This window comes from Streptomyces durhamensis (genome assembly GCF_000725475.1).
Lineage (GTDB): Bacteria > Actinomycetota > Actinomycetes > Streptomycetales > Streptomycetaceae > Streptomyces > Streptomyces filipinensis.
In genome coordinates, this window is the sequence record NZ_KL647047.1 from 9,919 (window position 1) to 54,275 (window position 44,357).

At 68.5% G+C, this 44,357-nt stretch carries 41 protein-coding genes and 5 pseudogenes; 26 read left to right on the forward strand and 20 right to left on the reverse strand.

Annotation, left to right across the window (positions count from 1 at the left end; genetic code table 11):
* Window positions 1-235 (forward strand): zinc-binding dehydrogenase (locus tag IO33_RS51990; RefSeq protein WP_037687763.1); only part of this gene is annotated, 235 nt, incomplete at its 5' end.
* Between the two features lie 139 nt (window positions 236-374).
* On the opposite strand, the gene IO33_RS0143105 is transcribed toward IO33_RS51990, so the two are convergent.
* Window positions 375-1,493, reverse strand: coding sequence for a DUF6215 domain-containing protein (locus tag IO33_RS0143105; protein WP_031174497.1), 1,119 nt, complete (start codon window positions 1,491-1,493; stop codon window positions 375-377).
* Between the two features lie 280 nt (window positions 1,494-1,773).
* On the opposite strand from IO33_RS0143105, the gene IO33_RS53955 reads away from it, so the two are divergent.
* Complete coding sequence (locus tag IO33_RS53955; RefSeq protein WP_209439031.1) at window positions 1,774-2,160, forward strand: hypothetical protein; 387 nt, start codon at window positions 1,774-1,776, stop codon at window positions 2,158-2,160.
* Window positions 2,161-2,304: 144 nt separating this feature from the next.
* On the opposite strand, the gene IO33_RS0143110 is transcribed toward IO33_RS53955, so the two are convergent.
* Window positions 2,305-3,573: an MFS transporter gene (locus tag IO33_RS0143110; protein WP_031174498.1), complete on the reverse strand. Its 1,269-nt coding sequence runs from the start codon at window positions 3,571-3,573 to the stop codon at window positions 2,305-2,307.
* Between the two features lie 880 nt (window positions 3,574-4,453).
* Here IO33_RS0143110 and IO33_RS0143120 point away from each other — a divergent pair.
* Together IO33_RS0143120 and IO33_RS0143130 are read left to right on the forward strand one after the other, a co-directional pair.
* Window positions 4,454-4,948 (forward strand): hypothetical protein, encoded by a 495-nt coding sequence (locus IO33_RS0143120; protein ID WP_031174499.1) that lies wholly within the window; start codon window positions 4,454-4,456, stop codon window positions 4,946-4,948.
* Between the two features lie 595 nt (window positions 4,949-5,543).
* A complete protein-coding gene (locus IO33_RS0143130) occupies window positions 5,544-6,884 on the forward strand; it encodes a hypothetical protein (RefSeq protein WP_031174501.1) in 1,341 nt (446 codons plus the stop codon).
* Between the two features lie 277 nt (window positions 6,885-7,161).
* Here the strand turns inward: IO33_RS0143130 and IO33_RS0143135 are convergent, their stop codons facing one another.
* Window positions 7,162-7,890: a quinone oxidoreductase family protein gene (locus IO33_RS0143135; protein ID WP_425348013.1), complete on the reverse strand. Its 729-nt coding sequence runs from the start codon at window positions 7,888-7,890 to the stop codon at window positions 7,162-7,164.
* A 78-nt stretch (window positions 7,891-7,968) separates the two neighbouring features.
* Here IO33_RS0143135 and IO33_RS51005 point away from each other — a divergent pair, with 78 nt between their 5' ends.
* The 3 genes and pseudogenes from IO33_RS51005 to IO33_RS51995 form a co-directional block, all read left to right on the forward strand.
* The gene (locus tag IO33_RS51005; protein ID WP_209439036.1) at window positions 7,969-8,223 is read left to right on the forward strand and encodes a hypothetical protein; all 255 of its coding nucleotides are present in this window, start codon (window positions 7,969-7,971) and stop codon (window positions 8,221-8,223) included.
* A 75-nt stretch (window positions 8,224-8,298) separates the two neighbouring features.
* Window positions 8,299-8,502 (forward strand): hypothetical protein, encoded by a 204-nt coding sequence (locus tag IO33_RS50160; RefSeq protein ID WP_245236089.1) that lies wholly within the window; start codon window positions 8,299-8,301, stop codon window positions 8,500-8,502.
* A gap of 320 nt (window positions 8,503-8,822) precedes the next feature.
* Window positions 8,823-8,951 (forward strand): annotated as a pseudogene (locus IO33_RS51995) (IS3 family transposase); the annotation flags it as partial.
* Window positions 8,952-9,556: 605 nt separating this feature from the next.
* On the opposite strand, the gene IO33_RS0143155 reads toward IO33_RS51995, so the two are convergent.
* Complete coding sequence (locus IO33_RS0143155) at window positions 9,557-10,738, reverse strand: serine hydrolase domain-containing protein (protein WP_031174504.1); 1,182 nt, start codon at window positions 10,736-10,738, stop codon at window positions 9,557-9,559.
* 221 nt (window positions 10,739-10,959) lie between these two features.
* On the opposite strand from IO33_RS0143155, the gene IO33_RS0143160 reads away from it, so the two are divergent.
* The 4 genes from IO33_RS0143160 to IO33_RS51010 all read left to right on the forward strand — a co-directional run bounded on the left by IO33_RS0143160 (window position 10,960) and on the right by IO33_RS51010 (window position 13,870).
* On the forward strand, window positions 10,960-11,604 hold the full coding sequence (locus IO33_RS0143160; protein WP_031174505.1) for a dihydrofolate reductase family protein: 645 nt from the start codon (window positions 10,960-10,962) through the stop codon (window positions 11,602-11,604).
* Window positions 11,605-12,183: 579 nt separating this feature from the next.
* The gene (locus IO33_RS0143165; RefSeq protein ID WP_037687753.1) at window positions 12,184-12,849 is read left to right on the forward strand and encodes a recombinase family protein; all 666 of its coding nucleotides are present in this window, start codon (window positions 12,184-12,186) and stop codon (window positions 12,847-12,849) included.
* 112 nt (window positions 12,850-12,961) lie between these two features.
* On the forward strand, window positions 12,962-13,339 hold the full coding sequence (locus IO33_RS0143170; RefSeq protein ID WP_031174507.1) for a hypothetical protein: 378 nt from the start codon (window positions 12,962-12,964) through the stop codon (window positions 13,337-13,339).
* Window positions 13,340-13,366: 27 nt separating this feature from the next.
* A complete protein-coding gene (locus IO33_RS51010) occupies window positions 13,367-13,870 on the forward strand; it encodes a hypothetical protein (RefSeq protein ID WP_157858104.1) in 504 nt (167 codons plus the stop codon).
* 117 nt (window positions 13,871-13,987) lie between these two features.
* Here the strand turns inward: IO33_RS51010 and IO33_RS53960 are convergent.
* Window positions 13,988-14,227 (reverse strand): annotated as a pseudogene (locus IO33_RS53960) (hypothetical protein); the annotation flags it as partial.
* Window positions 14,228-14,424: 197 nt separating this feature from the next.
* Here IO33_RS53960 and IO33_RS0143180 point away from each other — a divergent pair.
* A complete protein-coding gene (locus IO33_RS0143180; RefSeq protein WP_031174509.1) occupies window positions 14,425-15,507 on the forward strand; it encodes a protein kinase family protein in 1,083 nt (360 codons plus the stop codon).
* 7 nt (window positions 15,508-15,514) lie between these two features.
* Here the strand turns inward: IO33_RS0143180 and IO33_RS0143185 are convergent, their stop codons facing one another.
* Window positions 15,515-15,955, reverse strand: coding sequence for a DUF6262 family protein (locus tag IO33_RS0143185; protein WP_031174510.1), 441 nt, complete (start codon window positions 15,953-15,955; stop codon window positions 15,515-15,517).
* A 352-nt stretch (window positions 15,956-16,307) separates the two neighbouring features.
* On the opposite strand from IO33_RS0143185, the gene IO33_RS54415 reads away from it, so the two are divergent.
* Window positions 16,308-16,646 (forward strand): hypothetical protein, encoded by a 339-nt coding sequence (locus tag IO33_RS54415; protein ID WP_425348014.1) that lies wholly within the window; start codon window positions 16,308-16,310, stop codon window positions 16,644-16,646.
* Between the two features lie 290 nt (window positions 16,647-16,936).
* Here IO33_RS54415 and IO33_RS45600 read toward each other — a convergent pair.
* From IO33_RS45600 to IO33_RS0143215, 4 genes and pseudogenes are all read right to left on the reverse strand, one after another.
* Window positions 16,937-18,220 (reverse strand): annotated as a pseudogene (locus IO33_RS45600) (IS256 family transposase).
* Between the two features lie 861 nt (window positions 18,221-19,081).
* A complete protein-coding gene (locus IO33_RS0143205; RefSeq protein WP_031174512.1) occupies window positions 19,082-19,771 on the reverse strand; it encodes a hypothetical protein in 690 nt (229 codons plus the stop codon).
* 351 nt (window positions 19,772-20,122) lie between these two features.
* Window positions 20,123-20,278, reverse strand: a pseudogene (locus IO33_RS49010) (NADP-dependent oxidoreductase); the annotation flags it as partial.
* Between the two features lie 88 nt (window positions 20,279-20,366).
* A complete protein-coding gene (locus tag IO33_RS0143215; RefSeq protein ID WP_245236096.1) occupies window positions 20,367-21,302 on the reverse strand; it encodes an alkene reductase in 936 nt (311 codons plus the stop codon).
* On the opposite strand from IO33_RS0143215, the gene IO33_RS0143220 reads away from it, so the two are divergent.
* Entirely contained in the window at window positions 21,252-21,785 is a 534-nt protein-coding gene (locus tag IO33_RS0143220; protein ID WP_031174539.1) for a MarR family winged helix-turn-helix transcriptional regulator, read from the forward strand. The genes IO33_RS0143215 and IO33_RS0143220 overlap by 51 nt on opposite strands.
* A 51-nt stretch (window positions 21,786-21,836) precedes the next feature.
* Here IO33_RS0143220 and IO33_RS0143225 read toward each other — a convergent pair whose 3' ends face one another.
* From IO33_RS0143225 to IO33_RS0143235, 3 genes are all read right to left on the reverse strand, one after another.
* The gene (locus IO33_RS0143225; protein ID WP_037687757.1) at window positions 21,837-23,060 is read right to left on the reverse strand and encodes a CynX/NimT family MFS transporter; all 1,224 of its coding nucleotides are present in this window, start codon (window positions 23,058-23,060) and stop codon (window positions 21,837-21,839) included.
* Window positions 23,061-23,164: 104 nt separating this feature from the next.
* A complete protein-coding gene (locus IO33_RS0143230; protein WP_245236090.1) occupies window positions 23,165-24,274 on the reverse strand; it encodes a hypothetical protein in 1,110 nt (369 codons plus the stop codon).
* Between the two features lie 227 nt (window positions 24,275-24,501).
* On the reverse strand, window positions 24,502-25,086 hold the full coding sequence (locus tag IO33_RS0143235) for a cysteine hydrolase family protein (RefSeq protein ID WP_031174517.1): 585 nt from the start codon (window positions 25,084-25,086) through the stop codon (window positions 24,502-24,504).
* A 214-nt stretch (window positions 25,087-25,300) separates the two neighbouring features.
* On the opposite strand from IO33_RS0143235, the gene IO33_RS0143240 reads away from it, so the two are divergent.
* Window positions 25,301-25,969 (forward strand): TetR/AcrR family transcriptional regulator, encoded by a 669-nt coding sequence (locus IO33_RS0143240; RefSeq protein ID WP_037687758.1) that lies wholly within the window; start codon window positions 25,301-25,303, stop codon window positions 25,967-25,969.
* 224 nt (window positions 25,970-26,193) lie between these two features.
* Here IO33_RS0143240 and IO33_RS0143245 read toward each other — a convergent pair whose 3' ends face one another.
* Entirely contained in the window at window positions 26,194-26,826 is a 633-nt protein-coding gene (locus tag IO33_RS0143245) for a VOC family protein (protein ID WP_031174519.1), read from the reverse strand.
* A gap of 223 nt (window positions 26,827-27,049) precedes the next feature.
* On the reverse strand, window positions 27,050-28,096 hold the full coding sequence (locus IO33_RS0143250) for a GlxA family transcriptional regulator (RefSeq protein WP_051927326.1): 1,047 nt from the start codon (window positions 28,094-28,096) through the stop codon (window positions 27,050-27,052).
* Window positions 28,097-28,232: 136 nt separating this feature from the next.
* On the opposite strand from IO33_RS0143250, the gene IO33_RS0143255 reads away from it, so the two are divergent.
* The 5 genes from IO33_RS0143255 (at window position 28,233) to IO33_RS0143275 (ending at window position 32,360) form a co-directional block, all read left to right on the forward strand.
* Window positions 28,233-29,063 (forward strand): dienelactone hydrolase family protein, encoded by an 831-nt coding sequence (locus tag IO33_RS0143255; protein ID WP_031174521.1) that lies wholly within the window; start codon window positions 28,233-28,235, stop codon window positions 29,061-29,063.
* Between the two features lie 212 nt (window positions 29,064-29,275).
* A complete protein-coding gene (locus IO33_RS0143260) occupies window positions 29,276-29,977 on the forward strand; it encodes a hypothetical protein (RefSeq protein WP_157858105.1) in 702 nt (233 codons plus the stop codon).
* A gap of 117 nt (window positions 29,978-30,094) precedes the next feature.
* Entirely contained in the window at window positions 30,095-30,877 is a 783-nt protein-coding gene (locus IO33_RS0143265) for an MEDS domain-containing protein (protein WP_031174523.1), read from the forward strand.
* Complete coding sequence (locus IO33_RS0143270; protein ID WP_031174524.1) at window positions 30,874-31,824, forward strand: sensor histidine kinase; 951 nt, start codon at window positions 30,874-30,876, stop codon at window positions 31,822-31,824. The genes IO33_RS0143265 and IO33_RS0143270 overlap by 4 nt, the downstream gene beginning before the upstream one ends.
* Window positions 31,825-31,904: 80 nt before the next feature.
* A complete protein-coding gene (locus IO33_RS0143275; RefSeq protein WP_245236091.1) occupies window positions 31,905-32,360 on the forward strand; it encodes an STAS domain-containing protein in 456 nt (151 codons plus the stop codon).
* 402 nt (window positions 32,361-32,762) lie between these two features.
* Here IO33_RS0143275 and IO33_RS49015 read toward each other — a convergent pair.
* Both IO33_RS49015 and IO33_RS0143285 read right to left on the reverse strand, forming a co-directional pair.
* A pseudogene (locus IO33_RS49015) lies at window positions 32,763-33,043 on the reverse strand (RNase J family beta-CASP ribonuclease); the annotation flags it as partial.
* 267 nt (window positions 33,044-33,310) lie between these two features.
* A complete protein-coding gene (locus IO33_RS0143285; RefSeq protein ID WP_031174526.1) occupies window positions 33,311-33,871 on the reverse strand; it encodes a hypothetical protein in 561 nt (186 codons plus the stop codon).
* A 1,085-nt stretch (window positions 33,872-34,956) separates the two neighbouring features.
* On the opposite strand from IO33_RS0143285, the gene IO33_RS0143290 reads away from it, so the two are divergent.
* Window positions 34,957-35,904 (forward strand): U32 family peptidase, encoded by a 948-nt coding sequence (locus tag IO33_RS0143290; RefSeq protein WP_051927327.1) that lies wholly within the window; start codon window positions 34,957-34,959, stop codon window positions 35,902-35,904.
* Window positions 35,905-36,005: 101 nt separating this feature from the next.
* Here the strand turns inward: IO33_RS0143290 and argF are convergent, their stop codons facing one another.
* Together argF and IO33_RS0143300 are read right to left on the reverse strand one after the other, a co-directional pair.
* A complete protein-coding gene (gene argF / locus IO33_RS0143295; protein WP_245236092.1) occupies window positions 36,006-36,956 on the reverse strand; it encodes an ornithine carbamoyltransferase in 951 nt (316 codons plus the stop codon).
* 320 nt (window positions 36,957-37,276) lie between these two features.
* A complete protein-coding gene (locus IO33_RS0143300; RefSeq protein ID WP_063765869.1) occupies window positions 37,277-38,440 on the reverse strand; it encodes an aminotransferase class I/II-fold pyridoxal phosphate-dependent enzyme in 1,164 nt (387 codons plus the stop codon).
* Window positions 38,441-38,713: 273 nt separating this feature from the next.
* Here IO33_RS0143300 and IO33_RS0143305 point away from each other — a divergent pair, with 273 nt between their 5' ends.
* The 4 genes from IO33_RS0143305 to IO33_RS51020 all read left to right on the forward strand — a co-directional run bounded on the left by IO33_RS0143305 (window position 38,714) and on the right by IO33_RS51020 (window position 41,496).
* Entirely contained in the window at window positions 38,714-39,616 is a 903-nt protein-coding gene (locus tag IO33_RS0143305) for a 2OG-Fe(II) oxygenase family protein (RefSeq protein ID WP_425348015.1), read from the forward strand.
* Window positions 39,617-39,865: 249 nt separating this feature from the next.
* The gene (locus IO33_RS0143310) at window positions 39,866-40,243 is read left to right on the forward strand and encodes a peptidase inhibitor family I36 protein (protein ID WP_031174531.1); all 378 of its coding nucleotides are present in this window, start codon (window positions 39,866-39,868) and stop codon (window positions 40,241-40,243) included.
* Between the two features lie 477 nt (window positions 40,244-40,720).
* Window positions 40,721-41,143, forward strand: coding sequence for a hypothetical protein (locus IO33_RS51015; RefSeq protein WP_031174532.1), 423 nt, complete (start codon window positions 40,721-40,723; stop codon window positions 41,141-41,143).
* Between the two features lie 206 nt (window positions 41,144-41,349).
* Complete coding sequence (locus tag IO33_RS51020; RefSeq protein ID WP_157858107.1) at window positions 41,350-41,496, forward strand: hypothetical protein; 147 nt, start codon at window positions 41,350-41,352, stop codon at window positions 41,494-41,496.
* A gap of 302 nt (window positions 41,497-41,798) precedes the next feature.
* On the opposite strand, the gene IO33_RS0143325 is transcribed toward IO33_RS51020, so the two are convergent.
* Window positions 41,799-42,443: a LysE family translocator gene (locus tag IO33_RS0143325; protein WP_031174533.1), complete on the reverse strand. Its 645-nt coding sequence runs from the start codon at window positions 42,441-42,443 to the stop codon at window positions 41,799-41,801.
* Window positions 42,444-43,340: 897 nt separating this feature from the next.
* Here IO33_RS0143325 and IO33_RS0143335 point away from each other — a divergent pair.
* Window positions 43,341-43,910, forward strand: a complete 570-nt coding sequence (locus IO33_RS0143335; protein WP_031174535.1) for a histidine phosphatase family protein — start codon at window positions 43,341-43,343, stop codon at window positions 43,908-43,910.
* Window positions 43,911-44,357: the final 447 nt, after the last annotated feature.

A 44,357-nucleotide genomic window follows, 5' to 3' on the forward strand; every position in this document is an offset into this window, starting at 1 on the left:
GGCGGTGGAGCGGACCAGCACCACCCTGCCCAAGCTGGCGGAGCGCTTGGGCGTGCGCTTCGCGGCGGTCGGCGTGGAACCGGACCCGGCCGGCCTGGAGGCACTGACCGAGCTGGTCGAGGCGGGGAGGCTACGAGTGCACTTGCAGGAGGTTTTCCCGCTGGAGAAGCTGTCCGAGGCACACGAGGTGCTGGCCGCGGGCGGAGTGCAGGGCAAGCTTGCGATCACGGTCTGAAGGGATTGCGTGAGGTGTGATCAGGCCGAGGCGGCTTCGGGGCGGTTGGCCAGGATGCCGTTCTCAGGGCTGATTCCTCGCCCCGGTACGCGTTGAACAGCTCCCCGTCATGAGGATGTGCTGTGCGTGGTCCCTCCTCTCATCGAACAGCTCGTTCGGGGATCGTCGGCAGGACCTTCTCAGCGATGTCGAGGAGGGCGCTGTCGTCGGGGAGGGCTCCGGACGTGCTCCAGACGGTGAAGTCGTAGTAGCCGCCCAGGTCCTTCCGGTCGAGGGCCACGGACAGCGTCCTGGCCAGGGGACCTTCTTCGACCGGTCCGCCGGAGGCGCCACTGCCGAGATCGATCTTGAGCTTCATGGTGTGGTCCGAGGAGAAGACCGCGGGCCGACCGAGAACCGTGAGCGTCTTGACGTCCCTCTCACCGCCCATCTTCATCAGCTTCACGTACTGAGCAGTCGACAGCTTGTTGTAAGTGGCCGAGACATTCACCGTGTACGTGTCGAAGGTGACCTCGGCCTCCGGCTGGGCGATCTTTCCGTCGGTCAGGGGAGCGGTTTCGGAGCTGCCGGAAGCCGTGGTCGCGGTCTCTCCAGGCGTTCCGAGAAGCCGGGCGAGGTCCGGCCGGTTGAGCGCCTTGCACAGCTCGTCACCGGTCACGGCCTGGGGCGTCCTCGCGTAGGCCTTCGACAGCTTCTCGTGCTCCGCACCGGAACAGGAGGCGGGCTGCGGTGTGCTGTCGTCGGAAGGCAGCACGTGTGGGGCCAGCCACAGTGCGGCCCCGAGTGCCCCGAACAGGGCCACGGCCGCGATGGCCTGGCCCCACGCGCTGGGCTCCTTCTCCGCGGTGGCCGCGCCGGGGCGCGGCCCGGCTCCGGCCGGCGCCGGGACCTGTACCTCCGCCGGGGCCTGCGCTTGGACCTGGGCCTGCGCAGGGGCCTGCGCTTGGACCTGGGCCTGGGCCCGCGCTTGAGACTGGGCCTGAGCCTGCGTGTGGGTCTGCGCCTGGACGGCAGCATTGACCGGCGCCGGGTCTACGGAGGCCGCCGGAACGGCGTTTCGGCGTGCGCGCAGCGCACGGACCACCGCGTAGACGCGTACCGCGGTGAACACGAGGAACACCGCGCCGAAACCGGCCGCGCCCCGGTCGTGGTCGCGGACGGCGAGATACGTGAGGCGTACGCCGAGAACGGACCCGATCGCGATGAACAGGGGCTCGCGCACCCAGAACGGCAGGAGACGGAGGAGGAAACCGAGCATCTGGCGATCTCACCAGGACACGAGCACAATCGCCGTGGTGGAAGCCACAGTTCCGGTAGCGAGCGGTGCCCTGCCGAAGCCGATGCCCCGGCATGCTGGGCCTGGGGCGATTCGCCCGTTCGGCTGCGCTGCCTCGCGCGTACCGGCGAACCGCTGTGTCGTGGACACGGACGCATGTCGAGGTCCGGCGTCTTCGGCGGCCTCGGGTGCCCAGCCAAGCAGAAGGACGGACGGAACACGCCCATGCCCCTCATACGCGGATCCGCGGTGGGCATCCGACGTGGCGCCGTGGGTACTGGCCGCGCTGGTGACCTGTGCGAACGTGGTGACCGGACAGGATTTCGCCGCGAGCAGTGGTATGCCCGCACCTTCGGTGCCCGCCCCGCAACTGCACTGGCGGCCCTGTGTGAAGGGCGGCGCGTTCGGCTGCGCGACCGCAAAAGTGCCGCTGGACTACACAAAGCCAGGTGGTCGAACCATCGAGCTGACGGTCATCAAACGGCGGGCGACCGACCCCGGTAGGCGCATCGGCACCCTGATCTTCAACCCGGGTGGCCCCGGCGGGCCCGGAACGGTGCAGATGCCACAGGGTGGCGGCGAGGCGGCCGGCACGAAGGCAGGGGGGTCGGTCCTCCTCCGCCCCGATGTGGCCGCTCCGGCACTGTGAACACCCGCTCCCATGTGCCGCCGACCGCCATGTCCGCGGCGGGCTGCGCCGGGGCCCATGACCTCGGCCGGGTTCGGGGCCGGCGCGGAACGGGTGCCGTTGTCTTCGATGTGGGCGGTGCCGTGGCGACCACCGCTGGGTCGCTCATCTGCGGTAGGCGGTGGCGGCGATGACGGGCAGCAGGGCGACGGACAGGGCACCACCGCCGAGCGCGAGAGCGGGATAGCTGGTGGCGGCGACCATGATGCCGGAGGCCATGCCACCGGTGGCACCGGCGATCGCGATGGAGACGTCGACCATGCCCTGGGTCCTCGCGCGGGTGGCCAGCGGCACGGTGTCCGTGATGATCGCTGTGCCGGACACGAGGCCGAGGTTCCAGCCCAGCCCCAGGAGGGCCAGCGCGAGCGCGAGGAGGGCGACGGAGTCACCAGGTGCTGCGGCGGCGAGGACGCCGGCGGCCAGCAGGGCGCTCCCGGAAGCGGCGGCGATCTTCATGCGGCCGTAACGGTCGACGAGCCAGCCGGTCAGCGGGGAGGGCAGGTACATGGCACCGATGTGCAAGGCGATGACGAGGCCGGACGCGGCGGTGCTGTGGCCGTGGTCGTGCATGTGCACCGGCGTCATGGTCATGATCGCGACCATGACGAGCTGGGTGAGGACCATGACCAGTGCGCCGAGGACGACACCTCCGCGGCCCTCGCCCGCGTCGACGACTGTGGCGGCTGCGGCCGGGTGCGCAGGGGCGTCGGCTTCCTCGGCCTGGGCGACGGCGCGGGCCACGAGCAGCGGGTCGGGACGCAGCCAGAGGGCGAGGACCAGCGCGGCCAGCGCATAGGCCGCGCCGGAGAGCATGAAGGGTCCGGCGAGGTTCGGTATGCCGAAGCGTTCCGCGAAGCGGCCGGCCGGTGCGGCGAGGTTGGGGCCCGTGACACCGCCGAGGGTGGTGGCGACGAGGACGGTGGAGATGGCCCGGGCCCGGTGACCGGGCTGAGCGAGATCAGCTCCGGCGTAGCGGGCCTGGAGGTTGGTGGCGGTGCCCGCGCCGTAGACGAACAAGGCGATGAACAGCAGCACCGGGTTGTCCAGGACGGCGGCGGTGATGACGCCGGCCGAGCCGATGGCGCCGGTGAGGTATCCCGTGGCGAGACCGGGACGACGGCCTCGGGCCTGGGAGATACGGCCGACGGTGACCGCGGTCAGCGCGGAGCCGGCAGTGAACAGGGCACTGGGCAGCCCGGCGAGGCTGGTCGAACCGAGCATGTCCTGGGCGAGGAGGGCGCCGACGGTGACGCCGGCGGCGAGCCCAGCGCCGCTGAGGACCTGGGAGGCGACGAGGACGCGCAGGATGCGGCGCTGTGCCTGTGCCGGGTCGGATATGTGGGTCGTCGTGCCGGAGGGGGCAGTGCTGGTCATGTCACTTCCGAGGCGGTGGTGTCGCCGTGCACGGGGATCCGGGCACGGCGGAGGAGGCTTGCGGGGGTGACACCGATGCGGTCGCGGGCCTTCAGGCAGACATGTCGCGGCCGGCGGCGTGCGGAGCCCTGGTGGCGGCCAGCCCGGCGACGCCGGCGCCGACCACCACGTCATGGCTGTCCCGGTGGGGCATGAGCGGTTTTCCTTCCCTTCGGGCCGACTTGAAGTACGCGGGTTCGCGCCTTGATGGGGATTCAGGTGACCGCGTCTCGGACCGCTCTTGCCCGAGCGCTCGCCGGCAGGGAGATCAGCATCACCGTGACTCCGCCGAGCAGCAACGGATGACCCACCTGCGGGTACACATCATCGCCAGCGGAGGAAGTGGTCCTGGCGGAGCTTGGAACTCGGCGACGAGCGCCCCGTCGACCTGCTCCTCGAGAACGCCGTCTCGCATAGCTACGGCCCCCCGGCACTTCACCATCAGCGCCGATCCCCCTTGCCGACCTGGCACTAGGACGAATCTAGGACGGCTGACGGACCCATGTCCATAACGTCACCACGGCCGGACTCACCGAAGGTCAGGGGGTGGGCGATGCGTGCGGAATTCACCATGAAACAAGAGATCGGCTCTCTCGCAGCCACGAAAGCGATGTCCCGCAACTGGCGTCCTCAGGGCAGCGCGATCGAGGCCGGAAACGGGCTCCCTGGCGCGCGCTCGTCGCGATGATCTCGCGGGTTCGCGCGTGGCCGACCAGAACCGGCTGCTCGTGCCCCCCTTCGGGACCCTCCGCCGAAAGCTAGACACGATCATTCCGTCCACGGTCGAACCGAGGCCCGGCCCCGACCGGGGCCAGGCCGCTCAAGGCAGGAGACAGCACCCATGCTCAAGCTCCCCAAGACCCGACGCGCCATCGCCCTCACCGCCGCCACCCTCGCTCTCGGTGGCGGTGCCGCCATCGGTGTCGGCGGCGCCGCGCAGGCCGCCCCCACCAGTTGCACCACCATCAACATCGGCAACCCCGGCAACATCAACGTCGGCGGTGTGTACGCGGGCCAGGTGGAGCAACAGTACGACGGCTGCGGCTATGTCCGAGCCCACTTCCAGTACTCCCACAGCTACTGGCTCGGCCACAGCGGAACTGCCTGGTCGGCGTACCCGTGCGTGCAGACGCTGAACTACGTGGGGCAGGCGTGCGCCAGCGGCGACACGGTCGACGGTCCGCAGGACGTGTATTCCGGGTGGGTGCCCATCCACTCAGCGAACCCTGACACGTGGCAGGCGATCGTCACCATTCCCAACGGCTGTTCTGCGGCCGGCGGTTCCTGGCACGCCTACGCCAATGGCGCAAACTGGGGCGAATACTCGTCGTGCTGACCCGTACGGCCAGCGGGGGGCCGAAGGGCTGACCGCGAGGGTTTGTCCAACCTCATCCAACCTCACCGCCGTGCGTCACCATCTGACCGACCGATCACCGTGACGGCCTGCCCCGGAGCGCTCCAGGGCAGGCCGTTACGCATGGGCGGGTCGCCGGTGGCGAAGGCTTCGTCGAGGAGCCGGTCCAGGCGGAGCCTGTCGAGGGTCTGTGTCGTCAACGAGCAGGCCGCGAGCGCGCAGGAACTGGCAGACAGGCTTGACCGTGAGGTGTTCGTCCAGCCGGGTCAGGTCGTGAACGTCGCGCTCGTGGAAGCGGTTCTCTTGCGGAGGCCCGCGCGCCGCCTTTGCCGGGTCGGTCGTCGCGGCGCCCGGCACGTTCGCGGGACCTCGTTGGCCACTCGCCGGGATGGCTGTGCACCGCTTGCCGCGCCCGAGTGAATGTGAAGCACTGGGACATGGATTCCTTTCCATCGGCATATGCATAAGGCATGTCGATGCGCAACGCGCTGCCCGGTCGCGGCCTCGACTGCCGCGGCAATGCACACCTCGCCGCGGGCAGGGCTCGCGGAACCTTCCCGGCACGAAGGAGCCAAGCATGACCCCTCCCGCGACACGCCGGGACAACCGCGACGCGGCTGACCCGGAACTGACGGGCATCCGAACCCTCGGCTACGCGAACCGCTTCGCGACGTGGGACTCCGAGTTCCGCTACGACGGGCGGATCCGCGTCCCGGTGGGCGTGAAGATCAAGCAGATCAAGTACTCCTACTACGGCAACGGCAATGCCGACACGGCCGCGGGTGAGGTCAAGCGCGGTCGTGGCGGCATCGGCCGGGAGTACGAGGTCATCGACCTCACGTTCCTCGACGACGCCGATGTCATCACCTTCACCCTCCGCGGTGACCTCGACGTCGACGCCGACCCGCGCCCCGCGTACAGCCGCACGTACCAGATCCGGGTCGACATCACCCTCGACGACGGAACCGTCCGCACGGCCAGCCCGCAGGTGGAGGTCCTTGGCGGGGCATGGGACAAGAGCAACCCCGAAAAGGTGGGCCGTCCGTTCGTGCGCCTGCCCTACGACACCGGCTGGGGCGGGACCCCCAACAGCCAGGCCGGCTTCGGCTACGTCTGCGACGACGGCCGTATCCCCGGGGACAAGTTCATCATCGACCTGGTCAACCTCCGCGAGGGCGCGGCGGACGTCGACAGCAACCACAGCGACTCCGTCTACTACCAGCTGGTGCATGAGGGCGGCACACCGTCCGCGTACACGCCCACTCCCCAGGTGCAGAAGGCCACAGGCCACCCGGGCGGCGGTGTCGAACACAAGGTGACCCTGCCCCCCATCGATCTGCGCAGGCTGGGCGACAAGCCCGGGTACTACCGCTTCCTGGTCTGGCCCCAGTCCTCCAACGCCGACGGCGGGGTCAGCGACATCTGCTGGAACCCCAAGGTGATCGAGGACGCCTTCCAGATCGGCAGCGTCTACTACCGCTACACCGCGCCCCGGAGCGCCGCGCTCTCGGTGTTTCCGGGAGGGCCTCCGGACGTGAGGCTGACCCGCGCCGGTGACATCGGATACCCGGGCGTGCGGCTGGTCGCCGACGAAGACGGAACGGTCCCCGCGCAGACGGTCCGGGTCAGCTTGCCGCAGGGCAAGGGTCTGCGGTTCGTCGCGGAGGACAACCCCGGCTACCTGCTGACGGTCCAGGGGGCCCGCGGAAGCCGGAGATTCTTTCCAGGGGCCGTGTCCGCGGACGGGCAGCGCATCACCTTCAAGAACGTCGATCTGGGCCTGCTCGGGAAGGGATCGGAGTCCCGAGCCTGGGTGGCGGCGAAGGCGTCCCCCAACGCCCCGCTGGGGGCCACGCATCTGAACTTCCGCGTAGGCGACCGGACGACGTCCTCCACCACCATCAACGTCGTGAGCTGAAAGCCAGGGCGCGGCCGGTCCGCACCGGTTCCCGCCCGATCGGGTGTCTTCGGCGACGGGAACGACCGAGTCTCCTGTGATCACCACATAGTTGACACCGAAGCAGGGGGCTTCGAGGTGGACGATGTCCGCCCCTTCGTCAATCGTCTACACCCCTCGTCCCCGGGGACCTGTCGGAAGAAGACTCCGCCGACGTGGGCGGGTTCGGCCCAGGCCGAGGGGAGTGCCGCCCGGCGCGGCCCGTCGTGGGGCGACGCCAGGCGGCGGGGGAGCGGGGTCAGGGCAGGAGGACGGCCTTGCCGTGGTTGCGGCGGGCCTCCAGGTCGGTGTGTGCCCGTGTCGCTTCCGCCAGGGGATATGTGCGCCAGATCGGCACGATGAGCTTGCCCTCGGCGGCCAGCCGCACCAGCTCCGGCAGGGATTCCTCGGACCCGTCCGCGCTGCCGGCGCTGAAGCGCACACCATGCTGCGCGGCGGACATGTCGGCGATGGTGATGACCCGTGCGCTGTCACCGGTCAGGGCCACGGAGTCGGCGAGCACGCCCGCACCGGCGGCGTCGAAGACGAAGTCGACCCCCTGTGGCGCCGCGGCCTTCACTCGCTCCAGCCAGCCGTCGCCGTAGCGGACCGCGGTGGCTCCGAGTGCGGAAACGCGCTCGATGTCATGCTCGCCGACGGTTCCGATGACGGTGACGCCCCGCGCGACCGCCAGCTGCACCGCGATGAAGCCCACGCTGCCGGCGGCCCCGTGGACGAGCAGCGTCTGACCCGACTGCACACCCAGTTGACCGAGGACACGGAACGCGGTCCGGCCGACCGTGACCAGCGAGGCCGCGACCTCCCACGACAGGACTCCGGGCTTGGCCACCGGCCGGTCGAGCAGGGCGTACTCGCTGTAGCTGCCGCCGACGGTCGTACCGACGACCTCGTCGCCCACGGCCGCGTCGGCTCCCTCGCCGACGGCGTCGACGACACCGGCCGCGTCCAGGCCCGGGGTCACCGGCAAGTCGGCAGGGGCGACACCCCGCCCACGAACGCCGAGGGACACATCGCGGTCGCCCTTGAGTCCGAGACCGGCACGCTGGTGATTGGCCAGCTCGACCGTGGACCTGCGGGCGAGATCACGCTTCCCCGCCCAGGCGTCTACGGAGGCCACGCATGGTGGGAGGGACGCGCCGCAGCCGCCGACTACTACGACACCACGCTTGACCAGCTCAGCGACGACCTTCCCGAGGACGCGCTCCTCGAAGCCTGGAACAACAGCCCGGTCACCGAACGCTACGTCCTCGACCTCGCATACATCCGCGAACCGGAACCCATCGATGACGAGGAGCTGTGACCAGTGGTGCTACTCCGCATGGGGAAAGGGGCCGATAGGCATGGCCGGTCGGGCCGACGCGAAGGGCGCGAACCGATGACCCATACAGCGGTGATCGGCGCGCTGCTCACCCAGCGAGGGCAGGAGATGAGCCTGCGCGAGATCGCGGCCCGGCTCGTCATCACCAAGGGCGCCAAGAAGGGCCAGCCACCCCTCCCCCGCAACCGTCATGCGCATGCTGCGCGAGCACGACGAACAGACAGCCGCCGCACGGCCCGTGTCCGTGCTGGACGCCACTGAGGACGACGACGGCCGCATCACCGCGGACTACTTCAAGGACGCCACCACTACTGGCCTCGCGGACCGGTACGCCTACGACGACGCCGGCCGGATGACCCGTAGCTGTACCGACACCTCCACCACTGGGTCCTGCCTCACCGGCAACAACGGCAGCACCTACAACTACGACAAAGTCGGCGCCTCACCACCTCATCCGGGTCTGCTGCACGATCGGGTGACATCTGAACTGGCTTGCCCTGTAGGGCGGGTGGGAAGGATGTCGCTGTGCCCAAGCCCTATCCGGAAGAGTTCCGCCAGGACGTTGTGCGAGTCGCGAGGAACCGCGGATCGCGATCGTGACCTGGATCGAGCGGACCTACCACCGACGCCGCCGACAAGCCGCACTCGGCCGGCTGACACCCGTCGAATTCGAGACCGTCATGACCACACCGGCCCTCCAGGCCGCGTGACCGAACCTGTCACCTGAACACGCACCAGACCCCTGATCTCCGAAGCCGACAGGAAGATCAGCTCTTCCAGCCGGAGCAGTACCTCGCGCACAGCCCAGAACCATCGCCCCGAACGTCGCCGTCACCGGCCGTTTCCAGACGATCTCGGAAGACGCTCCGGAGAGATCAACGGTTACAGGGAGTAGGCACACACAGAAGTTGGACCAGAACCCGAGTTTTGAAGGCAGTAGGGGGCTTGCCAGGACAGCATCGGGGTGTTGCCGGTGAAAGGTCCTGGTCTTGCCGCAGATGTCGAAGGTCGAGCTGTACGCGGCGATCCGTCGGGATCACCGGGCCGGCCTGATGATGCGGGAGCTGGAGGCCAATTCGTCCCGCAGACCCATCTGCCCGGGGTGGAGGCGGAGGCCGACTTCGGCGACGTGGCCGTGCGGCTCGCCGGCGAGCTGGTGACCTGCTACCTCTTCTCCTTCCGCCTGTCGTATTCGGCAAGTCCACCGGGTGTTCGCGTCTGTCGGCCAGGAAGCCTCAACGCAGATCTGCGGCACAAGCAGGCGTTGGTTGCGCCGAGCTCACTGCCCATTGGCGACCGCGACGACGGCCTCCGCTCACGGGGTACTGGGGCCCTCGGCGCACAGTGCGTGGTCGATCAGGGAGCTGGCCGCTTTCTCTTGGTCCAGTATGTGCTTCGGGGTGTCGCCGCGTGCCTCGGACATGGAGACCACGGCACTTCGCCTGGCGTCGTCGGTGACGCCGTTGAGGGTGATGTAGCCGCCGTCGCCGCCCTCGTGGCCCCAGTAGGTTCCTCCGCAACTCAGGGGGCGTTCGACCAGGCCGAGCCCGTATCGGCCGCCGGGCCACAGCTGTTGGACCTCCGCGTTCACGGGAACCGTCTGCTTCATCTCGGCCAGCTGCCGCGTCGGTAGCAGGTGGCCCGCGAGCAGCGCGCGGAGGAAGACGTTCTCGTCCCGAGTGGTCGTGATCCACGAAAGGTTCTCGTGGTCCACCGGTATCTGGTCGGTGACGTCCACCTGGGAACCGGGGCCGAAGAGCTGGTATGCCTGGGCGTGCGGCTGGGGCAGGGTGGGCGAGGTGCCATTCCACCGGGTCTGGTCGAGGCCGAGCGGTCGCAGGATGCGGTTTTCGATCTCTTGGTGGGCGGGGTGACCGGTGGCCTTCTGGATGATCATGTCGAGCAGGACGTAGCCGGTGTTGGAGTACGCCCAGCCCTTGCCGGGCGGGAAGTCCGGCGCGTGGGCCACGGCGCGGGCAACCAGCTGCTCGGGGCCGTAGACGTCGTGGCGCTGCTGGTAGTACTCCTTGGGCGTTGTGTATCCGGGCAGGCCGTCGGGGATGCCGCTGGTGTGCTGGAGCAGCTGGCGGATCGTGACCCGGCTGCCGTCGTTGCCCTTACTCTGCACCACTCCCGGCAGCCAGTGGTCGACCGTGTCGTGAAGGGACAGCCTGCCCTCGGCCTCCAGTTGGAGGACCACCGTGGCGACCAGCGTCTTGGACGTGCTGGCCATGCGGAAATAGCCGTTGGAAGGGACCGGGCGGCCAGTGTCCAGGTCGGCGGTGCCGCTGGTGGCGACCGACTGCCGACCGTCAGGTGCGATCACGCGGACTTGCACACCGCTGACACCGAGGGCGTGGATCACCTCGGCGTCCTGGCGCAACCGCTCCACGGGGGAGGGCCCGGCGGGCTTGGCGCCGGTGGTGGCCGCGCAGGCGGTGAGCAGCGTAGCGACACCAAGTGCCATGGCGAGGTGCTTTCGCAGAATCGAACTCATGACTGAACGCTAGTTTCGGCCCCCACGGAGTGCGATCCGGCGAACCCCATGATCGGAGTGGGGATATCCCCCCAGCGCGTGCCTTGGGGGTTCAGAAGACAGACTCTGCCGCGCATTGAAAAAAGTTGCGGGCCGCTGTCGATCCGGCCGCGTCCAATTCGACGTCATGATGTGCGGCGCCTCGCCACACAGTGACGCGACAGGACCTGACGAGGAAACACGTGGATCAACTGCTGAGAGTGATGAATTTCAACGTCTCGAGTGAGGGGATCGGTGCAGGTGAGCACCAGAGTCTCGAGCGGCCGTTCGGCCACGACCATCCCGAGAGGCTGTTTGCGTGGGCCGGAGCCACGGCGAGCTGGCCCATGCGCACGGATCCCGGCGGGAGCCGGGGCCTCGACGACTACTTCACGCGAGACTTCGCACGCAACATCGGTGCCGAGATCATGGGCCGCAACAAGTTCGGGCCTCAGCGCGGGCCCTGGCAGGACGATGAGTGGCGCGGCTGGTGGGGGGAGGAGCCCCCGTTCCGCACTCCGGTGTTCGTCATGACCCACCACACGCGTCCGTCGTTCACGCTCTCCGACACCACGTTCCACTTCGTCGACGGCGATGCGGTCACGGTCCTCGAACGGGCGCGGGAAGCGGCACAGGGCAAGGATGTCCGGCTCGGCGGCGGGGTCACCACCATCCGGCAGTTCCTCGCCGCGGATCTCGTCGACACCATGCATGTGGCGGTCTCGCCGGTAAAGTTCGGGTCCGGGCTACGACTTTGGGAGTCCCCCGATGAGCTGCTCGACCGCTTCCACCTGGAGGTCGTGCCCAGCCCGAGCGGCGTGACGCACCACCTGTTCTGGCGAAGGTGACGCAAGGGCCCACTCGGGGCCGGCTGAAAAGGCTGGTCAGGCACTCAACGACCAGCCGTTCGGCGGATTCGCCCTGATCAAGCGCCCTCTGACACCTGCAGGCCCGCCTCGACGGCCCGCCGCCCTCACGGGCTGCGGGCCGTCCCACGAAGTGACGTTATTTCTCGCGAACATTCACGGCCCCGCAGACCGCCCGTCGACGCTCAAACCGATGGACGAACGCTGCTGCTTGAAGTGAACGAAGCCACCCGCCATCAATCTCAGCGCCGACGACGTTCGATCGCCGAGGCCTGCCATGCACCGTGGGCCAGGCGCAGGACACCGAGGCCGTCCACGGTGCGCTCCTCACCCGCTGCCGGCCGCTCGACGGCGCCTCGTGATCCCAGCACTCTGCAAGGCCCGCTGTGAGTGCGAGAACAGCGAGCAATGCCCTCGGCGAGTGACAGCGCGCCAGTTTCCGCTGAAGACTCACCGCCGTGAAGCTCTGAAGGTCACAGGCTTGAACCCGCTTCGAGGGCTCTTCGGCCGATCCTCAGAAAACGTTGGTTACTTGAGGGCACACTGGCGTCCATGACCGCGATGACTGACACGCTCGGGCCCGCCGATAACCTCCTCGGTGCCTTCCCGTTCCACCCGAGCGAGATCCGGATCGGGTACGCCCGGGTCAGCACCGGATCGCAGCGACTCGACCGGCAGATGGCCGTCCTCACCGAGGCGAAGTGCCGCCGCCTTTTCGCGGACAAGAAGTCCGGCAAGAACGCACTGCGTCCGGAGTTGAAGGCGTGCCACGCCTTCCTCCAGCCCGGTGACACCCTTGTCGTCCCGAGCCTGGATCGCTACGGCCGCTCGCTTCAGGACCTGGTGAACATGGTTGCCGAGCTGCGCGAGCGCGGGATCGGCTTCACCTCGCTGCATGAGAGGCTCGACACTCTCACCCCCGGCGGCAGACTGATCTTCCATGTCTTCGCGGCGCTCGCTGAGTTCATCAGGGAGCTGATTGTCCAGGGTACGAACGAGGGCCTCGCCGCCGCGCGGGCCCGTGGCCGCGTTGGCGGCCGGCCCCCCGTGGTCAAAGAGGACCTGATCCGCAAGGCCCGCGACATGCTGCCCAACCCGGCAAACAGCGTGGAGTCGATCGCCAGGATCCTTGGTGCTTCCGTCGGCACCCTGTACAACCACGTCCCCGATCTCAAACAACTCCGGGTCTCCAGCGCCCCAGGGAAGTTGGAAGAACCCCGCACGTGAAAGGGCTTCGGGTAGTAGCGCTCATCCCGACCCCTCTCTGATGGCGCGTCTCAAAGCGCCGACGGGACTACCCGCACCCATCGACCGAAATCACCAATGAAAAGAGGAACCCATGGAAGACAAGAACGAACCCAGTACGACGTGGAACATCACAGGCTCGCAGGACTTCATCGCTGGTTCTCAACAGAACTTCATTCAGAACAACGTCCACAACGCTGGATTCAAACCGGAGGATGTGGCAAAGCTCGCTGAACTTATCAGGCGGAACGGGGACTTGCTGGGGCTGTCGGAGAGTCAACGAGATGAACTGATTCAGGACGCCGATATCCTTGAAGATGAGGCCACCAGCACAAGCCCGGATGAGAGCAAGATTCGTGCGATCGGCCGGAGGATCAAGGGGTTGCTCGTATCGGCTCCTTCTGACTCCATGGTCCAGCAGATGCTTCTGTCGGCCTTCGACCAGGGCATGGGTTCAGTGCTGGGCAGCTGAGAAGTCACACAAGCGAGGAGGTGTCACGTGGATCCCAGCATGCTGACCGACGATGAACTGGAACTTCTTGAGTTCCTCTACGAGAGGATGCAGCTCCCTCTCCGGAACAATCCAACGCACCCCATTGAGGATGACTGCTTTCAATGTCAACTTGAAGCTAAGCGGCCCCCTCTCCCAGTTCCTCCCGAGGGGAATCCCGCGTATTTGGATGATATCCCTGATGCCATTTCGGCGAGCGTTGAGCCTTTGGTGGCAAAGAATCTCGCCAGCATGACTACGGTGCGATCCGGAAAATGGGGGATGATCCCGTTTCCGGCCGTTCGACTCACCGCTGCCGGGAAACAGCTCCATCGAGAGTACCTTAGGCAAAAACAGCAAGCGCAGCACGAAATGCGACTGCGGCGCGAGCAAGCGCAGCGTGAGATGCAAGTGCGGGGCGGCGTGACGAATGTATTCAACATTCACGATTCTCGCGGATTCATTGCGGGTTCACAGCGGGATTTCATCCAGGAAAACTGCGACGATTCCTGATGGCAAGCGGCAGAGGAGTTACCGGCCCTGGTCAGGCTCAACGCTTCACCGGCCGTCCCAGTGCCGGGCTGGCCTCACCCCGCGGCATGCGCGGGGCGGGCCCAGGAACCGGCCCGGTCAGTTCTCGTTCTCGTCCCCGCCGTCCAGTCTGGCCGTGGCCGGGTCGCGCAGCGGGCGCAGGCTGCCGCCAGCCGGGATCGCGGGCCGGAAGCTGTAGCGGCCCAGTACGTTGAGGTTCGCGTGACGCAGCGGGGATAGCCGGGCCACGTCCTCGCCCAGGGCGTCGTGTTCGCGCTGGTCGGCGGGCAGCGCCCGCAGCTGCTCGACGGAGGTGTCCAGGTAGCGGGTGGTCCAGAGCGTATCCGGGGCAATCGGGTGAACAGTGGGTGTTCACGCAGGTAGAACGTTTGCGGTCGTGTCCGTAAGAGATCGATGTCAGGAGGTCTCGCGCCGGGCGACTTCGAGCACCTGCTCCTTCGACAGCCCCGGCGGATAGGGTCGACCACGTCCGCGAGAACGTCGAAGCCCTGGCTCTGGGCACCGAGGAGTCGTCGATGCACCACCCGGACCCGCGGTATGCCGCGCGGCTCGCCACGTATGGGACCGTGGCCACGCACCTGTCCCTGCTGAGCGACCGTCGGCTCGGCGAGGTGGTGGCCGCCGCAGCCCCGCGCGGGTCCGGCATCGGCGGCAGGTCTGCGGAGCTGGACATCGATGGCACGCGGCTGTTCGTCAAGCGGGTCCCCCTGACGGACATCGAGTTGCGGCCGCAGAACGCGCGGTCGACGGCGAACCTCTTCGGACTGCCGATGTTCTACCAGTACGGGGTGGGCTCAGCGGGGTTCGGGGCCTGGCGAGAGCTGGCCGTGCACGTTATGACCACCAACTGGGTCCTCGGGAATGAGTACGAGGGCTTTCCGCTGATGTACCACTGGCGCATCCTGCCCGACTCCCCTCCCGAAGGGTTCGCCGACGAGTTCGGGGGCATCGTCGGTGCGGTCGCGCACTGGGAGGGCTCATCGGCCGTGCGCGAGCGTCTGGAGGCCATCGGCCGGTCTTCGTCCAGCCTGGTGCTCTTCCTGGAACACGTCCCGCAGACACTCGCCGACTGGCTGCACGACCACCGGACCGCCGCGTCGGAGGTCAGCGAGGGCTCGCCGTACCCATGGGTGGAGGAGGCCCTTTCGCGAGGGACTGCCTTCATGAGCTCGCACGGACTCGTCCACTTCGACGCCCACTTCGCCAATGTCCTGACCGACGGCCAGCTGCTCTACTTCGCGGACTTCGGACTCGCCCTGAGCTCCGGCTTCGAACTGTCGGCGGCCGAGGCAGAGTTCCTCTCCGGCCATCTTTCGTATGACCGCTGCCATACTGCGAGTCATCTGCTCCGCCACCACCTGCCCGATGGCCTGCGCGGCGATATGGAACCCGAGGCGTTCCTGCGCGAGTGGATCGCCGGCCACCGGCCCGATGGCGTTCCACGCGAGATCGCCGCGATCATCGACCGGCATTCCCGAGCTGCCGTGATCTTCGGCGGGTTCGCCCGCCGTCTGCTCACCGAGAGCAAGCGGACGCCATTTCCGACCGCCGAGATCGAGCGGGCTTGGCGCACCCCTGCGGTCGCGGCGCCCCACTGAGGCCGGACTACGGCAGAAGATCGCCGTCAGGACGTCTCGGGGTGGGTTGTGTGCCGGGGCCGAGGAGGCGCCGCAGTTCGAGGTTCTCGCTCTGGGCGGCTTCCCGGGCCTGCCTCAGGGCCTGGACCTCGTCGAGGTGCCGCCGCTTGAGCTCGGCGAGCTGGGCGGTGAGGGTGCGCACGACGCTGCTGGGCGAGTCGTCGGGCGGCTGCGTGGCCGGCTGTGGCGGGTGGCTTCGCTGCTGGGTCCGCAGCTGGTCGACTCGTCGGCGGATCTCGGTGCACCGGTAGAGGAAGTCGAGCGAGACACCGGCGGTCTGGGCGAGGCCGCGGAAGGTGATGGGCTGTCCGCGGCGGATCATCTCGCGCAGCCCCTTCTCAGCGCGGGCCTGGGCGGCGGCGCTCTTGCGGGCTGCGGCCTGGCGGAGGTTGTCGGGGTTGCCGCGCATGCCGTCAGCTCCCGCCCTGGCTGCGGGTGATGGCATCAGTTGTCCGCGTACAAGTGAACGTGCACCACCTCGTACGGATGAGAGTGCACCGTTCTTGATGCGGTGAGGGGCAAGGGCTGCGAGTCTGCTGCTGTCGGTTTGGGGTGGCAAAGGGGCGGCTGACGGTGGTCTTGGATCCGCATCGCTGGCTGGAGCTTCGGCGGTTTCGCGGTTTGTATGAGTCCGGCGCGATGAGCCTGCGGGAGATCGCGAAGGAGACCGGCTGAACCGCCGCACGGTCGCGAAGTACCTGTCGGGTGTGTCGGCTGCGCCGCCGCAGCGGGAGCCGAACGGGCGGCCGCGGCGGCGGGTGGTGGACGAGGTTGCCCCGCTGATCGACGCGATGCTCAGGGCGGAGATCCTGCTCAAGGGGGCGGTGATCCACGAGCGCCTGGTCCACGAGTACGGGGTCACGATCAACTACCAGCGGGTGAAGCTCTATTTGCAGGAGGCCAGGCCCCGGATCGCCGAGGAACTCGGGATCAGCCCGGGTGAACTGGCCGGTCTGCACCGCCGGTTCGAGGTGGTCCCTGGGGCTCAAGCCCAGGTGGACTGGGGTGGTGAGGGCAAAGTCCTCGCCGATGTCGGCATTCCGAAGGTCTACTCGTGGGCGTCTGGGGGGCTGACCCAGTGCCGGGATTGCTGGTGGTAGTCGCGCCAGCCTGGTTCGGGTGCGTGGCGGAGGCGGTGCCGTCCGCTCCCGGGAAGGCCGTGGATTGGGTGGTGTCGGCCGCCGCGTTGCCGCTGGGGTCGTGGTCGACCATGCCGGTGCGGTCACCGAGCAGGTCGTAGGTGTACGTCTGCCAATACGGTGCCGGGCCGCCGACGGTCTTCGTCTTCACCGGATCGGTGCCGGTCTGCACCGACCCGGTCGCGCAGCCGCCAACCGCGCCCACAGGGCTGGGGCCTGTCCAGCCAATGGTGTAACTCGGGTGGTGTGAGTTAGCGGCGGCCGACGGAGAGTCGGCCGTCGAAGGCGATGTCGAAGGCCTGCAGGGCGGGCTTCCAGCGCATGGTCCAGCGTTTGCGTCCCTGGCCAGTGGGGTCCAGGCTCATGACGGCCATGTAGACGCATTTGAGGGCTGCGGCCTCGTTCGGAAAGTGCCCGCGGGCTCGGACGGCTTTTCGTATGCGAGCGTTGACCGACTCGATGGCGTTGGTGGTGCCGACGACACGGCGGATCTCGGTGTCGAACTGGAGGAAGGGCACGAACTCGGCTCAGGCGTTCTCCCAAAGTCGCACGATCGCCGGATACTTGGCGCCCCACTCCTCCTGGAATTCCAGGAGCCGGTCTTCCGCCGCGCTCGCTGTCGGAGCCGTGTAGACAGGCTTGAGTGCGCGGGAGATCTTGTCCCAGTCCTGGCGGCCCGCGTAGCGGAACGACGCCCGGATCAGGTGAACCGCGCAGGTCTGCGTGACTGCCTGGGGCCAGACCGCCGAGATGGAGTCGGGCAGGCCCTTGAGCCCGTCACAGACGACCATGCATACATCCTCGACTCCGCGGTTCTTGATCTCGGTCAGCACCTGGAGCCAGTATTTGGCGCCTTCGCCGCCGTCGCCGGCCCACAGGCCGAGGATGTCCCGCGGGCCGTCCACCGTGACCGCCAGGGCGACGTAGATCGGCCGGTTCGCCACCTGCCCGTCGCGCACCTTCACGTGCACGTCGTCGATGAAGATCACTGAGTAGACGGGGTCCAGCGGCCGGTTCTGCCACTCAGCCATCCCATCCATGACCTTGTCGGTGATGGTCGAGATGGTCTGCTTGGACACGCTCGCGCCGTAGACCTCGACCAGGTGGGCGGAGATGTCACCGCGCGTCAGACCGCGCGGACAGCGACAGGACCATCTCGTCGATGCCGGTCAGCCGCCGCTGGCGCTTCTTTACGACATGCGGTTCAAAGCTGCCGTCGCGGTCACGCGGCACCGTGATCTCCGCCGGACCCACCTCGGTCAGCACGGTCTTGGACCGGGCCCCGTTGCGGCTGTTGCCGCTGCCGGCACCGGCGGGTCGTGCTTCTCGTAGCCAAGGTGGTCGGTGATTTCGCCTTCGAGGGCGGACTCCAGCACGCGTTTGGTCAGCTGCTGCAGCAGCCCGCCCTCGCCGGTCAGTTGGAGGCCGCTCGCGCGGGCCCGGTCAACCAACTGCCCGATCAACTGATCGTCCAGCGCGACCGTCGGCAACTCCGCCAGCCGGACCTCTTCAACCGCCTCGGCAGAGACAGTCACGTCGCTCATCAGGTGCTACTTCCATGATCGGGAGTTACACCGAAGACCGTACAGACCCCTTTCCGGGCGAGGTTGGAGGATCACGGGCGGACCTGCCGATTACCTGCGGCCAGAGCTGGGCCTATGCCACCGTGCGCCCCGGTTCTCCGTGAGTCCTCGTCTCCTCTGGCCGGCGGCCACCGCTACGCTAGGGCTAACGATGTGGAGGGGCTCATATGCTCGGCCAAATCATGCTCTGGTTGTCCGCGGTCGCCACTGATGGGCAGGGTGATCCGCAGTGAACGTCGTCTGGGCCCAGCTTTTGTAGTCGAATGGCGTGAGTGACAATCAGGTGTCTACCCGTCAGAGAGTGAGAGCGCCCGATGAAGCCGCCGTTCTGCCCCATATGCCGCGTCTCCTGGAAGCATTCAGGCTTTGCATACGAGGACTTCACTCTCGTGAGCTTCCGGCCCACAAAGACGTATCCGGCTGACTGGGACGGTCACCCCGAACACTGCGTGTGGTTCTGCCCCTCCCATCTGCCCCTCACGGAGGGCCTGACGCACCTGCCAGCCTCGGAAGCCCTGGCCCACATCCGGGCAAACCTGCGTCAGATGACAGACCAGGAAACCTAGGAGCGGCCCAGGAGCGCGACCGCATGAAGACTCAGGACATCAGACACAGTGGCCACTCACAGAAGTTGAGCCAGAGCCAAAAACGCGATCGTCGACAGTAACGAGGTGACCCTGGAAATCCTCACCGCCTTCGGCTACGCACCTTGCTTGAGGCGTGCGATGGTCGAAGGCAGTTCACAAAAACAAGCAGGTCAGCGACCTGCGTGGATCGCTCCGGCGCTACAAATGGTGTGGGGAGCTACCGGGTTCAGGTGGCTGTCGCCGCCATGCGGCGGGCGGCTGCGGCGCGGGTACGGGCGATGTCGGTGGGGTGAATGCCGTAGCCGGCCGGGTTGAGGTTGATCAGGTCGCGGTGCAGACGGCGTATCCGCAGGGCCAGGTCGAGGCGGAGGCGGGGGCGCTTGTCGCGGACCTCGGCGACGGTGCGTGGGTTGACGTCCAAGCGGTGGGCGAGTGTGGTGGCGGGCCATCCGGCCCGGGCCAGGTCGGCCAGCAGCCAGGATGCTTCCGCGGAGTCCGTCAGGCCGGGGGCGCCGGGGGTGCGGCGGTGGGGGAGCGGGATGCCGAGGATGGCGTCCGCGGAAGTACGGGCGATGTCCGGGGCCGTGGCGTCGTGCGCCGGGGTCCGCAGGACACGGCGGACCAGGGTCACGGACAGGCCGGCCCGGTCGGCGATGTCCTGCGCGGACATGCCCCACTCGCGCAGCCGGACCGCCCACCGAGCGGCGGCATGCGGCGGCACACGGGCGGACAGCCCGCGCGCGCGGTCCTCGTCGCGCCGGCGGCGGGCACGCAAGGCTGCCTGGCGGCACTCAGCGCGGGCGCAGCCGTAGTCAGCGCACGACGCCTGGCCGTGACGGACCGTCGACCGCCGCGGCCGACGCTGCCGCGCGACCGGCACGGCGACGGAAGCGGACTGCTCCCCGATGAGTGGCATGACGATTCCTGCTGCGAGTTCGGTGTGACGGCCAACGCTACGCGCCCCCACCGACACAACACCCCTGCTACGCACCGCGTGCGAGGCCCACAGGCCCGGACAGCAGCGCATGCCGCGCCCCTCTCCCCAGGCCGGTCGAGACGACAGCAACGTAACCGCCGGACCGTGCGGCCAGGTTGGCCATGCGATGGGTCAGCGGCGCTTCCCGAGAGACGGTAGGCCGCCAGGGACAGTCCGCACACTGCTCCCCACCCGTACGACGCGCGCCGGTTGTCTGGTGGCCGACTTCTCCGACGTGGCTTTGTCGGACTCGGCCTTCCTGGCAGCCGCCTGGCGCGCCATGAGACCGGCCATCAGGCCGGACCGCATCTTCATGTCAAGGGGGTTCACGGAGGCGGCCCGCACCCGGATCCGGACCTGGCCCGGACCCGGCTCCGGCGGGGCGACCTCGGACAGTCGCAGCACTTCGGGCGTGCCGTACTCGGCGAACGTGATCGCTTTGGACATGGGGGACTCCAAGGTAGAAGTGGGTGACGAGGAAAGCCGCCGCGCGTTTCTCCGACTTACTGTGCGGCTGCCTCGGCGGCCTCGCCGCTCAGGCGGTGAGGGTGGGGTAGTCGGTGTAGCCGCGGTGGTCGCCGCCGTAGAAGGTGGCCGGGTCCGGGGTGTTGAAGGGACCGCCGGCGGCGAGGCGGCGCGGCAGGTCGGGGTTGGCCAGGAACAGCGCGCCGTAGGACACCATGTCCACGCTGCCGTCCTCGATCAGCTTCAGGGCGTCCGGGCCGGTGGCGTCCGGGTAGGTGAACGGGTTGAGGACGAACGTGCCCGGCCAAGCGCTGCGCAGCGACGCGGTCAGGTCGCGGTCCGGACCCTCCAGCAGGTGCAGGTAGGCGAGCTCTAGACCGGAGAGTCGGTCCAGCAGCGTGGTGTAGACCTCGCCCGGGTCGTCCTCGGACATGTCGTTGTACGGGTTTCCGGGCGAGATCCGCAGACCGACCCGGTGGCTGCCGATCGCCTCGGCCACGGCCGTGACGACCTCGACGGCGAACCGGATCCGGCCCTCGGTACCGGCCCCCCAGGCGTCGGTGCGCCGGTTGGTGTCGGGCGCGAGGAACTGGTGGATCAGATAGCCGTTGGCGCCATGGATCTCCACGCCGTCGAACCCGGCCTCGACCGCGTTGCGGGCCGCGGTGGCGAATTCGGCGATCGTCTCCCGGATCTCCAAATCGCTCAGCTCCCTCGGCGTCACGAAGTCCTTCGGCCCCTCGTGGGTGTAGACCTGGCCCTTGGCGGCCACCGCGGACGGCGCCACCGGAACGAGACCGTCGGGCAGCAGGCTCGGGTGGCCGACACGGCCGGTGTGCATCAGTTGGGCGAAGATCACGCCGCCCTCGCGGTGCACGGCGTCCGTCACCGTCCGCCACGCCCGCACCTGCCCGTGCGTGTGCAGACCAGGGGTGTCGGGGTAGCCCTGGCCGAGATGACACAGCCCGGACCCGAGGCCGAGCAGGGTCTCGTGGAGGCGGAGCAGACGGCCACGGTCCCGGTGCCGGGTGCGGCAAGCGGGGGTCCGGTCAGTCACGCGATCTTCCGCCTGGCCCGCCTGCACCGCATGTTCGCGGGGCAGCTGCTGCGCCGGATCGGTCTGCATCCGGGCCAGGAGCTGGTCATGATGCACCTGTGGGAGCTCGGTCCCCAGCGCCAGGCAGACCTGGTGCGGCTGATGGATTCCGACGCCGCCACCATGACGAGGACCGTCCGGCGGCTGGAGCAGTCCGGCTTCGTCCGCCGCCGCCCCTCGCCCACCGACCGACGCGCCTCACTCATCGAACCCACGGTTGCCAGCCATGCCCTGCGCCGCGAGGTCGAGCGCGTCTGGAGCCAGCTCGAGGACATCTCGACGGCGGGTCTCTCGGACGAGGAGCGCACCGCGACCCTGCTCACTCTGGAACGCCTGGAGCAGAACCTCGTCCAGGCCGCCGCCGAGACGTCGGGGGCGGACGCGGATCGCTAGCACCTCAGCGGCGGAAGGAATGGGGGTGCCTCCCGTTGCCGATCCAGGCTGTCAGGCAGGCTCGCGGACCGGAGCGTCGGAGACCTTGCTGCGGGGAACCACGAAACCGGGGCGGGCGGCGGCGAGTCCGGCCACTGTCTCGGGCACGACGAGGAGCAGCAGGAGAAGAAGCGGGATGTTCCATCCGCCGGTGAGGGTATGGAGCAGGCCGACACCGAGGGGGCCGGTGGCCGCGAGGAGATATCCACAGGTCTGGGCCATGCCGGACAGCCGCGCAGCGGTGATGGGGTCCGGGGTGCGCAGGGAGATCAGCGTCATGGCGAGGGGGAAGGCGCCGCCGGTGGCGAAACCGAGGATGACCATCCACAGCCAGCCGGCCTGGGGGACGAGGAAGATCCCGGCCAGGCCGGCGACTTTCGCGCCCACCACGGCGGCGACGAGGCCCCGTTGATCGGACAGACGGGCGGCGGTCGCGGGAACGGCGAGCCCGAAGGGGATACCGAGAGTCAGCAGGACGGAGAGCATCGTCCCGGATTCCGCCGCTGAAAACCCTTGGCCCTGCATGATCTCGGGCAGCCATGCCGTGAGCGTGTAGAACAGCAGCGACACGATCCCGAGGAACGCCGCCACCGCCCACGCCAGCGGTGAACGCGACAGCCGGGCCCCCTGGGCACGTACCGCTGCCGCGGGGGACGGCGGGGGTCGTCGCGTGTTCGTGCGAGCGAGAGATCCCCAGACGGCGGTGGCGAGGGCGGCGGGGACGGCCCAGACGGCAAGGACGGCGCTCAGCCCGCCGGCGTGGTCCAGGGGGAGAGCAGCGGCGGCGGCCACGGCGCCGGAGACGGCCATCAGCATCATCACCAGTCCGGTCAGAGACCCGATCCGGCCGGGAAAGCGCTGTTTGACGACAGCGGGGACGAGGACGTTTCCGGTGGCGATTCCGGCACCGGTCAGGATCGTCCCGGCGAACAGCGCGGCCGGGGCGGCGACGGAGCGAACCAGGACACCGAGGAAGACGAGGAGCAGCGCGGCGGTGATGGTCTTCTCCGACCCGAAACGTGCGCCGAGCGGTGGGGCGACGGCGGCGAAGACGCCGAGGCAGACGATGGGCAACGCGGTCAGCACGCTGGTGGCGGCCGACGAGAGGTGGTAACTGCTGCGCAGCGGTTCGAGAACGGGCCCCACGCAGGTGATCGCGGCCCGCAGATTCACCGCGAGCAGCATGAGTCCGATGAGGTACCGCGCCTGAAGCGGGCGGGTACGCGTGGTGTGCATGAAGTGAATTCCCCCGTGGAAAAGGTGAAGCGGCTCCCCCTGGTGTGCGAAGGAGAGCCGCTCGTGGCGTCAGCCGTGGGTATCAGTGGTCGATGTGGTGCGGGTCAGTGCTGGACCGGGCAGGTCAGTGCCACTCCAGGCGTACCGAATGTGGACGCGTCGTCCCCGAGAAGGCCGAGGAGTTCCTGCGACAGCAGGTCTTCGCGGCCCTTGAGCGCGTTGGCCACCTTCTGGTCGGCGGAGAAGACCATCTCCGCCGCGATGTTGTCCTGGACGATCCGGGCGAGGTTCTCCAGCCCGACACCGATCGGGTCGGTGACGGGAAGCTGGTCGCAGACGATGTCGATCAGGTGGGTGCCGACGCGGTCGGCGTCCATGAAGTGACGGATGATGATGGTGTTCTGGTTCAGGACCGACGTCGTCCACATCGAGTACACCAACGTGTACAGGTCATGCCACTTCGCGGCGCCCAGCTGGTTCTTCCAGCGGGTGAGAAGGGCGGTGACACCGTCGATCTGGGCTTTGGCGGCGAAGTACATGTTGGTGCGGATGTCGCCGTACACGGCGCCGGTGAAGTCCTCGAACTTCTTCATCGAGAACGACCGCGTCCGCACCGCCTCCGCTATGAACTCCGAGGCGCCGTCGAGGATGTGCGCGTTCGATTTGACGAGCTTGTCCGGCAGGTCGGCGTCCTCCAGCACGGCGCGGCCCGCGGCGAGTACGTCGCCCCACTGGCGCAGGGGTTCCACCCAGTCCTCGGAGCCGGGGCCGTTGAAGGACACCATCTCGAGGTCGTGGGCGTCCATGTCCCCGGCTTTCTGGTGCCAGTCCGGGACGCGCTTGTTGAGGTAGGGGGCGATGACGGAGAACGTGCCCAGCGGGACGTGGGCGATGGACTTGGCGAGCTGGAAGATCTGGTCGACCGGGTAGACCTGCTCGATGACCTGGCCGTTTTCCACGAGCCAGTAGGTACCGCCCTCAGGGCCGTTGGCGACGACGATGACCGGCGCGAGGTGCTTTTGCAGTTCGTCCTTGAGGGCTTTGTACCGCGTACGCATACCCGCGTTGACGGCGAGGATCTTCGCCCGCGCGTCGGTGACGGAAACCGCACCCGCGACCGGTGCGGCGGAAGCCGGGGATGAGGAGAGATTGGTCAGGAGTGCTGTCGCCCCGACGGCGGTCGCGCCGCCGACGAAGGATCTTCGAGATGTCACTGTGTGCCTTTCCCCCGGAAGGGTGCCTTTTCTTGTGAATCGCGCCCAACGCAAAGGACGCTACTGCCCCAACTGGCAAGAAAACAACGGAAGATGGCACAGTGCTCTCACATACGTGCTGTGCGAACAAATAAACCGGAACGGAGCGTTTCGGAATTAGGCGCGAAAAAGGGCGCCCGGGCCGGAGCCCGAGCGCCCTTGAGCGGCGCGGCCGTAAGGCCGGCGCCTTACTTCAGGTCAGAAACGGAGGGTGCCACCACGCCGTAGAGTTCCGTGATCGTCGCCAGGGCGCCGTCGTGGATCTGCTGGGCGCTCAGCGTGGTGCCGGCCGCCTTCGCCGTGGGAAGGGAGCGCGTCGCGCAGGCGCTGGCGACGACGGTCGGACGGTCGCCCCGCAGGAATGCGCCCTGGGCGGTGAACAGTACGCACATGTTGGTCATGAACCCGGCGAGGATGACGTCCTTGCGGCCGGTCTTCTCGACGAGCTCGCCGAGGTCGGTGTTGTGGTAGGCGTTGGGGACGCTCTTGACGACAACCGCCTCACCCTCGATCGGGGCGACGTCCGGGTGGATCCGGCCGCCCTCGGAGTTGGTGTCGTAGCCCGCCTCCTGGACGTGGATGACCGGGGCGCCCGCCTCGCGGGCGGCGGCGAGGAGCTTCTTGCCCTCGGCGATGGCCTCGGCGTAGCCGTCCAGCTCCATGACGCCGCCGGTGTAGGTGTTCTGGTAGTCGATCAGGATCACCGTGGCGTCGGCCAGTGAAGCGGGCGTCTCGTCGAAGCCGTTCAGCTCGCGCAGGGTCGTCGTACCCATGGGGAACCACCTTAGAGATTCGGACTGGTTGTCGCGCCATGCAGTGAGGAGTGCACGCCCCGGCGGACCGGCGGGTGCTGCCCCCAGACGTTGACGACGCTAACACAGTTCGTAAGCGAAGCTATCAAGGTTCGGTGTTTCCCCAGACCTCCGGCGTGATATTCCCAGCTCAGATGCTGTAAGCGGTGATTGCCTCAGCTGTTAGCATGAACGCATGACCACGGCACGCGAGCGCATCCTGGAAGCGACCACGGAACTCCTCGCCGGCAAGGACGCGCTGGCGATCTCGACCCGTGCCATCTGCGAACGGGCCAAGGTCGGCGGCCCTGAGATCTACCGCCAGTTCGGGGACAAGCAAGGGCTGCTCGTCGCGGTGGCCGACATCGGCTTCGAACGCTTCCTGGCCCACAAGAGGCGCAATCCGCGCACCGCTGACCCGGTGGCGGACCTGCGTACGGCCTGGGACAGCCATGTCACGTTCGCCCTGGCCAACCCGCACCTGTACCGGCTGATGTTCACACCGACGGGGGAGCCCAAACCGCAGGCGATCAAGGAAGCGCAAGCGTTGCTCCTGGCGGCGCTGCAGCGCTGTGGCGATGCCGGACGACTGCGCATGCCCCCCGAACTGGCAGGCCAGTCGATCCTGGCCGCCAACGTGGGGGTGTGCCTGATGATGCTGTCCTTCCCCGAACAGTTCGGGGGGCTGGACATCTCCACGTCCGTGCGCGACGCCGTGATCGGAAAGGTCACCGGCGACGAGCAGGAAGACACCCGGATCAGCGCCGCGACGGTCCTGGCCCGCGCGCTGGCCGGCACCCTCACCGGAACGGCGCCCATGGACAGCGCCGTCATCGACAGCGTGGCCCGCGCACTCCGGTCATAGCCGACCGGCGGCGGGTTCTTGACACCGGGTGACTTGACCGTGGTCGTCGTCGCGGTGCGGCCAGGGCAGCGAGTGCGGCCACAGGAGGAGACCACCCAGCGAGCTGTCCCGGGCGCCGGGATCGCCTGCTCGTGGATGCGGACAAACGATGTCCTTGCCGCGGCGAACGGCAGCGTGACGGTCGAGTGTGCCACCCGTCCCGAGCGGCGGGCACCGGCCTCGGCTCAAGCCGCAGCGGTCAGCGGGACGGCGGCCTCCCAGACGAAATCGTCCGGATCGCTGCAGGGGCCGGCAGCGCCGGAGAGCACGAGCCGGTGCGATCCGGTGCCCTCGGCGGAAACGCCCACGTCCTTCGCCAGAGCGCGGCGCTTGTACAGAGCGAGCTTGACGTGGCCCGAGTCCGTGGCGAACTCGACGTACTTGCCGCCGAAGCTCTTACCCACGCTCAGGCCCCGATCGGCGTAGAACCGCTTGCTGGCCTTCACGTCCTCGACACCCAGCAGGAGCACGAACTCGTCGAATTCCCGGGTGACCGGGCCGGTGTCCTTCTTGGCCGACGTCGCGATCTTCACAATGGTGCCGTCCGGGGCCTGGACGACCCCTCCGTACCCCCACAGCGACTTCGAGGCGGCCTTGAGGGGGGTGGCACCCGCGTCGACGGCGGCATCGATGAGGGCGTCGACGTTGCCCGGCTGGGACACCACCAGCGACAGCGTGAAGCCGCGGAAGCCGGTCGTAGGGTCCCCGGACGGGCGCAGGCGCACGTGCGGGGAGTCCGGTCCGAGGACGGTGGAGTAGAAGCGGGTGGCGGCCGTGAGGTCGGCCACCTCCAGGACGATGGCATCGATGGAGTTCATGCCTTCGACGGTAGGGGCGGCCGGGTGGCCGACGCTTCTCGAAAACTGACCGGTTCTGGCCGACAGCCGGACCGCGCATCCCTGCTGCACGGCCGCCAGGGAGCGCCTTGCCGATCCGGAAGGCGCGGGCGCAGCAGAGGCGCTCGAAGGTGCCGTCGGCGGCCCGGCGAGCGAACCGTCCGCGGACGGTCTGCCACGGCCGAACCGGGCGGGCCCTCCGCGCCTAGGCGCCGCCGTCCGGGGCGGACGCCCGGGCCGTGCGGCGGAAGGCGGTCCGGTAGGCGCTCGGCCGATGGCCGGTGCGGCGGGCGAAGAGGGCGGCGAAGGTGCCGGGGTCCTGGTAGCCGACGGCCGCGGCGACGGAGGCGACCGTGCGGTCGGTGGTCTCCAGAAGATGGCGGGCGCGCCGGACCCGCGAGTCCTGCAGATGGGCCAGCGGGCTGCGTCCGGTCTCCTCGGCGAAGCGGCGCAGCAGGGTGCGGGTGCTGACCCGGAAGGCGTCCGCGAGTGCGGCGAGGTCGTACCGCTCGGCGAGGTTCTGGTCGAGTCGTCGCATGACCTGTTGGGAGAACTCCCGGCCGGGCTGGGGGAGGAGCCGCTGGTCGACGTACGGGGCCTGAGAGGTCCGCGCGTCGTCGACGAGCGTCAACCGGGCGGTGGTGCGGGCCACCCGGGCGCCGTTGTGCCGGCGGATCAGGTCCAGCGCGAAGTCGTACATGGCGCTGAAGGCGGCTGTGGTCGTCACCCCCGTGTCGGTGACGACCAGGTGTTCGGGCCGTACGTCGGCGTCCGGGCAGCGCCTGGCCAGCTCGCCGGCGTAAAGCCAGGAGGTGGTGGCCCGACGCCGGTCGAGGAGCCCGGCCTCGGCGAGCAGGAACGCGCCGACGCAGAGGGAGACGACCGCGGTGCCGGCGGCGGCCTGCGCCCGGATCGCCGCGATCTCGGGGGCGAGCCGGGCGAACCGCGCGTCGAGGTCCGAATCCGGCCGCAGTTCGAAGCCGGGGACCACGAGGACGTCGACCTCGTGCAGGGGACGCACGTCCAGGCTCGCGCCGCCCGAGGCGGTGACCCGGCGGCGGGGCGAGACGACCGACACCCGGTAGCCGGGCGCGTCCGGTCCGGCGACGTGCCCGGCCATCGTCAACAGGTCGGGAACCCCGAACACTTCGGACGCGAAGCAGTCCGGGTACGCCAGGACCCCGACCCGCAGCGCACCCGGTCCGGCGCCCGCACCCGCCCCGTCCTGCGTCTGTCGCGCCGCCTCCGCCATCGCTTGCGTACCCCCTGTCCCCGGGCCCGGTCCCCGACCGCGCCCCGCTCGCCTCCCGCGCGTGTGGCGAGATTACCCCCGGCCTTGGCGATCCCGCCCCTCACCCGGCGGCAGGCCCCGGGACCAGGCTGGCCCCATGAGCGACAGCGATCCGATCACCGACTTCACCCGCCGGAGCATGACCGTGGAGGGGGTGGCGAAGACGGTGTACGTGGCCGGGGCGGGGCCCGCGGTCGTGGTGCTGCCCGAGATGCCGGGCATCAGTCCCGACGTCCTGCGGCTCGCGCGCTGGGTGCGGGACGCGGGCTTCACCGTCCATGTGCCCTCCCTGTTCGGGACGGACGGCGCCTTCCCCACGGTCGAGGGGGGCCGGGAGGTCGTCCGCCGCGCCTGTGTCAGCGCGGAGTTCCGCGCCTTCGCCGGAGGCGGCACCAGCCCGGTGACGGTCTGGCTGCGCGGCCTGGCGCGCCAGGCCCACAGCGCGTGCGGTGGTCCGGGAGTGGGGGCGATCGGCCTGTGCTTCACCGGCAACTTCGCCCTCACCATGGCCCTGGAGCCGGCGGTGATCGCCCCGGTCGTCAACCACCCGTCGCTGCCGCTCGACGACCCCGGCGGCCTCGAACTCGACGCGGCGGACGCGCGCGCGGTGCGCGACCGGCTCGACCGCGACGGACTCACCGTCCTCGCCTACCGCTTCGAAGGTGACCGCTGGTGCACAGGGCAGCGCTTCGCCGCCTACCGCGCGCTGCTCGGCGACGCCTTCGACGGACGCGTCCTCCCGGACAGCGCCGCCAACCCGGCTCCGCCGCCGTTCTTCGCCGACCTGGTCGGTACCCCGCACAGCGTCGTCACCGCCCATCTCGTCGACGAGGCCGGCCACCCCACAGTCCGGGCCCGCGACGAGATCCTCGCCTTCCTCACCGACCGCCTGCACCCGCACGGGAACCGACCGCTGTCGGCCACCTGACCGGGCCCGGCCCGCCGGCCACCGCTCCCTCGCCACCACTGCCCTCACGGCCGGCAGGCCGGCCAGAACCCGGAGGGGCCGGACTGAGGACTGCACCGGCCGCCTGCGGCACGCAGACGGTCCCGCTTGCCGGCTGCTGTGCGCCGGCGGCTCAGGCTCCTGGGTCCTGGGTCCTGTTAGCGAGCCCACACCGAGGCTGGCAGACTGAATCTGTGGCTCCGCTGATGACCGCGACCGATCAGGCCGCGCCCTCATCACTCACAGGCGCCGGTGTGGTATCGGTCTGCGCACTGCTCTTCACCGTCGCGTCGTTCTGGTGGCTCAACGCCAGACAGGGGCGCTTGAAGACGTGGGAGCCTCATTCCTTCGCAGCGATCATCCACTCGTCCACCGCCCGCCTTCGGCTCCCGCTCGTCCTTCACAACACCGGCGCCAAGCCGATCGTCGTACAGGACCTCATCCTGACCTTCCCTGACGAGCCCGCCTCTCACCTGCCACTGCTGTGGGTGTCCTCACCCTCTCGCCTCCAGCCGGGGCCGGACGAGGACGCGAAGCTGCCGGCCGGATTCGTCGTGCCCGGCAGAGAGGCGCAGCAACTCTTCATCGAGTTCGAGGCACCCTTCTCCGGGTTCCTGCCGGAAGCCCGTGACTACAAGGTCCAGCTGCAGGCAAGGGTCGGCCACCGCAAGGGATGGCGCCGCCTGCTGACGTTCACCCTGCGGGCCGCCAACATCACCGATCCGGATCGCTACACCGTCTACGACAACGCGCCGGTCGAGCTGACGAAGGAAGACCAGAAGAGGGCGGACGCCGCGCTCCTCGAGCTGTTGGGAGGGCAAGAGGAGGACTCCGCTCCAGGCGGCAGGAGACCACGGCGTTCTCCCCATGACGACGACTCCGGCCCGAGCCGCTGACGCAGGACCGGCGGGGGGAACATCAGGGCTACTTCGGTTCGGCCCAGCCTGATGGAGACTGGCCCGAGAGTGCCGGTTACGGGAGCAGTAGAGTGAGGGAGGAGCGAGGGAGGAGTAGTGAGGACGCCGCGCGTACTGCCAACCCTGGACGAGGTCGACACCGGCGATCATGTCTGCCACCTGCTGGGTCCTGCCGACGACGTCATCGGCCGCAGCCGGGCTTTCGTCGCGGACGGTGCGTTGCACGGGGACAAGGTCGTGATCGTCGGTCCCGCCCCGCGGGCGGAGAGCGATTTCGCACCGCTTGTACTCGACCCTGCCCGGTTGCAGGGTTCTCTTCTCTCCGCGGTGCGTCGGGAGGCGGCCACGGCGGACCGGGAGGGGTTCCGCTCCCTCCGGGTGCTGCACCACGTCGTGACGGGCCCTCGCGCGGACCGGAACGGGGAGTGGCTGCGCAGCGAGCTCGATCTTGAGGAGTTCGCCGCCGACACCGGAGCCATGGTGCTCTGCGCCTACAGCGGTGCCGACTGGGACCCGCCGGCTCTGCAGCAGATCAGTTGTGTGCATCCGCATCATCTGGGCAGCCGTCCGGTCTCACCCGCGTTCCGGGTGTACCGAACCGAGCAGGAAGGCTGGACGGTGACCGGGACCGTCGACAGCGACGGCGCGGTGGCCTTCGGCACCATCCTGTGCACCCTCCTCGCTCATACGCCGACGGTGCGTCTGCTCTGTCAGACCCTGGAGTTCTTTGATGCCGCCGGGATGAGCGCGCTGGCCGATGCCGCCAGGCACCTTCCGGATCGCAGGGTCGTCCTGGAAGGCACCAACGAGACCGTGCGGCTCGCCTGGAAGCTGTCCGGCTTCGCAGTCCCCGACGTTCCGGTGGTGATGGCGCCGTGACCTCCTCTTCGTCCACTCGCCTCGAAGGCACCGGATACCGGCACGAGTTGTATCCGTACTCGGGCAGCGATGAGTTCGTCGCGGGCGCTGTGGGTTTCATCCAGGAAGCGCTCGAAGGTGACGAGGCCGTCGTCGTGGCCGTGCCGCAGGAAAAGGCGTCCTTGCTGCGTGCGGAGATCCGTGAGAACGACACCGTGCGCTACGTCGACACCAGCCGGGTGGCGCGTCATCCGGGGCGGCTCATCGCTGCCTGGCAAGAATGGATCAAGGAACACGTCTCGGAGGGGCGCCCCGTCCGCGGCATCGGCGAATCCCCCTGGGACCAGGTCCGCAGTACAGCCGAGGCCGAGGAACTGCGCTACCACGAGTGGCTGCTCAACAGGGCGTTCGCCCAGGGCCCCGCCTGGTGGCTGCTGTGCCCCTACGACGTCGCACGCGACCAGGCCGCCCTGACCGACATGGCACGCTGCCACCCCCAGATCCGCAGAGACGGCCGGACGGTGCTGTCCGAGGACTACGACGCGCACGCAGCGTATAACTTCGCTGCCCTCGCCGACCCCTGCGACCCGTACGACGAGTTCCGCTACACCAGCGGCGACCTGCCCGCACTCCGAGAGAAGATCGCTGCCTGCGCCGAACAGCACGGTTTGACCGGTCAGCGCCTGCGCGAACTGCACCTGGCCGCGACCGAGGTGGCCACCAACAGCATCCGCCACGGCGGCGGACAAGGCGTGCTGCGCACCTGGAGCGAGGAACGACGGCTCGTCTGCGAGTTCCGCGACGCCGGCTACCTGGAGGACCCACTGGCCGGACGCACGATGCCGACCGCGAGGCAGGTGGGTGGACGCGGGCTGTGGCTCGTCCACCAGCTCTGCGACCTTGTCGAGATCCGATCCACACCGGACGAAGGGACCACGATCCGCCTGCACACCGAGCTGCCCGGCTGAGCCCGCCGGTGCCAACGGTCCGCTGACCGCCCCCAGCGCTGAAAGGCACGCGTGACCGGCGTCGCCCCAGGGTAGGCGCGGTGGTGTCGCCGGGCGGCGACAAGCAGAAAGGCGCCGGTAGCACAGGCGTAAGCGATCTGGATGGGAGTCGGTTCTGGATGCTGAGAGTGCTGGTACGGCACGCGGACACGACGGTTGTGCGGCTGCCGACCGAGGTGGACTACGGCAACGCTTCCGACATCGGCGCCCGGTGCGAAGACCTGATCAAGGAAGGCTGCGGCACCCTCGTGCTCGACGCCTCCGACGTGCAGTACCTCGACTCCTCGGGCGTCAGCATGATCATCACGCTGTCGTGCGCGCTCGACAACCATGCGGGCACCCTGCGCCTCGCCGCCCTCAGCGACCATTACCAGCAGGTGTGGCGCCTCCTCGGCCTCGACACGCTGCTCCCCGTGTTCCCCACAGTGCGCGCCGCGCTCGACAGGCGCGTCACAGGCGCCTGTGCCGACATTTCGGAGCCACTCGACCACGCTTGACCCAGACAAACGGCATGTGGACGAGCCGCTCGCCTGGACGGCCCTGCCGTACGCGGCCACGCCCCGCACCGATCTGTCCTGTCCGACACACCGTCGGAACAAGCGTCAAGACACAGCAAGCTCTCGGCGTGATGCACTTCGGAAACAGGTCGAGCGGACCTGGATGCACCTGCGGAATTAGAAGAAAGCGCAGTTCAAAGCCCCTTTGTCGCAGGCTCCAAAATAGCCACGCACGCCACGTGCGACGTCATGGGAAAGACGTCACAAGGTGTGTGGACGGGAGAATCTGCTGATCCCGTGGCCGTCATATTGCTGCTCGGGCGGCAGGTCAGCTGCTGAAGGCGCTGCGGGTTTTACCTCGTGCACATCGGCGTCCGCCCCGGACGCCTGCCCGGGTGTGGCTCAGGCGTCGATGATGACGGGGAGAATGAGGGGCTGGCGGCGGTGGGTGCGGTACGCCCAGTTCGCCACGGCGCGGGCGAGGAGCTGTTCGAGTTGGCGGGCGTTCCCGACGCCTTCCTCGGCCGCGGTGGCCAGGGTCTTCTCGATGACGGGGATGACCGGCTCGAAGTGGCGTCGTCGTGTACGAAGCCCCGGGCCAGGAAGTCGGGGGCCTCGGCGAGGGCGCCGGTGTCAGCGTCGACGATCGCCACCACCGTGACCACGCCTTCGGCGGCGAGGGTGGGAGGTACGGGGCGTAGGCGGCGTCACCGGCCCCCCGTGCGCAGGTCAGCACAGTGTCCGTCGCTGCTCAGGAACCAGGACAGTGCGGCGACCCGTGCGCGCACGGGTGGCAGCCGTGCCCTTACGAACCCGTCCTCACGGCAAGGACCAACTGGCCGATGCCTCCCACCACCACCGTCCGAGTCGTGCCCGGATTCGTTCGATCACAGGTCAATGCTCGAACGCCCCCATTATTGGGATGCTTGTGTGTGCCACCTCGGCCGGGGTCAGACACTCGTCCATGCTTCGATGAAGGCGTCACGTCCGGCCGCATCAGGCGACTTGTGGTCCGCGTGAAGGACGCGCCAGGCGGTGAGTTCCAGGTCCCGGAGCCAAAGTTCGCCGATGACCTGTGTCTTGAGATCAGGGAGGTGGTCGGACTCGGCGAGCGCCTGGCCGATCACCTCTGCGGCCGCAACGCGCTGGGGAGGCGTCATCTCGTCTACGGCCGAGAGGATCTGTCCGGCCAGACCGGTTCCCTCTCCGGCCAGCGAACGCAGCACCAGGTCCTTGATATTGGTCGGCAGCAGGTAGGCGGTGCCCGAGGATCTCCACAGGTTCGACCAGAAGCGTTCTCCCGCGTCGGTGGGGGCGGGGAGCGCAGCCAGCAGTCCGAGGAGATGCGCGGTGGCCGCGTAGCCATCGGAGTGAGCCGCCGCAAGGACCGCTATGCCGGCGACACGCTCCACGTCGAAACGGTCGGCTTCGAACTGTGAGGGCAGCCCCAATCTCTGTTCCAGCTCATCTGCGAGGGGGGTGGATGCGTGGGAGGGGAACTCGGGAAGCATCGGCGGTCCTTGGGCGTAGGTGGGCGGAGATACGCGCTCGGGAACCTTGGTCCTTCCCATGGCCAGGCGGCTTACACGGCTTCCGCGGGTCCAGTTGGTGGCGAGATCGACTTCGAGGGACGCTGTCACGGGCAGGCTCTTCTCGCGGATGTCGCAGCTGCCGTACTTGGCGATCCAGTGCGGGATTTTGCCCTCGAGTAGCCGTTCATCGAGTGCGGGGTGGCGACGGTGAAGTCGCCCAGTTCCTCGCGGACGACGTCGGCGGGCGGCGGTTCGGGAAGGCCCCGCCGCACGGCCGTGCTGCCTGCCGCGTGGTGGGCGGGGGCCGATCCGCTGGAGGACCTTAATCCCCTCTGCGCTCAGCGAGCGAAGACGTCTGCGGTGTTCCTATGCCGCGCTCGCCCGGGAGTTGAGCTGTCGTGCCCGCCCGTGCGCTGGTGGTCCACTCCACGCGCCGTCCGGGGCCGGTGGTGCAGGCCACCGCCCTCGTGGAGACTGTGCAGCGCAAGCGATACCAAGATCCCGCCCCGAAAGGATCACCGCGGTATGCGTCAACGCACCCCCGCAGTGGTAGCCGTCGGCGTCGTCCCCCTGCTTCTGGTGCTCGGCCTGGCCGAGCCCGTCTCCGCGGCTGGACCCGCGGCAGGCCCGGCGAGCGGGACCTGTATCGGGCGCATCCACTACACCTTCAGCCCGTCCCTCAGAGTTACCCCTCGCCCGACGACCATCCGTTGGCCGGGCGCGACTATGCCTGTTCCTCGCTCCCGCCCAAGCCGCAGAACTGGCACGACACTTTCGAAGGCATGCGTGTGTACGAGTGGACCGGCACCGTCACTGGCGGGACGTGGTTCGTGGTCCACCACTTCAACGGCCATGGCGTGTACAGCCCGTTGGCGAACGGAAAGCTCTGTCTGGCTGGCGGCGAGGTCGACCACGACGACGGCACGGCAGCGGACCCGTTCCTGCCTCTGGGACGAGCGGTGGGCCGGGCCGCCGACAGAGCCATCAGAGCTGTAAGGGGCTGCCCGGCCTACGGTCAGCCTTCAGCACGATCTTTCGGTCTCCTAGGAGGGCTGGGCGTGGGGATGTTCTTCGAGCAGAGCCGGGAGTGGCTGCGCGAGCTGGGGGTGCCCGACCGGGATCCCGACACCAACACGTTGGTGTCGGGTGGGACGTTCGCGGACGGTCGCCACTGGAGGTTCGAGGCCCCGACGGTCAACACCGTGCAGGCCGTGGAGACCCTGCTGTGCGAGAGCGCGAAGCGCGGATTCACCATCAACCGGGTCACCGAGACCTTCGGCCTGAGCCGGCACACCCTCGGCGAGATCTGCGACTATGTCGCCCTCGGCCGTGAGCACGGGGCGCAGATCCTCATGTCGGTGGGCCCACGCGCCATCTACGACATCGGTGCGACGGTGCAGACCCAGGAGGGAGTGCGGATCGGCTACCGGCTGCGCGGCCAGGAGCAACTCGTCCGCGCACTGGAGGACGTCCAGCGGGCGGTCGAGGCGGGGGTACGCGGTTTCATCCTGCACGACGAGGGCCTGCTGTCGGTCCTGTCCCGGCTGCGGGCCGCGGGGAAGATCCCGGCGGACACCCATCTGAAGATCTCCGCGCACTGCGGGCTCGGCAATGGCGCATCGGCCCAGGTGCTGGAGCGCCTCGGGGCCGACAGCCTCAACCCGGTACGCGATCTGACACTTCCGATCATCGCAGCGCTGCGGCAGTCCGTGCGGATCCCGCTGGACGTGCACGTGGACAACACGAAGACGTCGGGCGGTTTCATCCGGACGTACGAGGCACCGGAGTTCGTCCGGGTCGCCTCCCCGGTCTACCTCAAGACCGGCAGCAGCGCCCTGGCCGGCCACAGCACCCGGGCAACGCAGGAGCAGACCGAGGGCATGCTCCGGCAGATGGAGATCACCGCGGAGTTCATGGCGCGCCACTACCCGCAGGCCTGCCAGAGCCCGGCCGAGGCTCCCACAGGCTCTGGAACAACTCCACCTTCGGCAGCAGCACCGACGATGCCGTGATCCCAGGCCGCTCTGCGCCTGTCTGAAACAAGGAAGTCGAGCCGGGCTGGCGCCGGCGCCGGGTCTGGGCCTGAGCGCGGCGACCGCGGCCGTCTCGGCGGTCAGGCTGTGCATCGGCGGGCTGTGGTGATGAAGGTGTGAAGGACCGCCTGGGCGGTGGGGAGCCGGTTTTGCGCCTGCCGCCACACGAGGGACCGGGGGCCGTCGAGCACTTCCGAGGTGATCTCCTGCCCGCGGGTGGCGGGCAGGCAGTGCATGGCCACCGCCTCGCGGGGAGCATGGGCGAGCAGGGCGTCGTCGACCCGGTAGGCGGCCAGGCGTTCGGTCCGCTCCTCGCGTTCGTGACCTTTGTCCATGGGGACCCATACCTCGGCGTAGACGGCCTGCGCGGCGCCGACGGCCTCGATGGGCTCGGTGGTGAGCGACACGGAACCGCCGGTCTGCGCCATCAGTGAACGGGCCTCCTCGAGGATGTCCTCGTCCGTTTCGTAGCCGGGCGGGGCGGCGATGGTGAGGTGCATGCCGGACGCCGCGCACGCTGCGAGGAACGAGTTGCACGTATTGCTCGTGCCGTCCCCGATGAAGGCCGCGGTCATCCCGGCCAGGGTGCCGAAGTGCTCGCGCAGCGTGAGGAGGTCCGCCAGGGACTGGCAGGGGTGGTGGGTGTTGGACAAGGCGTTGATGACCGGCACCGACGCCGCGTCGGCCATCTGCTCCACCACCGCATGGTCGAAGGTGCGCACCGTGATCGCGTCGAGATAGGACGACAGGACACGGACGGTGTCGCCAACGCTCTCGCCATGACCGAGCTGCAGTTCCCCGCGGTTCAGCACGATGGCCGCCATGCCCAGGCGATGAGCGGCCACAGCCAGGGACACGCGCGTCCGCGTGGAGGGCTTCTCGAAGACGCACCCGATGGCGCCCCCGCGCAGATCGCGCTCCCACCCCAGCGGCTCCTGCTTCATGCCCACCGCCAGATCCAGCAGCTCCACCAGAGTCTGGGGGGCAAGGTCGCTCACGCGCAGCAGATCGTCGGGGACTTTGCCCGTCACCGCTGGACGGCTGGCCTCAGACGCGGGAATCGGCTGGGTCATCACGGTTCTCCGGCTTCGTTCGCGCGGTCGGGTCTCGTTGCCGCCGGTATGATCGGTGGCTGCCGGCGGGGGCCGCGGACACCTCCCGGTAGGTGAACCGTAATGGCCGCGATCCCACCGGCACCGGCTCTCGTACTTACCCACCGCGGTGTCCACGCACGCCCTGCGTGAACACCCTGACAGGAATGTCCTCTGCTCACCCGGACCAGGCGACCAGACGCCGGCCGCGATGTGCGCTGTCCCCTGTGGCGTCTCGCTCTGCGAGCGGGATCCAGGCGTCACCAAGAAACGGCGGTGATTCGTCGTACGGCCTCGTGGATCAGGTCGGTTCCGGCACAGGCCGTGAGGCGGACGTATCCCTCGCCGCCGGGGCCGAAGCCGCTCCCGGGAATGGTGAGCACGCGGGCCTCCTCCAGCAGCTTCTTGGCGAGGCCTTCGCTGTCCGTGCCGGCGGGGCAGCGGATGAGGCAGTAGAAGGTGGCCCGGGGTCTCAGCACCTGCAGGCCGGCCCACTCCAGCCCGTCGCAGAGCAGGTGCATCCGCTCGCGGTACACCGCGCGCAGGCTTTCCGGGTAGCCGGTGGTGTCGTTGAACGCGGCGACGGCGGCGTGCTGGATCGCGGTGAACGTACCTGAGTCGGTATGGGTCTTCACGGTCCGCAAGGCGTCCACGACGTCGGCGTTGCCGGCGGCGAAACCCACGCGCCAGCCCGGCATGTTGTACGCCTTCGACAAGGAATGGAACTCGATGCCGCACTCCATTGCCCCCGGCGCCTGCAAGAACGACGGCGGGGGCGCACAGTCGTAGTAGATCTCGCTGTACGCGGCGTCGGAGGCCACCACGATGTCATGCCGCACAGCGAACCTCGCCAGCTCGGCGTAGAAATCCGAAGTGGCCAGCGCGGCGGTGGGGTTGTTGGGATAGCAGACCCAGAACAGCTTGGCCCGCCGCGCGACGGCGGCCGGGATGGCCGCCAGGTCAGGCAGGAATCCGTTCTCCTCGCGCAGCGGTACGCATACCACCTCCGCCCCGCACCACCGCGCCCACGTCCCGTACACCGGGTACGCCGGATCGGGCACCAGCACCACGTCGCCCGGCTCCGCGTAGGCCATCGTCAGGTGCGCCATCGCCTCCTTGCTGCCCAGCGTGGCCAGGACCTCGCTCTCCGGATCAACACGGAGCCCGAAGCGGCGCCTGAGATGTCCGGCGGCCGCCTCGCGCATCGCCTGCGTGCCGGAGTACGGCGGATACCGGTGCGTCGAAGGATCCCCGACGGCCGCGTGCATGGCCTCGACGATGTGCGGCGGAGTCGGCAGATCACAGTCGCCCACCCCCAGGGGCACAGGTGCCGTACCGCCCCGCGCCGCCTGTCCCTGGGCCCGGTCGATGAAGGAGAACAGGTAGTCGTCGGTCTGCAAGAGACGTGAGGCGCGCCTGGGCAAAAAGTCCTCCTGAATCGAGCGAGCACATTACGGCCGGCCCTCATGCCGACGACCAGCAGCCGCGCCACCATATTGCCCACCACGCCAGTTCGTTGCCGATGCCGTCTGGCTGATACGCGCCCTACCGGCGCAGCTGTCCGATGCCTCACTGTCATCTGGGAAGACGGCCAGGCCGGAATTGTGTGGGGCCTCGCTCCCGGACCGTGCAGAGGGGGTAGAGGAACGCGAAGGGGAGGTCCAGTGGCAGAGGCAAAGCATCCCGTGATCCCGGTTGTGTGTTTGCCGAACCGTGGCAGGGACTGGAGCATGGAAGACAAGGCGAGAGTGGCCGCTGAGATAGGCGCAGCATCCCGGAGCGGCGGGTACTTCTTTCTGCGCCATCACGGGATCGCTGCTGACTTGCTGTCTGCTGTGTATGAAGAAACACGGCGGTTCTATCGTCTGCCCGTCGCAGAGAAGACCAAATACAATGCCGGTGAGCGGTCCCAGTTTCTGGGGTACCGCGGCCTGGGCCGTGAGAAGAGCACGGCGCACGCCGGTGCCGAGGCGTGCGAACAGTACCGCATCGGAAACACCCAGGGCTCACTCGGCACACCCGTAGCTGCCGACTTCTACCACGCCCCTTTCGTGCAAGGAGCATGTCTCTTCAAGCGCTTGGTGGACCTGGGGGACAGGGTGTTCTCGGCGTGTGCCGATGACCTGGGCCTGCCAGAGGCAGATTTTGACACGTCCATGAACTCACCGATGCACAGGCTCGGCTTCAACCACTACGGGGTCGGGCACGCCGAGGAAATCGGCAACACGGTGGATTACGCGATGTCGCCGCACGTGGATCTTTCCATTTTCACGATCCTGACCCAAAACGAGTCGGGCCTGGAAGTAAGGGGTCCCGAGGGCGAGTGGATTTGCGTTCCTCCCGTTCAGGATGCGCTTTTCGTCTTCCTCGGCGACTATCTCCAGCGGTGGACGAACGGGCTGTACGTGGCCTGCGAGCACCGCGTCAGGCAGGTGAGGACACAGAGGCTGTCGATTCAGTACAAGCACAGGCCAGGACACGACGCCGTCGTCTCACCGCTGGATCGTTTTGTCGGCGAAGGAAAACCAGCGCGTTACGGGCTGTTCGATACCGGGGGTCAGTACGTGTCCTTCCTGAAGTCGCTCCTCGGATCCGGCTGAGCGTTCCTGTCAGCTCAGTGCGAGCAATCGGGGTCGTTGGAGTTCTCGGTCGGTCAACCGACCTCTTGCCTCAATCAGGGGCAGAATGCCCTGACTGTGCGGGTAGTTCACTCACACAGGTGGTTCGCCTTCTCTGTTCGCATGCGTACCTTCCCTGCCGGGTAGCTCGGTCGCGCGTTGCGGGACTCGGGTGCGCCTGCCCGGCTGTCTGGCCGCGTGACATCGCCATCTCGTAGTGGAGGCTTCACCATGGGTCGTATGCGCTCGTTCGCCGTCGCCGTGGTCGCTTTGGCCGCTGTTTTCGGCGCTGTACCCACCGCGACCGAGGCCTCCTCGGCACCTGCCCGTGCGTCCTACCGCTGCACCCCCGGATACTTCTGCATCTACAGCGGCTGGAACGGTGGGGGAACCCGTTGCCAGTGGTCGCAGAGGAGCAAGGCCAACACCGCCGACGACTGTTCCTTCATCCGGAGGGGACAGAAGGTGCGCTCCCTATGGAATGGAACGGGACACCGGGTGCAGTACTACACCCAGACCAACTACCACGGCCGCGTCGGATCCACCCACGCTGGAGCGGGCGGCAACCTGCAGGGCGACTACCAGATCCGTTCCTTCAAGCCCCAGTAGGCAGCTGACGGAGATCGACACCGGGCAGTCAGGGTCCAGGGCACCTGCGCATCGAAGCCGGGATTTACTTTCACACGAGGGAGTCCTTCCACAGACGGAGCTGGCGGCGGGAAGGACAATGATCCGGAGGATCGCCCGTTTCGCTGACCGGGGATCTGCTGCTACGGGTGGCAATGCGTGTGTCAGGGCTGGCCCACGGATCGGACCGACGGCCACGCCCTCGCGCAGCCGGTCCAGTACGGCACCGAGGCCGGGGACCGGGCAAACCCGGGGTCTCGGCATCCCCTTGTTCGAGCACATCCTCGGGCACCTGCTGCATCGGTCATGTCAATCCCTCTGCGACGTCGTGTAGTTGGCCTGCCGCACGCCGCGCCGCCCGGTTCGTTCGCCCCGTAACCTCCGCCGCATCTCACCGTTGGGCGAACGGCATGAGGAGCAGATCATTCAGCTCCGAAGCCCGCCTTTCAAGGAGACTCTATGTCCGTACGGTCCTGGTTCGGCACCGTGGTCCTCGCCGCCGCGACGGTGCTGTCCTGCACGCAAGCCGCCTCGGCCCACGGGGAGCACGGTTCCCGCGAACCGCATGCGACGCGCCTCGTCACCGAGAACGCGAACGCTAACCTCTTCCCGCCCTCCATCGGTGCTAGGGCCTTTCTGTACGACGCCGAGACCGGCAAGCCGCTCAGGGGTAAGCGTGTGGAGTTCACGACCCCCGATGGCAGCGAGATCTGCCGCGCCGTCACCCGCGCCGAGGGCGAAGCCGCGTGCGTCGGACCCCTCCGCCTGGGTACGGCGAGCGCTGGCACTCTGACCAACGGCTACGTCGCCACCTTCCGGGGCGACGAGCAGTACGGGGCGTCGCACGCGTTCGGCACAGTGGGCCTATTGGTCCGCCCCTGACGCCTGCCTGCCTACCGGGAGGGAGGACGTCCTCTCCCGACGAGGAGCCTACGACGTCCCCCACTTGCGGAAACATTAGCTGCGGGGCAAGCGGGTCGTCGGCCGCGTCGCCCGCAAAGGCGTTGACTCCAGCGAACGGTTGGGGCGGTACCGTTTGGTGATCGCCGGACATCGCCAGGGCCAGCTTCTCCGCGTCGACCACCACGGTGGACGGCACCCCGGCATACGGCAGCGGCTCCCCGCTGCCGGCGCGGGCCTCGCGCGGACGCGCCGTCTCGTACAACACCCCGGCGGCATCAACGGACTTCGTCGAGACCGGCGTCAGCCGCAGGCCCACGGTGTACCTGCTGTAGAGGTCCATGGCGACGGTGAGCTCGCACCGTACCCACCGGCAGGTCAGCGGCTCCATCGCGAGGACATCCGGGCTGTTGGTGTCCATACTTCCGGCGTGGCACCGCGACCAGGACCTGCACCTCGCCGATGCGACACCGCGGCCATCATCAAGGTCGCCGACCACCACAAGGGGAGATCCTCCGGTTCTGGCGCCGGGCGCTGCTGATGAGAACAGCCAGATCACTCCCGACCGCGTCAGCGATCTCCGTGACATGTTCGGCTGATCCCAGCAGTACGGTCGTTGCTGGCGCGCGGGCATGGCTCAGGCCGAGACAGGCGTCCGGGACAGGGCGGTGCGCAGCGCGAAGACGCCGAGCAAGCCGCCTGAAGCGAACCGCTGAGCGGTCATCACGCAGGGCCGGGCGGCCAGAAACCCCGACACCCGTGCTGCGCCCAACATGATCAGAGCGTTCACGGAGATCCCCACGGTGATCTGCACACTACCGAGCTGGAGCAGTTGCGCCCAGTCCGGGCCCGCCTGCGGATCCATGAACTGGGGCAGAAGAGCGGCGTACATGAGAGCGATCTTGGGGTTGAGCAGGTTGGTGAGGAGCCCCATCGAGAACAGGCGGGCGTCAGAGACCGGAGGCAGGTCCTGGACCGGGTCGAAGGGCGAGCGGCCACCGGGCTTGAGCATGCCCCAGGCCAAGTAGGCCAGGTAGGCGGCCCCGGCGAGCTTGACCACCGTGAACGCCAGCGGCACGGCGGCGAACAACGCGGACAGGCCTGCGGCCGCGGCCAGCAGGTAGCACAGGAATCCCACGGCGGTCCCACTCAGGCTGACCAGGCCCGCCCTGCGGCCTTGGGTGATCGCGCGAGAGGCGAGGTGGATCATGTTCGGTCCCGGAGTCAGGGCCATGCCCAGTTCGACCAGGGCCACTCCCCCCACTGCGGCCAGACTGATCACCGGTCAACTCCTGATCGTTGGCCGGGTACCTGGTACCCGGAGTGGGGCGGCGCCGACTGCGGCGGGCGGCTGCGACGCAACGGCAGAGCCTGCATCGCCTGCCTCAGGATACGACCCTGCCGCTCGGTGTCTCCGTGCACCCTGACTCCAGTCGGCCGACGACACCAACGACGGCAGCCGGATCGCCCACTATCGCGCCGGCGATCTCCGCGTGTTAGGCCGGACAGGCCTAGTCCTGCGATCCCCCAAAGCCGTGGTTCCGCCCGTCCCGGACGGAGGTAGTCACTCGCCCGGTAGTCGGGGAAGCGGAGGGCATCCGTGTCGATCCAGTGGTTCCCCGCGCCCGGGAAGTGCTGGTCGCGCCAGCCTCGGACTCGATGTGCTCCGCTCGATGCGCCTGACCACGGACACGGGCCCCATCGCCCTGTGGGCAGCCACACCCGACGGCGAGGACTGACGTCCCGAGAACGCGGTCGAGGATGTGCTGCGCCTCGCCCCCCCCACCCCGCGCACTGCTGGACTGGCAGACCGGGTGCTCGACGCGCCACGAACCGGAGCAGCGGCAGGCGGCCCCAGCACGTAGGCGGATGGCATCAAGGCAGGGCGTTCCGGGCCGTGGCCGCTCACCCGGCGGCGCTGAGGCCGTCGTGGCCCCCTGGCCCGACCAGCCGTGAGGCACGATCTACCCCTTCTCTCTGATGTACCCCGAGGAGTCGTCCGCCCCGTGGCAGGACTACCCGCACACCAGGTCCGGGCACATTGGCGGCAGTTCTCAGATCATCGTCGTCAAGTGTGAACGCATTTCAGGGCGCTCCAACTCTGGCGCGGGCGAGCCGGTCAGCTTCGAGGCCTTCGCGAAGCGGTCCGGAGTCGCGGTGTGAGATATGTTCCTCCACCATGGGCGAGTTGATGGTGATCAGGCACGGCGAGACCGCGTGGAGTCGGACCGGCCAGCACGCCGGCCACACCGACCTGCCGCTGACCGAGGCGGGGGAGGCCGCGGCGCGTGCGCTCGCGCCTCGACTGGCCGGACGGGAGTTCGTCGCCGTCTACAGCAGCCCGCTGACTCGCGCCCTGCGGACGGCAGAGCTGGCGGGGCTGAGCAGTGCGGAAGCCGATGCCGACCTGATCGAGTGGAACTACGGCCGCTACGAGGGGCTGACTGCCGAGCAGATCCAAGAGCTCAAGCCCGGCTGGGAGCTGTGGCGTGATGGCGTGGACGCAGGCGAGGACCTCGGGCACGTGACCGTGCGGGTCGACGCCTTCCTCGGCCGGGTCCGGCCGCTGCTGGACAAGGGTGACGTTGCCGTCGTCGCGCACGGCCATCTGTCACGCATCCTCACCGCACGCTGGCTCGGGCTCGACGCTTCGGGCGCGCGGCAGTTCGGGCACCCGCATCCGGGGACGATCAACACGCTGGGGTACGAGCACGGGCTGCCCGTCGTGCTCGGGTGGAACGTGCCGTAGCGGCGACTGCCCACGTCCCGTCCGTGATGTGGCTACGACCGCGTCAGGCGGCATTCGCCCGGGCGACAGCGCATCGCAGTCGGGGATCGGTGAGGTGGTGCCCCGGAGCGGATATGGAACGTGGACGGCACCTCATCCCGGTCCGCAGACCGACGTGTGACCGTCTCCAGCCCGAATACCAGTGCTCCGCGAAAGTGCGGGTCACCGCCGACGCGGGCACGCGCCTGGCGATCGCCGCAAGCCTTGTGCGTCACCGTCGTCCTCAACTGTTGCCACCACTACGGCAACTGAAGTGACGTCTTATCGGTTTGCCCTCGGTCAGTCCGGTCGGATAGGAAGCCTGCATGCTAAGAGGTCCTAACGGAATGCGGTTGAGTCGTGACCTCTGGCCGGGTGACGCAGTTGCTTGGGTGTGAGGAAGCGTGATCCCCAACCGTGGTTGGTCGA

Excerpts from the sequence above, each read along its gene's own strand:
- IO33_RS0143105 (WP_031174497.1), bottom strand. The coding sequence starts at position 1,493 with ATGCTCGGTTTCCTCCTCCGTCTCCTGCCGTTCTGGGTGCGCGAGCCC.
- IO33_RS0143220 (WP_031174539.1), top strand. The coding sequence starts at position 21,252 with ATGACACAGCCCGGACCCGAGGCCGAGCAGGGTCTCGTGGAGGCGGAG.
- IO33_RS0143290 (WP_051927327.1), top strand. The coding sequence starts at position 34,957 with ATGTTCTTCGAGCAGAGCCGGGAGTGGCTGCGCGAGCTGGGGGTGCCC.
- IO33_RS0143180 (WP_031174509.1), top strand. The coding sequence starts at position 14,425 with ATGCACCACCCGGACCCGCGGTATGCCGCGCGGCTCGCCACGTATGGG.
- IO33_RS0143110 (WP_031174498.1), bottom strand. The coding sequence starts at position 3,573 with ATGACCAGCACTGCCCCCTCCGGCACGACGACCCACATATCCGACCCG.
- IO33_RS0143335 (WP_031174535.1), top strand. The coding sequence starts at position 43,341 with ATGGGCGAGTTGATGGTGATCAGGCACGGCGAGACCGCGTGGAGTCGG.
- IO33_RS0143250 (WP_051927326.1), bottom strand. The coding sequence starts at position 28,096 with ATGGCGGAGGCGGCGCGACAGACGCAGGACGGGGCGGGTGCGGGCGCC.
- IO33_RS0143205 (WP_031174512.1), bottom strand. The coding sequence starts at position 19,771 with ATGCCACTCATCGGGGAGCAGTCCGCTTCCGTCGCCGTGCCGGTCGCG.
- IO33_RS0143310 (WP_031174531.1), top strand. The coding sequence starts at position 39,866 with ATGGGTCGTATGCGCTCGTTCGCCGTCGCCGTGGTCGCTTTGGCCGCT.
- IO33_RS51015 (WP_031174532.1), top strand. The coding sequence starts at position 40,721 with ATGTCCGTACGGTCCTGGTTCGGCACCGTGGTCCTCGCCGCCGCGACG.
- IO33_RS0143185 (WP_031174510.1), bottom strand. The coding sequence starts at position 15,955 with ATGCGCGGCAACCCCGACAACCTCCGCCAGGCCGCAGCCCGCAAGAGC.
- IO33_RS0143225 (WP_037687757.1), bottom strand. The coding sequence starts at position 23,060 with ATGCACACCACGCGTACCCGCCCGCTTCAGGCGCGGTACCTCATCGGA.
- IO33_RS0143165 (WP_037687753.1), top strand. The coding sequence starts at position 12,184 with ATGACTGACACGCTCGGGCCCGCCGATAACCTCCTCGGTGCCTTCCCG.
- IO33_RS0143285 (WP_031174526.1), bottom strand. The coding sequence starts at position 33,871 with ATGCTTCCCGAGTTCCCCTCCCACGCATCCACCCCCCTCGCAGATGAG.
- IO33_RS0143120 (WP_031174499.1), top strand. The coding sequence starts at position 4,454 with ATGCTCAAGCTCCCCAAGACCCGACGCGCCATCGCCCTCACCGCCGCC.
- IO33_RS0143255 (WP_031174521.1), top strand. The coding sequence starts at position 28,233 with ATGAGCGACAGCGATCCGATCACCGACTTCACCCGCCGGAGCATGACC.
- IO33_RS0143235 (WP_031174517.1), bottom strand. The coding sequence starts at position 25,086 with ATGGGTACGACGACCCTGCGCGAGCTGAACGGCTTCGACGAGACGCCC.
- IO33_RS0143245 (WP_031174519.1), bottom strand. The coding sequence starts at position 26,826 with ATGAACTCCATCGATGCCATCGTCCTGGAGGTGGCCGACCTCACGGCC.
- IO33_RS0143170 (WP_031174507.1), top strand. The coding sequence starts at position 12,962 with ATGGAAGACAAGAACGAACCCAGTACGACGTGGAACATCACAGGCTCG.
- IO33_RS0143130 (WP_031174501.1), top strand. The coding sequence starts at position 5,544 with ATGACCCCTCCCGCGACACGCCGGGACAACCGCGACGCGGCTGACCCG.
- IO33_RS0143155 (WP_031174504.1), bottom strand. The coding sequence starts at position 10,738 with ATGAGTTCGATTCTGCGAAAGCACCTCGCCATGGCACTTGGTGTCGCT.
- IO33_RS0143240 (WP_037687758.1), top strand. The coding sequence starts at position 25,301 with ATGACCACGGCACGCGAGCGCATCCTGGAAGCGACCACGGAACTCCTC.
- IO33_RS50160 (WP_245236089.1), top strand. The coding sequence starts at position 8,299 with ATGACCCATACAGCGGTGATCGGCGCGCTGCTCACCCAGCGAGGGCAG.